The organism is Streptomyces sp. NPDC057694, assembly GCF_042799415.1.
Lineage (GTDB): Bacteria > Actinomycetota > Actinomycetes > Streptomycetales > Streptomycetaceae > Streptomyces.
Map to the genome: position 1 here is coordinate 9,435 of NZ_JBHVIX010000026.1, position 56,689 is coordinate 66,123.

53 protein-coding genes and 1 riboswitch (1 of these 54 running past the window's edge) are annotated in these 56,689 nt (G+C 70.4%); of the genes, 27 read left to right on the forward strand and 26 right to left on the reverse strand.

Going from position 1 to position 56,689, the window contains the following annotated elements:
• Nucleotides 1-126: 126 nt before the first annotated feature.
• The 3 genes from ACFVDP_RS36120 to ACFVDP_RS36130 form a co-directional block, all read right to left on the reverse strand.
• Nucleotides 127-636 carry a hypothetical protein gene (locus ACFVDP_RS36120; RefSeq protein WP_383499235.1) on the reverse strand — a complete coding sequence of 170 codons (510 nt, stop codon included), beginning with the start codon at nt 634-636 and terminating at the stop codon, nt 127-129.
• 212 nt (nt 637-848) lie between these two features.
• A complete protein-coding gene (locus tag ACFVDP_RS36125) occupies nt 849-1,166 on the reverse strand; it encodes an antibiotic biosynthesis monooxygenase family protein (RefSeq protein ID WP_383499238.1) in 318 nt (105 codons plus the stop codon).
• Between the two features lie 98 nt (nt 1,167-1,264).
• A complete protein-coding gene (locus tag ACFVDP_RS36130) occupies nt 1,265-1,681 on the reverse strand; it encodes a DUF1992 domain-containing protein (RefSeq protein ID WP_383499241.1) in 417 nt (138 codons plus the stop codon).
• 100 nt (nt 1,682-1,781) lie between these two features.
• Between ACFVDP_RS36130 and ACFVDP_RS36135 the strand changes: the two genes are divergently transcribed.
• Nucleotides 1,782-2,189 carry a hypothetical protein gene (locus ACFVDP_RS36135; RefSeq protein ID WP_383499244.1) on the forward strand — a complete coding sequence of 136 codons (408 nt, stop codon included), beginning with the start codon at nt 1,782-1,784 and terminating at the stop codon, nt 2,187-2,189.
• 22 nt (nt 2,190-2,211) lie between these two features.
• Here the strand turns inward: ACFVDP_RS36135 and ACFVDP_RS36140 are convergent, their stop codons facing one another.
• The 3 genes from ACFVDP_RS36140 to ACFVDP_RS36150 form a co-directional block, all read right to left on the reverse strand.
• Entirely contained in the window at nt 2,212-2,886 is a 675-nt protein-coding gene (locus tag ACFVDP_RS36140; protein ID WP_383499245.1) for an O-methyltransferase, read from the reverse strand.
• A gap of 5 nt (nt 2,887-2,891) precedes the next feature.
• Nucleotides 2,892-4,016, reverse strand: coding sequence for a DUF2330 domain-containing protein (locus ACFVDP_RS36145; protein ID WP_383499248.1), 1,125 nt, complete (start codon nt 4,014-4,016; stop codon nt 2,892-2,894).
• A gap of 194 nt (nt 4,017-4,210) precedes the next feature.
• On the reverse strand, nt 4,211-5,605 hold the full coding sequence (locus ACFVDP_RS36150) for an MFS transporter (protein WP_383499251.1): 1,395 nt from the start codon (nt 5,603-5,605) through the stop codon (nt 4,211-4,213).
• 363 nt (nt 5,606-5,968) lie between these two features.
• On the opposite strand from ACFVDP_RS36150, the gene ACFVDP_RS36155 reads away from it, so the two are divergent.
• Nucleotides 5,969-8,029, forward strand: a complete 2,061-nt coding sequence (locus ACFVDP_RS36155; RefSeq protein ID WP_383499254.1) for a bifunctional glycosyltransferase 87/phosphatase PAP2 family protein — start codon at nt 5,969-5,971, stop codon at nt 8,027-8,029.
• Here the strand turns inward: ACFVDP_RS36155 and ACFVDP_RS36160 are convergent.
• From ACFVDP_RS36160 to ACFVDP_RS36170, 3 genes are read right to left on the reverse strand one after another with little or no spacing between them, the layout of a single operon-like run.
• On the reverse strand, nt 8,021-8,290 hold the full coding sequence (locus tag ACFVDP_RS36160; RefSeq protein WP_383499257.1) for a hypothetical protein: 270 nt from the start codon (nt 8,288-8,290) through the stop codon (nt 8,021-8,023). The genes ACFVDP_RS36155 and ACFVDP_RS36160 overlap by 9 nt on opposite strands.
• Before the next feature lie 40 nt (nt 8,291-8,330).
• Complete coding sequence (locus ACFVDP_RS36165) at nt 8,331-9,227, reverse strand: hypothetical protein (RefSeq protein ID WP_383499260.1); 897 nt, start codon at nt 9,225-9,227, stop codon at nt 8,331-8,333.
• Between the two features lie 53 nt (nt 9,228-9,280).
• On the reverse strand, nt 9,281-9,745 hold the full coding sequence (locus ACFVDP_RS36170; protein WP_383499263.1) for an ATP-binding protein: 465 nt from the start codon (nt 9,743-9,745) through the stop codon (nt 9,281-9,283).
• Between the two features lie 86 nt (nt 9,746-9,831).
• Here ACFVDP_RS36170 and ACFVDP_RS36175 point away from each other — a divergent pair, with 86 nt between their 5' ends.
• Both ACFVDP_RS36175 and ACFVDP_RS36180 read left to right on the forward strand, forming a co-directional pair.
• Nucleotides 9,832-10,671 (forward strand): Scr1 family TA system antitoxin-like transcriptional regulator, encoded by an 840-nt coding sequence (locus tag ACFVDP_RS36175; protein WP_383499266.1) that lies wholly within the window; start codon nt 9,832-9,834, stop codon nt 10,669-10,671.
• A complete protein-coding gene (locus tag ACFVDP_RS36180; RefSeq protein WP_383499269.1) occupies nt 10,649-10,894 on the forward strand; it encodes a DUF397 domain-containing protein in 246 nt (81 codons plus the stop codon). The genes ACFVDP_RS36175 and ACFVDP_RS36180 overlap by 23 nt, the downstream gene beginning before the upstream one ends.
• On the opposite strand, the gene ACFVDP_RS36185 is transcribed toward ACFVDP_RS36180, so the two are convergent.
• The 3 genes from ACFVDP_RS36185 to ACFVDP_RS36195 form a co-directional block, all read right to left on the reverse strand.
• A complete protein-coding gene (locus ACFVDP_RS36185; protein WP_383499271.1) occupies nt 10,891-12,087 on the reverse strand; it encodes a helix-turn-helix domain-containing protein in 1,197 nt (398 codons plus the stop codon). The two genes, ACFVDP_RS36180 and ACFVDP_RS36185, sit on opposite strands and share 4 nt — an antisense overlap.
• Nucleotides 12,088-12,282: 195 nt before the next feature.
• Nucleotides 12,283-13,836, reverse strand: a complete 1,554-nt coding sequence (locus ACFVDP_RS36190; protein WP_383499274.1) for a DUF6801 domain-containing protein — start codon at nt 13,834-13,836, stop codon at nt 12,283-12,285.
• A gap of 179 nt (nt 13,837-14,015) precedes the next feature.
• Entirely contained in the window at nt 14,016-14,612 is a 597-nt protein-coding gene (locus ACFVDP_RS36195) for a hypothetical protein (RefSeq protein WP_383499278.1), read from the reverse strand.
• Nucleotides 14,613-15,107: 495 nt separating this feature from the next.
• On the opposite strand from ACFVDP_RS36195, the gene ACFVDP_RS36200 reads away from it, so the two are divergent.
• The 16 genes from ACFVDP_RS36200 (at nt 15,108) to ACFVDP_RS36275 (ending at nt 30,327) form a co-directional block, all read left to right on the forward strand.
• Entirely contained in the window at nt 15,108-16,049 is a 942-nt protein-coding gene (locus tag ACFVDP_RS36200; RefSeq protein WP_383499527.1) for a hypothetical protein, read from the forward strand.
• A complete protein-coding gene (locus tag ACFVDP_RS36205; protein ID WP_383499282.1) occupies nt 16,046-16,660 on the forward strand; it encodes a hypothetical protein in 615 nt (204 codons plus the stop codon). Before ACFVDP_RS36200 ends, ACFVDP_RS36205 begins: the two co-directional genes overlap by 4 nt.
• Nucleotides 16,661-17,094: 434 nt before the next feature.
• Complete coding sequence (locus ACFVDP_RS36210; RefSeq protein WP_383499286.1) at nt 17,095-18,093, forward strand: ABC transporter ATP-binding protein; 999 nt, start codon at nt 17,095-17,097, stop codon at nt 18,091-18,093.
• A 56-nt stretch (nt 18,094-18,149) separates the two neighbouring features.
• The gene (locus tag ACFVDP_RS36215; protein WP_383499289.1) at nt 18,150-18,953 is read left to right on the forward strand and encodes an MlaE family ABC transporter permease; all 804 of its coding nucleotides are present in this window, start codon (nt 18,150-18,152) and stop codon (nt 18,951-18,953) included.
• A 7-nt stretch (nt 18,954-18,960) separates the two neighbouring features.
• Nucleotides 18,961-19,767 carry an MlaE family ABC transporter permease gene (locus tag ACFVDP_RS36220; protein ID WP_383499292.1) on the forward strand — a complete coding sequence of 269 codons (807 nt, stop codon included), beginning with the start codon at nt 18,961-18,963 and terminating at the stop codon, nt 19,765-19,767.
• A gap of 6 nt (nt 19,768-19,773) precedes the next feature.
• Nucleotides 19,774-21,042 (forward strand): MCE family protein, encoded by a 1,269-nt coding sequence (locus ACFVDP_RS36225; protein ID WP_383499294.1) that lies wholly within the window; start codon nt 19,774-19,776, stop codon nt 21,040-21,042.
• Nucleotides 21,039-22,100 (forward strand): MCE family protein, encoded by a 1,062-nt coding sequence (locus ACFVDP_RS36230; RefSeq protein ID WP_383499298.1) that lies wholly within the window; start codon nt 21,039-21,041, stop codon nt 22,098-22,100. Before ACFVDP_RS36225 ends, ACFVDP_RS36230 begins: the two co-directional genes overlap by 4 nt.
• Nucleotides 22,100-23,164: an MCE family protein gene (locus ACFVDP_RS36235; protein WP_383499301.1), complete on the forward strand. Its 1,065-nt coding sequence runs from the start codon at nt 22,100-22,102 to the stop codon at nt 23,162-23,164. The genes ACFVDP_RS36230 and ACFVDP_RS36235 overlap by 1 nt, the downstream gene beginning before the upstream one ends.
• A gap of 9 nt (nt 23,165-23,173) precedes the next feature.
• The gene (locus ACFVDP_RS36240; RefSeq protein WP_383499304.1) at nt 23,174-24,184 is read left to right on the forward strand and encodes an MCE family protein; all 1,011 of its coding nucleotides are present in this window, start codon (nt 23,174-23,176) and stop codon (nt 24,182-24,184) included.
• Nucleotides 24,181-25,413 carry an MCE family protein gene (locus ACFVDP_RS36245; protein ID WP_383499307.1) on the forward strand — a complete coding sequence of 411 codons (1,233 nt, stop codon included), beginning with the start codon at nt 24,181-24,183 and terminating at the stop codon, nt 25,411-25,413. Before ACFVDP_RS36240 ends, ACFVDP_RS36245 begins: the two co-directional genes overlap by 4 nt.
• Nucleotides 25,410-26,645 carry an MlaD family protein gene (locus ACFVDP_RS36250; protein ID WP_383499310.1) on the forward strand — a complete coding sequence of 412 codons (1,236 nt, stop codon included), beginning with the start codon at nt 25,410-25,412 and terminating at the stop codon, nt 26,643-26,645. The genes ACFVDP_RS36245 and ACFVDP_RS36250 overlap by 4 nt, the downstream gene beginning before the upstream one ends.
• Nucleotides 26,642-27,124 (forward strand): hypothetical protein, encoded by a 483-nt coding sequence (locus ACFVDP_RS36255; protein ID WP_383499313.1) that lies wholly within the window; start codon nt 26,642-26,644, stop codon nt 27,122-27,124. The genes ACFVDP_RS36250 and ACFVDP_RS36255 overlap by 4 nt, the downstream gene beginning before the upstream one ends.
• Nucleotides 27,121-27,828 (forward strand): hypothetical protein, encoded by a 708-nt coding sequence (locus ACFVDP_RS36260; protein ID WP_383499316.1) that lies wholly within the window; start codon nt 27,121-27,123, stop codon nt 27,826-27,828. The genes ACFVDP_RS36255 and ACFVDP_RS36260 overlap by 4 nt, the downstream gene beginning before the upstream one ends.
• Before the next feature lie 3 nt (nt 27,829-27,831).
• The gene (locus ACFVDP_RS36265) at nt 27,832-28,359 is read left to right on the forward strand and encodes a nuclear transport factor 2 family protein (RefSeq protein WP_383499319.1); all 528 of its coding nucleotides are present in this window, start codon (nt 27,832-27,834) and stop codon (nt 28,357-28,359) included.
• 9 nt (nt 28,360-28,368) lie between these two features.
• Nucleotides 28,369-29,076 (forward strand): hypothetical protein, encoded by a 708-nt coding sequence (locus ACFVDP_RS36270; RefSeq protein ID WP_383499322.1) that lies wholly within the window; start codon nt 28,369-28,371, stop codon nt 29,074-29,076.
• Nucleotides 29,077-29,097: 21 nt separating this feature from the next.
• Nucleotides 29,098-30,327 carry a hypothetical protein gene (locus ACFVDP_RS36275; protein WP_383499325.1) on the forward strand — a complete coding sequence of 410 codons (1,230 nt, stop codon included), beginning with the start codon at nt 29,098-29,100 and terminating at the stop codon, nt 30,325-30,327.
• On the opposite strand, the gene ACFVDP_RS36280 is transcribed toward ACFVDP_RS36275, so the two are convergent.
• Nucleotides 30,301-31,929 (reverse strand): hypothetical protein, encoded by a 1,629-nt coding sequence (locus ACFVDP_RS36280; RefSeq protein ID WP_383499328.1) that lies wholly within the window; start codon nt 31,927-31,929, stop codon nt 30,301-30,303. The genes ACFVDP_RS36275 and ACFVDP_RS36280 overlap by 27 nt on opposite strands.
• A 108-nt stretch (nt 31,930-32,037) precedes the next feature.
• Nucleotides 32,038-33,291 (reverse strand): cytochrome P450, encoded by a 1,254-nt coding sequence (locus tag ACFVDP_RS36285; RefSeq protein WP_383499331.1) that lies wholly within the window; start codon nt 33,289-33,291, stop codon nt 32,038-32,040.
• A 237-nt stretch (nt 33,292-33,528) separates the two neighbouring features.
• Between ACFVDP_RS36285 and ACFVDP_RS36290 the strand changes: the two genes are divergently transcribed.
• Complete coding sequence (locus ACFVDP_RS36290) at nt 33,529-34,698, forward strand: steroid 3-ketoacyl-CoA thiolase (RefSeq protein ID WP_383499335.1); 1,170 nt, start codon at nt 33,529-33,531, stop codon at nt 34,696-34,698.
• Between the two features lie 9 nt (nt 34,699-34,707).
• On the opposite strand, the gene ACFVDP_RS36295 is transcribed toward ACFVDP_RS36290, so the two are convergent.
• On the reverse strand, nt 34,708-35,685 hold the full coding sequence (locus tag ACFVDP_RS36295) for a LacI family DNA-binding transcriptional regulator (RefSeq protein WP_383499338.1): 978 nt from the start codon (nt 35,683-35,685) through the stop codon (nt 34,708-34,710).
• A gap of 69 nt (nt 35,686-35,754) precedes the next feature.
• Complete coding sequence (locus tag ACFVDP_RS36300) at nt 35,755-38,718, reverse strand: CBM35 domain-containing protein (RefSeq protein WP_383499341.1); 2,964 nt, start codon at nt 38,716-38,718, stop codon at nt 35,755-35,757.
• A 542-nt stretch (nt 38,719-39,260) separates the two neighbouring features.
• Here ACFVDP_RS36300 and ACFVDP_RS36305 point away from each other — a divergent pair.
• The 5 genes from ACFVDP_RS36305 to ACFVDP_RS36325 all read left to right on the forward strand — a co-directional run bounded on the left by ACFVDP_RS36305 (nt 39,261) and on the right by ACFVDP_RS36325 (nt 45,474).
• Entirely contained in the window at nt 39,261-40,631 is a 1,371-nt protein-coding gene (locus ACFVDP_RS36305; protein ID WP_383499344.1) for an ABC transporter substrate-binding protein, read from the forward strand.
• 109 nt (nt 40,632-40,740) lie between these two features.
• Nucleotides 40,741-41,697 carry a carbohydrate ABC transporter permease gene (locus ACFVDP_RS36310; RefSeq protein WP_383499347.1) on the forward strand — a complete coding sequence of 319 codons (957 nt, stop codon included), beginning with the start codon at nt 40,741-40,743 and terminating at the stop codon, nt 41,695-41,697.
• Between the two features lie 11 nt (nt 41,698-41,708).
• On the forward strand, nt 41,709-42,620 hold the full coding sequence (locus ACFVDP_RS36315; protein WP_383499350.1) for a carbohydrate ABC transporter permease: 912 nt from the start codon (nt 41,709-41,711) through the stop codon (nt 42,618-42,620).
• 29 nt (nt 42,621-42,649) lie between these two features.
• A complete protein-coding gene (locus tag ACFVDP_RS36320) occupies nt 42,650-44,332 on the forward strand; it encodes a glycoside hydrolase family 13 protein (protein ID WP_383499352.1) in 1,683 nt (560 codons plus the stop codon).
• 89 nt (nt 44,333-44,421) lie between these two features.
• Nucleotides 44,422-45,474 (forward strand): LacI family DNA-binding transcriptional regulator, encoded by a 1,053-nt coding sequence (locus ACFVDP_RS36325; RefSeq protein WP_383499355.1) that lies wholly within the window; start codon nt 44,422-44,424, stop codon nt 45,472-45,474.
• A 57-nt stretch (nt 45,475-45,531) separates the two neighbouring features.
• Here ACFVDP_RS36325 and ACFVDP_RS36330 read toward each other — a convergent pair whose 3' ends face one another.
• The 10 genes from ACFVDP_RS36330 to ACFVDP_RS36375 form a co-directional block, all read right to left on the reverse strand.
• Entirely contained in the window at nt 45,532-45,936 is a 405-nt protein-coding gene (locus ACFVDP_RS36330) for a transglycosylase SLT domain-containing protein (protein ID WP_383499358.1), read from the reverse strand.
• 247 nt (nt 45,937-46,183) lie between these two features.
• Entirely contained in the window at nt 46,184-47,014 is an 831-nt protein-coding gene (locus tag ACFVDP_RS36335) for an ECF transporter S component (RefSeq protein WP_383499361.1), read from the reverse strand.
• A complete protein-coding gene (locus tag ACFVDP_RS36340; RefSeq protein WP_383499364.1) occupies nt 47,011-48,651 on the reverse strand; it encodes an ABC transporter ATP-binding protein in 1,641 nt (546 codons plus the stop codon). Before ACFVDP_RS36340 ends, ACFVDP_RS36335 begins: the two co-directional genes overlap by 4 nt.
• Complete coding sequence (locus ACFVDP_RS36345) at nt 48,648-49,781, reverse strand: energy-coupling factor transporter transmembrane protein EcfT (RefSeq protein WP_383499367.1); 1,134 nt, start codon at nt 49,779-49,781, stop codon at nt 48,648-48,650. The genes ACFVDP_RS36340 and ACFVDP_RS36345 overlap by 4 nt, the downstream gene beginning before the upstream one ends.
• Before the next feature lie 3 nt (nt 49,782-49,784).
• On the reverse strand, nt 49,785-50,441 hold the full coding sequence (locus tag ACFVDP_RS36350; protein WP_383499370.1) for an SCO2322 family protein: 657 nt from the start codon (nt 50,439-50,441) through the stop codon (nt 49,785-49,787).
• The gene (locus ACFVDP_RS36355) at nt 50,438-51,673 is read right to left on the reverse strand and encodes a prenyltransferase/squalene oxidase repeat-containing protein (RefSeq protein ID WP_383499374.1); all 1,236 of its coding nucleotides are present in this window, start codon (nt 51,671-51,673) and stop codon (nt 50,438-50,440) included. The genes ACFVDP_RS36350 and ACFVDP_RS36355 overlap by 4 nt, the downstream gene beginning before the upstream one ends.
• A gap of 92 nt (nt 51,674-51,765) precedes the next feature.
• Nucleotides 51,766-51,875, reverse strand: a riboswitch (cobalamin riboswitch).
• Nucleotides 51,876-52,226: 351 nt separating this feature from the next.
• Nucleotides 52,227-53,393, reverse strand: coding sequence for a flotillin family protein (locus ACFVDP_RS36360; protein WP_383499378.1), 1,167 nt, complete (start codon nt 53,391-53,393; stop codon nt 52,227-52,229).
• A gap of 13 nt (nt 53,394-53,406) precedes the next feature.
• A complete protein-coding gene (locus ACFVDP_RS36365) occupies nt 53,407-53,652 on the reverse strand; it encodes a hypothetical protein (RefSeq protein WP_383499381.1) in 246 nt (81 codons plus the stop codon).
• 132 nt (nt 53,653-53,784) lie between these two features.
• Nucleotides 53,785-54,825, reverse strand: a complete 1,041-nt coding sequence (locus ACFVDP_RS36370) for an MBL fold metallo-hydrolase (RefSeq protein WP_383499530.1) — start codon at nt 54,823-54,825, stop codon at nt 53,785-53,787.
• Nucleotides 54,826-54,937: 112 nt separating this feature from the next.
• Nucleotides 54,938-55,459, reverse strand: coding sequence for a GNAT family N-acetyltransferase (locus ACFVDP_RS36375; RefSeq protein ID WP_383499384.1), 522 nt, complete (start codon nt 55,457-55,459; stop codon nt 54,938-54,940).
• 132 nt (nt 55,460-55,591) lie between these two features.
• On the opposite strand from ACFVDP_RS36375, the gene ACFVDP_RS36380 reads away from it, so the two are divergent.
• Nucleotides 55,592-56,689, forward strand: partial view of an aldehyde dehydrogenase gene (locus ACFVDP_RS36380; protein ID WP_383499387.1) — the 5' portion only. Its footprint extends 360 nt past the window's final position; only the first 1,098 of its 1,458 coding nucleotides appear in the window; its start codon is at nt 55,592-55,594; the stop codon falls past the right edge of the window.

A 56,689-nucleotide genomic window follows, 5' to 3' on the forward strand; every position in this document is an offset into this window, starting at 1 on the left:
CGACCCCCCCGGGGGAGGATGGAGAATTGCTAAACCCTCGAACCCCCCAAATGCCCTTCCCCCCCACCGCCGTCTCCCCCCCCCCCCCTCTCAAGGGGGCGCGGGCACGATGCTTTGGTGGCCCGGTCAGCAGCCGCCGCAGTTGTAGTACGTCACGTCCCAGTGGTTGCCCTCGTCGGCGTAGATGTTGCCGGAGCCCGCCTTGTACTGCGGGGCGCCGTCGCCGCGCAGCCCGATGTAGGAGAAGTTGTTCTTGATGTAGTTCGTCAGGCAGGTGGTCTTGCCGAAGTCGAGCTTGTAGCCGTTCCAGTGCGAGTACGTGCCGCTCGCGTGGCCGGTCTCGGTGCCGCCGGTGATGTTCAGCGCGCAGCCGCTGGCCGACTTCAGGGTCTGGGCGCCCTGTGCGGTGGCCAGGTTGAGCTGGTCGAACGACGTACAGGTGGAGACGTTGCGGTTGGAACAGCCGCCGGACGACGACCAGGTGATGCCGGACGAGCTGAACATCGACGTGGCCGTCGCATGAGTGATCTTGGAGACGGCGAAGGCGTCGGTCGACGTCGTCAGCACGCCGAAGCCGGGGGCGACGAGAGCGGCCGCGGAGAGCGCGAGCGCGGTGAGCGCGGAGCGGATGCGCATGGGAGGTGGGGTCCTTCCTGCCAGTGCCGGTGCAAGCGGTGGGGGAGCGAAGTGCGGGGCGCCTGTGGTGCAGGTGGAGCGGCTCGATCGTCCCAGGGTCTACGCGCGTACGGAAGACCCTCGCGGAGCGGGTGTTCCCGGCACGGGCGGAAGGCCACGAATGCCCCGCACCTTCGACGGTGCGGGGCATTCGGGCAGGAGGCGGTGCGGGGTTACGCGCCCTTGGGCGACGCCTGCTGGACGACCTCGAAGGACCACACCGACGAGCCGCTCGATGCGGGCTTCGGGCGGTCGCCGCCGCCCTGGTGGGCCGACTTCATGGGGCCCTCCATCCAGGCCTGGAACGACTCCTCGTCACGCCAGCGCGTGTACACCAGGTAGTCGTCCGTGCCCTCGACGGGACGGAGCAGCTCGAACCATTCGAATCCGTCGGAGTTCTCGACGGCGCCCGCGCGGGACGCGAACCGCTTTTCGAGGGTCTCGCGCTGTTCGGCGGGGACGGTCAGCACATTGATCTTGACGATGCTCATGGATCTCATCCTGCCGCAGACGGGATACGGGTCAGGTGAGCGGGGCGCCGTGCTCGTCGGTGACGCGCCACGCTTCGGGGACCGTCAGCCGGGAGCCGTCAGCCGGTACCCGTCATCCGGTCGAGGCGCCACTGGGCGATGACCTCGTCCACGTCGTACGGCTTCAGGCCGAGCGGCGGGCCGGGCGGGGGCTTGAACATCATGTCGCGGATCCGGTCGTTCAGCTCCGTGACGATGCGGCGGACCGTGTGCTCGGACGCCGTTCTCGGGAACGCCGCGAAGGCGTCCTCGACCTCCTTGCGCAGGGCGAGGGAGGGTGGCAGGACGGAGAGGCCCTCGCGGGCCATCTTCCGCTTGATCCACCAGTTCTCGTCGTACGTGGTGGAGTCGTCGTCGGCCGCGAAGGGCTTGCCCGCGCCGGACAGGGCGGTGAAGTCGCCGCGCCGTTCCGCGTCACGGATCTGTTTGTCGACGAATGACTCGAAGCTGACGCCGGGTGGTTTCCGTTCGGTCATGAGCACATTGTCCCGCAGACGGCGCCGAGCAGGCCTCCGGGGCTTAAGATGCGGCCGCTGTGCAGGGCCGTCGTGATGACGTGAACGGTGGGGGGACGCGGTGCTCGAACTGACCATGGCCACGGTGACCGGGGCCGAAGCAGGCGCGACAGCGGGAATGGTGATGGCCGAGGCGCCGAGCGAGCCGGGGGCCGTACTGCGGGTGGGCCGCGACGCGAGCGTGTGCGGGCTCGTCACCCCCGACGACTGGCTGTTCGTGTCGCGGGTGCACCTGGAGTTCCGGTGCGGGCCGCGCGGCGAGTGGAGCGTCTTCTGGCTGCGCGGCTCGCAGGCCGACCCGTCGTCGGAGGTACGGGTGCGGGTCGACACGCAGGGAGCCCGGGGCCCCGGCCTGCCCCTCGCCTACGGCGGGGTGTCCGAGCTGCCGCGCGGCGGCTCCGGCGAGATCGTCGTCCTCGACCGGGGCGGGCCGCGCAGCGTGCACGTGGGCTTCTACCACGAGGCGTAGGCCCGGCTGTCGCGGTCGGCCGTCACTCCTGTACGTAGGCCAGGGCGAAGCCGTCGTACCCCTTGGCGCCCACCGTCTGGATCGCCGTCGCGTCCAACTTCGGGTGGTCGGAGAGCAGTTGGAGGGCTGTGCGGGTGCCGATGACGTCCGGGTCGGTGTTCTCGGGGTCGGCGACGCGGCCGCCGCGCACGACGTTGTCGACGACGATGACGCTGCCGGGGTGGGTCAGGCGCAGCGCCCACTCCACGTAGTGCGGGTTGTTGGCCTTGTCGGCGTCGATGAAGACGAGGTCGAAGTCCCGCTCCTCGTCGACGAGTTGAGGCAGCGAGTCGAGGGCGGCGCCGACCCGGACCTCGACGGTCTTGTCCAGGCCCGCCCGGGTGAGGTTGGCGCGGGCCACCTCCGCGTGGCGCGCGCTGTACTCCAGGGAGATCAGGGAGCCGTCGGCGGGCAGCGCGCGGGCCAGCCAGATGGTGCTGTAGCCGCCGAGCGTGCCGATCTCCAGGATGTGGCGGGCCCCCTGGATGCGGGCGATGAGGTGGAGGAGTTTTCCGTTGACGGCCGAGACCTGGATGCTGGGGAGTCCGGCCTTGTCGCTGTCGGCGAGGGCGGCGCCGAGGGCGTCGTCGGCGGGGGCCAGCAGGTCGCTGAGGTAGGTGTCTACGGTCGTCGAGGTTCCCGGGGGCGGTGTCGTCATGACCATCAGCCTATGGGCGGGGGCACGGTCACGGGTGGAGGCGGGATGATGGGGCGTCCCTTGCGGACGCGCGCCCGCAGGAGGGCGCCGCCGGTCCCCGCGACGAGAACGCCGAGGACCGTCACGAGCCACACCGGGATGCCAGGGCCGACCGTGAGGAGTTCGTCCGTGTAGACGACCCTGCGGTACGGGGTGTCGTGCGCGGCTCGGCGCAGTACGTGATCGCCGCTGATGCCCTGCGGCTGCCAGAAGTCCTGGCTGAGGGCGGTCAGATAGCGGGTGTCCCCGGCCAGTTCGGCGAGCGGGCCGGGCGGCGGGCTGTCGAGCTTGCCCGCGAACGTCACCTTCGGCTCGGAGCCGCCGATCGGCGAGCGCGATTCCATGCGGTGGTCGGCGAGGACGTACAGGTTCAAGTGCTGTGCGTTGCGCGCCAGTTGGGACAGGCGCATCGGGTAGACGAAGCGGTCGCTGGCGAAGGTGAGGTGCAGCGGGTCGAGTTGCCCTGCGAGCGGCTTGTCCCGGTCGGCGGGGGAGAGGCGGATCGCCACGTACTCCCAGCTCTGATCGACGTACGGGCGCAGTGCCTGCTCCAGGCGGCCGGGGAGCTTGAAGCCGTTGTCCTTCAGCCAGTTCGCGAGGGCCTCGGGGTCGGTGGCGGTGAGCCGGGCGACGTCGAAGGGGCCGAGGTGTTCGCGGCCTACGACGTTCACGCCGGAGGGGGCGCCCGCGCCGGGCAGCGCCGCCGCGCCGTCGGTGTCCGCGTCGTCGCCGAGCGGCCAGTCGCCGTCGCGCGGCCAGAAGTAGTGCCGGGTGCGGTGGGTCGGCTCGGTCTCCTTGGCGAGCGCCGTGAACAGGGCCGGGTCGGCCAGTTCCGCCGTCGCCCGGTTCGGGACCGGCATCACCCAGGCCGCGTCCCGGCTGTCGCCGCTCAGGGACAGCCGCATCACGATCTGCTCGGTGCGGCCGTTCCATGTCACCGCCGATGTCTCTTCGCTGACGGTCAGCTGGTGGCCTGTGCGGGGGATCATTGCGCCGCAGCCGCAGGCGTATGCCGGGATTGCGATCCAGGTGGCCTGGATGCCCATCAGGAGCAGGGCCGTCAGCAGGGCCCTGGCCCGGGTTCTTGTCATGGGCATAGGGACGGCCGAGGCCCCGGAAAGGTTCCGCCCCGCCAGGGGCGCGGGGAACTGCGCGCTCAGCCACGTACAAGCCGCAGACGCGTCTGCCCCTGTACCGAGCAGATGCGTCTGCGGCTCTCGTCGTGGCTGGTCGCGCAGTTCCCCGCGCCCCTGGCGGGGCGCTCATGAGCCTGCGATGAAAAGGTTCAGACCGCCGGCGGCGATCCCGGGAGCGGGCGGCCGGCCGATTCGCGCATGCGCCAGGCGGCGACTCCGCCGACCACAGCCGCGCCCATCATGTAGTAGGCCGGGATCATCAGGTTGCCGGTACCCGCGATCAGCGCGGCAGCGATGAGCGGAGTCGTGCCGCCGAAGAGGGAGACCGAGAGGTTGAAGCCCACCGAGAGGGAGCCGTAGCGGACCTTCGTCGGGAAGAGGGCCGGGAGCGTCGACGGCATCGACGACGTGAAGCCGACGAGGAGCAGACCCAGGCCGGCGAGGCCGAGGGCGATGGCCCACGTCGAGCCCGCCTGGATGAGGAGCAGCGCCGGGACGGAGAGGAGGACGAAGCCGAGGCAGGCGCCGCCGATGACCTTGCGGTGGCCGAAGCGGTCGTTGGCCATGCCCATCGGCAGCTGCACCACCATCATCAGCAGCATCACGCCGATGAGGATGATCGTGCCGTGCGTGGCGTCGTAGTGCAGCTCCTCGCTGAGGAACGTCGGCATGTAGGAGAGCAGCATGTAGTCGGTGACGTTGAAGACGAGCACCAGGGCGATGCAGGTTGCCATCGCGCCCGCGTTGCCGACGAACATCTCCTTGATCTTCGGCTTCGGGAAGGACTTCTCCTTGTCCTCGGCCTCCTGCGCCAGCTTCTGGAAGGCAGGGGTCTCCTCCAGCTTCATGCGGACGTAGAGACCGACCAGGCCGATCGGGCCCGCGATCAGGAACGGGATGCGCCAGCCCCAGCTGTAGAGGGAGTCGGACGGCAGCGTCGTGATCAGGACGGTGGCGAGGGTGGCACCGGCGACGTAACCGGCGTTCGTGCCCAGCTCCAGGAACGAGCCGAAGAACCCGCGCCGCTTGTCCGGCGCGTACTCGGCGATGAACGTGCACGCGCCGCCGTACTCACCACCGGTCGAGAAGCCCTGCACCATGCGCGCCACGATCAGCAGCACCGGCGCCCACACGCCGATCGACCCGTACGAGGGGATCAGGCCGATCGACAGCGTGCCCGCCGCCATCATGATCATGGTGATGGCGAGGACCTTCTGGCGGCCGATGCGGTCGCCGAGCGGGCCGAAGAAGGCGCCGCCGATGGGCCGCACCAGGAACGCGGCGGCGAACGTGCCGAGCGTGGACAGCACCTGCGCGGAGCTGGACGCCGTCGGGAAGAAGACGTGGCCGAGCGTCGCGGTCAGGTAGCCGTAGACACCGAAGTCGAACCATTCCATCGCGTTGCCGAGGGCCGCGGCTTTGACCGCCCGCTTCACGAGCGTGGGGTCGGTGACCGTGACGTCCTGCTCGGCCTTCTTGGTGCGGCCCCGCGCCGGAGCGTGGAGCCCGCTGGTACTGGGTGCGATGGAAGCGGCGCTCGACAAGGCTTCGCCCGCCTGCCTTTCGTGGGGGACAACGGCAAGGCCGTTCACGCGTCAGCGGAACGGCCGAAAGAGACGATATGGTGCGCCACGATCATCGCGGGGGGTGGTCGATCCGCTACGCTCCGCACATAAACCGCCTCCGAGCTGGGGAAACGCAGAGCGCAACAGACAGCCCAAACGGATTGAACTGTGAGCTATGTCGCGGAACCGGACCCGTGGAGCATGCAACTAAGTGGTCCGCGCCACGCCTTTCCGGCATCTTCCGGTCAAATCCGGAGACACAGTCAGGTGAAGCAGGGGTTGCCTGCGTCCTACACCGATGGAGGCGGTGACCTCTGACGACGATGGGAGGGCGGGCAGCGCGTGGCGAATGTCGAGCACAGGGGGCCTGCGGGACCCGCGGGAGCGGTCACCGGACGGATGAGTGCCCTGCGGGCGGGGCTGTGGCTGATCGCCGCTGTGCTCGCGGTGCGTCAACTCGTCGCGGTCCTGAGCACCCCGCGCGGTGAACGCCTCACCGACCTGGAGACCTGGATCGGCCCCCAAGGGGTGCTGCACGTCAAGGACTCCCTCTACGACGCGCCCGACCGGTTCACCGGCACCCCGTTCTCCGGGCTCGTCCTCAAGCCGTTCTCCCGCGCCGCCGAGCAGGCGCTCGGCTGGGGCTGGACGTTCGGCTCGCTCGCCCTCGTCGTGGTCCTCGCCCTGGTGGCGGCCCGCGCGCTGCCGCAGCCCGTCTCCCGCCGTACGTCGCTGTTCGCCGCGCCCGTCGCGATCAGTCTGCTGATGCTGTCGCTGCCGGTGCGGAACGCGTTCACGACCGGCCAGACCAGCATCATCCCGGTCCTCCTCGTCCTCCTCGGCTGTTTCACCGTGCGCGGCGAGCGGGCGTCCGGCGTGCTCATCGGCGTGGCCGCCGCCCTCCAGCCGACGGTCCTGCTCTTCGCGCCGCTGCTGTGGTTCACGGGCCGCAGACGCGCGGCCGTCTCCTCCGCCGTCACCTTCGCCGCCGCCACCGGGCTCGCCTGGGCGGCGATGCCGCACGACTCGTGGACGTACTGGGTCCACCACCTGGCCGGCGCGGGCCTCGCCACCAACCCGGGGGCGAACGCCAACCAGTCGCTGCACGGCATGCTGCTCCGCTTCGGCCTCGAAGGCCCGCTGGAGATCGCCCTGTTCGTCCTGCTGGGCGTCGGCGTCGCGGTGCTCGGCCTGCGCCGCGCCGTCACCTACGCGCGCGACGGCCAGCTGCTGCTCGCCGTCGCGGTCACCGGCTGCGTCGCCGTCGCGGTGTCCCCGACGACCTGGCAGCACCAGCTCCTGTGGGTGCTGCTCGCCGTCGTCGGCCGGGTCGGCAAGCGCGCCTCGGACCGCTACATGTGGCCCGTCCTCGTCGTCCTCGCGCTCACCCTGCCGTCGTCGATGATGCTGCCCGAGATGGATTTCCTGGACCCGATCGCGGACAACGTCGTGCTCATCGCCGCGCTCGCCGCCGCCTGCGTCGTCCCCTTCCTCTCCCGTACGTCACCGCTGTACGAGACCCCCGTCCCCACCGAGTACGCCGCGCCGGTGCCCGCCCGCTGGTCGTGGGTGCCGCTCGTCCCGGTCTGGCGCCGGGTCGTCTCGCGGCCGAACCTGATCCTGGAACTGCTCCTCATCCGCGTCGGCTACTCCGCGTACCAGCAGGTCCGCCTCGCCGCGACGGGCGGCACGATCTCCGGGGGCCGGGCCACGGCGGAGGCCCACGGCCGGCAGATCCACTCCATCGAGCAGTTCCTGCACCTCGACATCGAGCGCTGGGTCAACCACACGGTCTTCCACCACGCGACGTGGCTGAAGGACTTCTTCAACTTCTACTACACGTCGTTCCACTTCGTGGTCCCGCTGAGCGTGCTCGGTTTCCTGTACCTGCGCCGCCCCGCCGCCTACCGCTGGGCCCGCTCGGCCCTCGGTTTCGCGACGATCCTCGCCCTGATCGGCTTCTGGGCGTACCCGCTCGCGCCGCCGCGCCTGATGCCGGGTCTCGGCTTCATCGACACGGTCCACGGCGTCCAGGACTTCTCCAAGCCCAACTACGGCACCCTCACGCAGCTCACGAACCAGTACGCGGCGATGCCCTCGCTGCACTTCGGCTGGTCGCTGTGGTGCGGCATCGTGATCGTGGTCCTCGCCCGCCGCTGGTGGGTGAAGGCCCTCGGCCTGATCCACCCTCTGTGCACGGTCTCCGCGATCGTCGCGACCGGCAACCACTGGGTGCTCGACGCGGTGGGCGGAGCGGTCGTCGTCTCCCTCGGCTTCTTGCTGACGTACGCGCTCCAGGGCCCCCGGGCACGGATGGTGACCGCCGAGGCGGCGAAGGCGGACGGCCCCGCCGAGGTGGAGAGCGGGGCCGCCGTGGCCGGACGGGGTGCGGGGTCAGGCTGAGGGTGACTCGGGTTCGGCCGGTTCCGCCAGTACGTCGTCGATGGTGGTCGCCGTGATGGCGCGGTCGAACCATGCGGCCAGGGTGTCGAGGTCGGTGCAGCCGGTGATGATGGCGCGGGCCTCGTCGGGGACAGGGATGCCACGACGGTCGAGGATGCGCAGTATGTCCTCGGCACGGCCCTCTGCGCGGCCCTCGGCCCGGCCTTCGGCGCGAAGGTTCTGTGCGGTCTGCGAGCGGAAGAAGGAGAGGTCGACGGACACCAGGTTCCTCCAGAGATCTGCGGCCGGACGGGGCGTCGGGTCAAGCTGAGGGGGACTCGGGCTCGACCCGTTCCGCCAGTACGTCGTCGATGGTGGCGGCCGTGAGAGCGCGGTCGAGCCAGGTGTCGAGGATGCCGGGGTCGGTGCAGGCGGTGATGGTGGCGCGGGCTTCTTCCGGCACGGGGACGCCACGGCGGTCGAGGACGCGCAGTATGGCCCTGGCCTCGCCCTCGGCGCGGCCCTCGGCCCGGAGGTTCTGTGCGGTCTGCGAGCGGAAGAAGGAGAGGTCGACGGACACCAGGTTCCTCCAGAGATCTGCGGCCGGGAGGGCTCCCAGGCCAAGTTCGGTGAGTTCGGAGAAGACCATCGCCGTGTCCCGGTCGGCGGTCTTCAGGGCGGCACCCAGCATTTTGAGTATGGCATCGATGTGCGGGTCCTTGCCGTGCGTGACGGCCGACAGCACGGCGAGCGGAATGTCGGCCGAGGCCGTCTCCAGATCGGTGATCATCGGGACGCTGCCCGGGCCCAGGACCAGCGGCCGGACGGTGAGGGTCGGCCACTGCGGCGGACCGATGTCGATCGCCCGTGACGCCCAGCGTTCCGTCGCCCGGTCCTGGCAGGTGACCAGCAGGACGGGCGGCAGCCCGTACTTCGCGTACAGGTGCGCCGCGTAGTACGCCCACGCGCTCGGCTTGGCCTTGCTCGGCGCGGTCTGGGACTCCACGGCGAGGAGGTATCCGGAGCCGTCGGCGGAGTCGAAGCGCAGCAGGGTGTCCACGCGGCGCTCCAGCGGCCGTATCTCGGTCAGGTCCGTCGGCAGGAACGAGACGGCGACCGGGTCGGGAAAGCCGATGCCGAGCTTCCGGAAGGCCCGGGGGAACATCCCGGGGTCCTCCTGGAAGATGCGGTGCATCACCTCATGTGAAGAACTGACCATGGCCGGGACGGTAGGCGAGGCAGGCATGTGCCGTTGGCGTATGCCCGTCCCGTTCACTCGGACGGGTCGGCTCTGGCCAGAGGTTCCTGCGGCACGTCCGCGAGGTCCGTCGCGCACTCGAACCACACCGTCTTGCCGCCGGGCGGCGGCAGAGGCTCGACTCCCCACTTCGCCGCCACCGCCGCGACGATGGCCAGGCCCCGGCCGTGTTCGGCGAACGGGTCCCGCAACTCCGGCGCTGTTTGCGGAAGTTGCGGTCCCTCGTCGGTCACCTCCGCGCGGACGCGACCGGCCTCCCCCTCGTGCAGCAGCCGTACTTCGGCGTGGGCGCCGGGTACGTGACGTACGACGTTGGACAGCAGTTCCGTGACGCCGAGTGCCAGGTCGTCGGCCAGGTCCGGCGGTACCGACCAGTCGTCGCACAGGCGGTGGACGATGCGGCGCACATGGCGGGCCGAGTGGGTGCCGACGGTGAGGCGCAGCGTGTAGACGTGGGGCTGCTCGGTTTGCTTGTTCACGGTACGAGCGTGGCGAGACGTGACTACGCTGAGCAATCGACTGGATACAACGTGCCCGATTGTGGGCCGAGTTGAGGGGACTGTGCGTGGTCCATATCAACGTCCTCGATCCGGGCGCCTCGCCGCTCGACTATTACGGCTATGAGCTGCGCCGTAAGCGGGAGGCCGCGGGTCTGACGCAGAAGCAACTCGGGCAGATCGTCAATTACACCGGCTCGCTGGTGGGGCAGGTCGAGACCGCCAGGAAGCTGCCGACGCAGGAGTTCAGCGAGCGGTGTGACGCTGCGTTGGGTACCGATGGGTTGTTGTCGCGGCTGGTGGGGCTGGTGCTGCGGTCGCAGTTGCCGGTGTGGTTTCAGCAGGTGGCTGAGCTGGAGGTGCGGGCCGCGGAGATCTGCTCGTTCGAGTCGGGCATGGTGCACGGGCTCTTGCAGACCCGCGCGTACGCGCGAGCGGTCCTCGGCGCCCTCGACAAGAAGCAGCTGGATGACCGGACTGAGGTGCGCCTCGCCCGCCAGCGCATTCTGGAGGTCGGCGACGAACCGCCGCAGCTATGGCTGATCCTGGGCGAGGCGGCGCTCTACCAGGACATGGGTGCGGGCACGAGCCAGATCATGCACGAGCAACTGGATCACTTGTTGGGTTACGAGGACAGTCCGCAAGTGAACATCCAGGTACTGCCGTTCGCGGTTGGGCCGCACGCGGGAATGACCGGTCCGTACAGCGTCTACCGATTCCCGTCCGATCCCCCCATCGTCTATACCGAGGGGTACGGACAGGGGCATGCGACCGCGAACCCGGACACCGTCAAGGACTGTTCGCTCCGTTACGATCACTTGCAGGCGGCCGCCCTGTCCATCACAGACTCGGCGCGGCTGATCCGGCGGGTGATGGAGGAGCGTTATGGCGGGCATCCAGTGGCGTAAGTCGACCTACAGCAGCGACCAAGGCGGCCAGTGTGTGGAGTGCGCGCCGCTCGGGGCTCTCGCCTGGGCCAAGTCCACCTACAGCGGCGATCAGGGCGGCTCGTGCGTCGAGGTCGCCGGAACCCCCTGCGCCGTCGTCGCCGTCCGCGACTCCAAGAACCCGGCCGGCCCGAGCCTCACGTTCACGCCCGAGGCGTTCGGCCTGTTCGTCGCCGCGCGTTAGTTGTCGTGGAGGTGCAGCGCCCGTAGCGCGGCCTCCATGGCGAAGCGGTGGGCCGGGTCCTCCAGGCGGTCGCCGAAGTGGGCGTCGAGCTTGCGCAGCCGGTAGCGGACGGTCTGCGCGTGGACGCCGAGCGCGTCGCCGACCTGCTCGGCCGTGCCGCGCGTGGTCAGCCAGGCGTGCAGGGTCTCCACGAGACGGGCGCGGCGGGTGCCGGAGGACTTCTCAAGGGGGGCCAGCTCGCGGGTGGCGATCTCCGTGACCAGCGCGGGATCGGCGAGCAGCCACAGCGTCACCAAGTGATCTGCGGAATCCAGGACTTGGGAATCGGCAACGATGTCATCATCGACGAGCTGAAGCACCTGCCGCGCCCACCGCAGCGAGTCGGCGGCCTGCTCGGTCGGCAGGGTCAGCCCGATCGCATACGAACTGCCGGGGGCCGCCGCCGCGAGCATCGCGCGGCGCTCCGGGGTGAGCGGGCCGGGGATCAGCAGATGGGGCTGCGGGGCGCCGAGGTCGGCGAGGACGTCGACGGCCAGACCTGGCTGGATGTGTTCGGCCGGCGTCCGCAGGGCGATCATGGTCACTTCGGTCGGGAGCTGCCAACCGGTCTGCTCGCACAGGTTGTTGATGGTGGTGTGCCCCAACGGAGTTCCGGCGAGCAGCAGATGCAGTAACCGTCTTCGCACCACCTCACCGGCCACGCCCGCTCTGGACTGCACCTCCATGTATCCCTCATGGGAGAGCGTTTCGAGTTCGCCGATGTAGGCGAAGACGGCCTCGGCGAAGGTCAGCAGGAGCGTGGGGGAGAGGTCGAAGCGGCGGCCCAGGTCCTTCGCCCGGCGCAGCGCGACCCGGGCGCCGAGCCGGTAGGCGCCCTGGAGGGTGGCCAGGTCCCGGCCCTCGTACGCCTCGACCCTGCCGAACTTCCGGAGCAGTTCGTCCCGCGTCGCCGTGGAGGCGTTCGGGTCTGCGACCCGGTCCACGAAGGCGTTCAGGCTCTGCTCGACACCCTGCCGGATCGCCGTCCCGCTCGGCCCGCTCAGCAGCGCCGCGTACTCGGGGAACGCGCGCGTGACCTCGACCCCGATCTCCTTGATGAGACCGGGGAGTTCGGGGCGCATGATGCGCGCGAACTCCCGGGGCAGGGGCCCCAGGGGGTCCTCGACATCCGTCGTGTGCGCGGGCAGGGGCATGGCCGCTTCCTCGCTTGTCCGAGCGCCGGGTGGGGGGCCGGGCCGGGCGACGCACGGGTGCGCAGCCCCACCCGCCAGGTGCATACCAACAGGGCCTATGAAATTAGAACAACTACTGTGCGTTGTACATCTGTTGCGCAGAGATTGATCGTGGCGTGGGAGATGTGGCTGAGAAGTGATGGGGCGACGAGAGGGTCACGAGGTCTTGGCTCCGGGAAGCGGCGGGATCACCGGGGGGCACTGGTTGGGCTCCGGCAGGTCCGGGAGGCAGGTCGGGGCCTGGTTCATGACGATGCTGTTGCCGGGGCCGCTGAGGGAGGCCGTGAGCAGGCGGTCGAGATTCTCGCCCTTCGCGCCGCAGCCGGAGAACGACGGGATGTCGACCTTGCCTTTGAGGATGCCGCCGGTCAGGACGTTGGCGTAGACGTCGGTGGGCGAGCTGAAGTCACCGCGCAGCGTGACCCGGTACTTCTTCGACGTGCGGCACTGGGAGCCGACGTCCAGAGGTGTGCCGTTGACCTTCACGTCGTGGACGCGCAGTGACTGGAAGAACGTCGCGACGGCGAAGTTCTGCTGGTCGGGAGGCGAGCCCAGGGTGCCGGTGGAGATGGTGATCGGGTCGTTGTCGAACGCGACCTTGGCGGTGACGGGTACGAAACCGAAGTTCAGGAGGGTCGAGTCGGCGTCCGGCAGGGTGAGTTCGCCCAGAGAGTCGGCGCGGAAGTAGAAGGGGCCTTCCGTTGCGTACTGGGTTTGCGCGTTGGCCCGGATGTTCATCAGGCTCGGTCCCTTGGAAGGGTTATTGATGATCACGGTACCGTTCGGTTTCCGTACGGTCGTCATGCCGACCGCGTAGGCGCATGCCCGGAATCCGTCGAGAGGGATCAGCGGTGTCAGGACCGTCCCGGGCAGTGGGTCCGGTATCTGGCTGATGTCCATTTCCCCCGAAGGCATGTCCGCCGCGCAGGTGGATGCGCCGGCCGGGGTGTCGGCACCGTCCTTCGGCTCGACGGCTATCCCGTCCCGTGCGGTGTCCGACGGATCGTCGGAGGCGCCCGGTGAGGACGCTCCCGGTTCCTCGCCGTCCGGCACGCTGATGTGGGCGAGCCGTCGTCCGGCCGAATCCTTGCTCGCGGGGGTGCAGGCGAGGGTGAAGAGGGCGGCGGTCTCCTCGTCCGTGCCAGTGGGCAACGGGCTTATCTTCAGGCCGAGTTCACCTGCGTAGAGATCGACGTCCCCCGCCTCGCTCACGGTGATCGTGGGGGCGCCGCCGGTGTGGCCCAGGTGCAGTGTGCCGTCGGACGGCGGGGCCGATGTGCTCGCCGTCAGCGAGGACCAGGAGGCGTCGGCCGACGACTTGCCCTGCTGCACCAGGACGCCGAGCGTCGCGTCGCTGGTGACGCCGCTGACGTCGTCCGGCAGCAGGGGGGCGAGCTGGGCGTACGGCAGGGCGGCTTCCACGGTCACGGTGCCGGGGTCGATCGGGGTGCCCGGCGCGGCGGATCGCGGAAGGCCGCTGGAGATCCGTACCGACGCCCGCACAGTGGTGGGTGTGCCGGGCGCGCTCGCGGTGGCCGACGTGTCGGCGTCCCCTTGCTTGCCTGCCTCGCCGTCCGTCTGCTGGTTCGCCGCCGGAGCCGGTACCGCGCAGTCGTATGCGATCTCGACCGAGCCCTGTCCCTCGTCCGCGTGCGAGCCGGGACCCGACAGCAGACCGGCGGCGAGCGCGATCGAAGAGATCGGTATCACCCGCGCCATCCGTACCGTCCGCGGGCCGCCCGGCCGTCCGTTCCGCCTTCTTGGCGCTGTCATCCGCCGTCCTCCACTGGTGCGGTCACTGCTGGACCGGCCGCGTCGTGCCCCCGGACGCGGCCGGCCCGCCGCCGGTGCGTGACCGGCGGCGGGCTGGATCAAGAAGGGTCAGACCATCACGGGGACTTGATGACCGGGGAGGTGTTCAGGACGTAGTTGCCGACGAAGTTCGCCTTGTCGCCGGCCTTGATCAGACCGAGGCAGCTGGCACCGGTCTGCGCGGCGAGCGTGCCGCCGCCCGTGACGTGCAGGGTGTGCGTGCTGTTCGTGTAGTAGCCGTTGACGCTGCCCGCGAACTTCGCGTTGCAGCCGACACCGGTGATGGTGGCGCTGATGCCGGTGATGGTGCCGTTGGCCTGGTCGGTGCCGGTCATGCTGGACACGTTGATCGACCACGGCAGAGCGCTGGGCGTCACGGTGAACGGGATGCCCGCCACGGAACAGGTGGAGAAGGTGATGCCGCTGATGGTGCCGATGGGGGTGCCGGAGAGGCCCGTGCCGTTCGGGACGCTGCCCGTGGCCGTCGACGACGCGCACTGGAGTGTGGCGGCGGGCACGGACAGGGTCGGGTTGGTCGCCGTGGCCGTGTAGGCGCCGCCGCCGGTCACGGTGAACGTGGCCAGCGCCGTGGCCGAGGCGGAGGAGACGGAGAGCCCGAGAGCAGCGCCGAGGGACGCGGCGGCGATCGCGGTGTTTCTGGTGAATCTGCGCACAGTGGATCCTTCCAGAGGGTTGAGTGCGAGCGGTACGGATTCCCGTCCGGCGGTCTGCCGGCCGGGGGAGAACAGCGGTGCACACTCCACGCGGACGCTCCGCCCAAAACTTCGGGGATGGCTGGTCCGTCGCCTGCCGATGGACGTTACGAGCAAGTAACCTCGCCCCGCAATGGGGAATGCCCAGATTCCTTCCGGCAGATTTATTCACGTCTCTTTCTTGTCTGCGGGCGCCTAGTTGATCTCTGGATGTTTGTCGGTGGGTGAGCATTTCTCCGACGGACCCGCAAAATGCTCAGCAAGTGCGCACCTGAGCGCGAGATTTACTCACTCCGCGATAAACGGGCCGGTAGTAAAAATTCTGTCAGCAAGTCCATTGCCGTCTTGGTTTCCTCGTGAGTAACGTCCCGGTTCCGGCCTCTCTCCGTTCGCGGCCCTGTGCCCCGCCGCCCCCTCGCTTTCGAAGGGAAACACCTCATGTCCGTAGTCAGACGCATGTCCGCCGCCCGCACCGCACGGGTGGCCGCGGTGGCCGCCGCCACCACGCTCGCGACCCTGGCGGCGGTGGCTCCGGCCTCGGCCGCCGGCACTCAGCTGAACGGCAACTGGGCGCCGTTCAACCGCTGCCCGGTCGACAACGCCGCCATGCTGGGCGCCGACGGCATCGACAACCAGGCGACGTGCATCTCCTCCAGCTCGGCCAGCGGCGTCATCAAGATCGGCAGCTCGGTCGTCCCGACCGGGAAGACCGACCTCCAGGTGGGCATCGTCACCCACTCCGACGGCACCAACTCGGTGGTCGCGCCTTCGGACGGCGCGCTCATCGCCGACCCCGCCGACCTGCCCGGCGGCCTGCTCGGACTGATGTGTCCCAGCTCCGTGCCCGTCGTCAGCGCCGTCTGCGGGCAGATCACCAACAACACGCTCAACCGGATCGTGGCGACGGTCGAATCCGTGGGCACCCCCTCCAACTTCCAACTGCTCGCCGGGGTCTCGGAGGGGCAGCCGATCATCTCGATCCCGGTCCGCATCCACCTCAGCAACCCGCTCATCGGCAGCAACTGCTACATCGGCACCAAGTCCGAGCCGATCATCCTGCGCCCGGGGAACGCGGCGGCGCCGAGCATCTCCGCGGACAACGCCACGTCCAACGGCACGCCCGACCCGGAGGGACCGTTCGGCCGGCTCGCGCTGACCGGCTCGACCCAGCAGGACCTCACCTTCGCGGCACCGGGCGCCAGCGGCTGCGGTCCCCTCGGGCTCGGCGCCTTCAACTGGGCCGTCAACCTCAAGTCCGGCCTCCCGGCCGCCTCGGGCACCAACAGCGTGAAGCTCAACAACACCTCGACCTACCTGGGCACCCTGAACGACCCGGGCTCCACCGCGCCGAACCAGGGCAAGGTCTTCTCCCAGTACTGGCACTCGGCGGCCAAGTGATGCGGTTACTGCTGCGCAGGGCGGTGATGGGTGGGGTCGCGTTCGTCGCCGCGCTGGGGGTGTCGGCCACTTCGGCGTCCGCCACGGGGAGTGGGGTGTGGACGGTCAGCCCGGGTGGGAACTACACGGGAACGGGAACCAACCCGCTGTTCACTTGGGGAAGCACCACTTTCAACTGTGGCTCCTCGTCCGTCTCCGGGTACCTGTCGCCCACGGACGCGGACGGACTGGCCGCCGGAACATTCCTGCCGGCCTACGCGAGTTGCAACATCGCGGGGATTCCCTTCACCTACTCGTCGGGCCCGACTCCCTGGAAGATCAACTTCTTGCAGCGCAACGCGGCCAACCCGTCCAGGGTGGACCTGTCCATCACCGGGGTCACGCTCAACTGGTCCGCGACGGGCTGCCACGTGTCGTGGTCCGGGACCCTGTACGGCCAGTACGACAACGCCACTGGCCAGTTGAGTACCGGTCTCAATGGGGCACCGGCCGGCCAAGTCGTGGCCGGAGCTGGGGCGTCATGCCTCGGGCTCGTCGTGACCGGCGACGTACTCACCATCAAGGCCACCTACACCCTCACCCCCAAACAAACAATCACCCCACCCGCCTGACCGAGACTTTATAGCCCGGTGATAAATCCACGACCGGGCCCAGAAGTAAAGCGCAAAATTGCCGAACTTCTCTTGCTCGGCAAGGTTACTCGGCCGTAACGTCTCGAAAAGTTCATGCGCTCCTGGTCGGCGCCCCCCGTCGGACAGGAGTCACATGAGGTCCGGTCGGAACCCTCCTTACCGACGGGCCTCTCCGTGGCGGGGCCCCACCTTTCGTCGTACCCCCGGCGAGGCGGGGCCCCGTCACGAAACGGAGTGATCTATTTCGGGAGTTCAGGGTTTTTCACTCATCCGCCGACAGGAGACAACCCGTCTTTTATCACTGGATGACAAGTTTTCAGGAAGATTCGGGGCGGCCGCTCCGAGATCTTGTCCGGCACGTATGAAGCGAATTACCGTGCGCTGCCGAGCTCGCTCGCTGAAGGTGAGAAGCGATGGGAATCGAAGTGAAGGTCGAGGGGCTCACCAAGTCCTTCGGCCGGCAGAACATCTGGCAGGACGTGAGCCTCACCCTGCCCGCGGGCGAGGTGAGCGTCATGCTCGGGCCGTCCGGCACCGGCAAGACCGTCTTCCTGAAGTCGTTGATCGGTCTGCTGAAGCCGGAGCACGGCCGCGTCCTGGTCAACGGCGTCGACATGGCGCGCAGCCCCGAGCGGGACATCATGGAGGCCCGCAAGCTGTTCGGGCTGATGTTCCAGGACGGCGCCCTGTTCGGGTCGATGAACCTCTTCGACAACATCGCCTTCCCGCTGCGCGAGCACACCAAGAAGAAGGAATCCGAGATCCGCCGCATCGTCATGGAGCGGATCGACGCGGTCGGCCTCCTCGGCTCCGAGGGCAAGCTGCCCGGCGAGATCAGCGGCGGTATGCGCAAACGCGCCGGTCTGGCACGGGCGTTGGTCCTCGACCCGCAGATCATCCTCTGCGACGAGCCGGACTCCGGACTCGACCCGGTGCGCACCGCGTTCATCTCGCAGCTGCTCATCGACCTGAACACCACCACCGACGCCACCATGCTCATCGTCACCCACAACCTCGACATCGCCGCGACCGTCCCCGACAACATGGGGATGCTGTTCCGGCGCCAGCTCGTCACCTTCGGGCCGCGCGAAGTGCTCCTCACCAGTGAAGAGCCCGTCGTCGCACAGTTCCTGACGGCCAGTAAGGCCGGGCCCATCGGGATGAGTGAAGAGAAGGACGAAGCCACGCTCGCCGCCGAGGCCTCGGGGGGCATGGTGACGCCCGCGCCCAAGGCGCTGGTCCCGCAGCTCCAGCCGTCGCCCGAGCTGGGGGAGCGGGCCGCCGTCGCGCGGCGGCGGGAGCGGGTGCTCGGGATGATGGACACGCTGCCGAGCAGGGCGCAGCACGCCATTCGCTCCGCCTATGGGCGGGATGATCTGGTGGCTCTGCCTCGGAGGGGTGGGTCCTCTTGAGTGCGGAGACCCGGCTGCCCCAGCCGGAAGACTCCCGGGTGCCGGAGCGTCGTGGCTTGTCGCGCAGTTCCCCGCACCCCTCCGGGGCGCCCAGCAAGGCCCTCGCGCCCCTCCGGCAGGCCGGGCAGCTCTTCGCGCTCGCGCTGCGCGTCGTGCGGGACACCTTCCGGCGGCCCTTTCAGTTCCGGGAGTTCGTCGAGCAGTTCTGGTTCATCGCCAGCGTCACCATCCTGCCCGCCGCCCTCGTGTCCATCCCGTTCGGCGCGGTCATCGCCCTCCAAGTCGGCTCACTGACACAGCAGTTGGGCGCGCAGTCGTTCACCGGCGGCGCCAGCGTGCTCGCCGTCATCCAGCAGGCCAGCCCGCTCATCGTCGCCCTGCTCATCGCAGGCGCCGGCGGCTCCGCCATCTGCGCCGACCTCGGCTCCCGCAAGATCCGCGAAGAGCTGGACGCCATGACCGTCATGGGCGTATCGCCCGTGCAGCGGCTCGTCGTGCCGCGCGTCCTCGCCGCGATGTTCGTCAGCATCCTGCTCAACGGCATGGTGTCCGTCGTCGGCACCCTCGGCGGCTACTTCTTCAACGTCATCCTGCAACACGGCACCCCCGGCGCCTACTTGCAGTCGTTCTCCGCGCTCGCCCAGCTCCCCGACCTCTACATCAGCGAGCTGAAGGCCCTCATCTTCGGATTCATCGCGGGCATCGTCGCCGCCTACCGCGGGCTCAACCCGCGCGGCGGCCCGAAGGGCGTCGGCGACGCCGTCAACCAGTCCGTCGTCATCACCTTCATCCTGCTCTTCTTCGTGAACATGGTGATGACCGGGATCTACCTCCAGATCGTTCCACCGAAGGGAGGTTGAGTCCCGCATGGCTTCTCCACTCGTCTGGCTCGACCGGGGCGGCGACCAACTCCTCTTCTATGTGCGGGCGCTGGTCTGGATACCGCGGACCGTCGTCCGGTACATCAAGGAAGTGCAGCGGCTGCTCGCCGAGGTCGTCTTCGGCTCCGGCGGCCTCGGTGTCATCGGCGGCACCATCGGCGTGATGATCGCGATGACGGCCGCCACCGGCACCGTCGTCGGACTCCAGGGCTACGCGGCCCTCGACCAGATCGGCACCGCCGCCTTCACCGGGTTCGTGTCCGCCTACTTCAACACCCGCGAGATCGCCCCGCTCGTCGCCGGACTCGCCCTGTCCGCGACCGTCGGCGCCGGCTTCACCGCCCAGCTCGGCGCGATGCGCATCAACGAAGAGGTCGACGCCCTCGAAGGCATGGGCGTGCGCTCGATGCCGTACCTCGTGACGACCCGCATCATCGCCGGTGTCGTCGCCATCATCCCGCTCTACGCGATCGGGCTGCTCTCCTCGTACCTGGCCTCGCGCATCGTCACCGTCGTCTTCAACGGGCAGTCGCAAGGAACGTACGACCACTACTTCGATCTCTTCCTCTCACCCACCGACGTCCTGCTGTCGGTGCTGAAAGTGCTGATCTTCAGCGTGATGGTGATCCTCGCCCACTGCTACTACGGCTTCCGCGCCAGCGGCGGCCCGGCCGGGGTCGGCATCGCGGTGGGACGGTCGGTGCGCAACGCCATCGTCGTCATCGCCGTCACCGACTTCTTCCTGTCGCTCGCCATCTGGGGCGCCACCACGACCGTGAAAGTGGCGGGGTGAGCGCAGATGGACACCATCAGACGCCGGCTCGCCGGAATCGCCTTCCTCCTCGTGCCCGCCCTCCTCATCTGGCTCGCCATCGCCGTCTACAACAAGGACTTCACCGACTCCGACGAGGTCACCGTCGACACCGGCTCCGTCGGCAACGAGATGCACCTCGGCGCCGAGGTGAAGATGCGCGGCGTCGTCCTCGGTGAAGTACGCAAGATCGAGCCGACGGAGACCGGGGCCCGTCTCGTCCTCGCGCTCAAGCCCGGCGCCCTCGACCGCATCCCCGACGACGTGCACGCGCAGATGCTGCCGACCACCCTCTTCGGCGAGCGGTACGTGGCCCTCGTACCGACGAGCGAGAGCGACACGGCGGCCGACTCCGGGGTACGGATGCTGGCCGCCGGGGCGACCATCCCGCAGGACCGGTCCGCCAACGCCATCGAACTCCAGCAGGTCCTCGACGACGTCCTGCCGATGCTCACCGCCGTCCAGCCGCAGAAACTGTCCGCGACGCTGTCCGCCGTGTCGCAGGCACTTCAGGGGCGCGGCGACCAGCTCGGCGACACGCTCACCCAGCTCGACGCGCACCTGAAGAAGTTCAACCCGGAACTGCCGACGCTCAACGAGGACCTGAAGCAGCTCGTCCAGGTCTCCCACGTCTACGCCGACGCGGCGCCCGGCATCCTCGACGCGCTCACCGACTTCACCACCACCAGCGGCACCATCGCCGAGAAGGACAGCGACCTCGCCGCCGCCTACGGGGACACCACCCGCGCCGCCGAGGACCTCGACGCCTTCCTGCGGGCCAACAAGGACAACATCATCCGGCTGTCCAGCACCTCGCGGGGCACGCTCGGGCTCCTGGAGAAGTACTCGTCGTCGTTCCCGTGCACCCTGCGTACGCTCGCCGAGTTCGTGCCGCGGATGGACAAGGCGCTCGGCAAGGGCACCGACGAGCCGGGACTGCACGTCGACATCACGACGGTCGCCTCCCGGGGCGCCTACCAGGCCGGACGCGACACCCCGTCCTACGGCTCCGGCGGCACCCCCAACTGCTACTCGGTGCCCTACCTCGGCGGCGCCTCCGCACGCACGCCGGCCGCCGCCACCGCCTCGGACTCCGTCGCCGGACAGGACCTCGGGACCGCCAACTCGCCGCAGGAGAACGACCTGGTGAACGAGCTGATCGCGCCCGCCGCCAAGACCTCGCCCGACGACCTGCCCGACTGGTCGAGCCTGCTCGTCGGCCCCGTCTACCGGGGCACGGAGGTGAAGCTCAAGTGAGCTACTCAGAAGCGGACTTCCGGCATGTGAAGCGACGCTCGCTCGCCGGACCGATCACCAAGTCACTGATCTTCCTCCTCGTCACCGCGCTCGCCACGACCGTGCTCGGCCTGTCCATCGCCAACAGCGGCGTCAACACCGACACCCGCAGCTACAAGGCGCTGTTCACCGACGTCACCGGGCTCATCGACGGCGACGGCGTACGGATCTCCGGCGTGAAGGTCGGCGAGGTCACCGACGTCCGCGTCGTCGACCGGCGCACCGCCCAGGTCACCTTCACCGTCGAGAAGGACCGCACCCTGCCCGGCACCACCACGGCCGCCGTGAAGTACCTCAACATGGTCGGCCAGCGGTACGTGTCCCTGGAGCGCGGCACCGGAGCGGCGGGCGCCGACCTCGGCCCCGGCGACACCATCCCGCTCGACCACACCACCCCCGCCCTCGACCTGACCCTCCTCTTCAACGGCTTCAAGCCGCTCTTCGAGGGCCTGTCCCCGAGCGACGTCAACGACCTCGCCGGATCGATCGTCAAGGTCCTCCAGGGCGAGGGCGGCACCGTCGACAGCCTCATCACGCACGTCGGCTCGCTGACCCAGACCGTCGCCGCCAAGGACAAGGTGATCGGCGAGGTCATCGGCAACCTCACCGACGTCCTGTCGACGATCAACACCCGCGAGAGCCAGTTCGACGACCTCGTCACCACCCTCCAGCAGCTGGTCTCCGGCTTCAACGAGGACCGCGAACCGCTCGGCCAGGCCGTCGCCGCCATGGGCGACCTGACGACCGTCACCGCCGGATTCCTGAAGGACACGCGGGCCCCGATCAAGGGCGACATCCAGCAACTCGGCCGCCTCTCCGACCAGTTGGGCAAGGGCATCCCGCAGATCCAGAACTTCCTCGACAAGACGCCGGGCAAGCTCAACGCCCTGTCCCGGCTCGCGTCGTACGGCTCCTGGTTCAACCTCTACCTCTGCGAGGCGCACGTCAGCGGGGTCACCATGTCCGACGGGTCGAAGGCGCCCACCGGTATCTCCGTCAACGAAGCGAGGTGCCAGTGATGTCGACACCGGTCAGCAGCCGGAAACGGCAGTGGCTGAAGCCCGTACAGGAACGCAACCCCGTCCTCATCGCGGTCGCCGGACTCGTCGCGCTCGGCCTCGTCGCCCTCGCCGCGTTCAATGCGAGCAGCCTGCCCTACATCGGTGGCGGCACGTCCTACAGCGCCGACTTCAGCGAGGCCGCGGGCCTCGGCTCGGGCGACGAGGTGCGGATCGCCGGAGTGAAGGTCGGCGAGGTCACCGGCGTCGGCCTCGACGGGCCCAAGGTGAAGGTCACCTTCAAGATCAAGGACGACGGCACCTGGATCGGCGACCGCACCACGGCCGCCATCGCCATCAAGACGCTCCTCGGTGACAAGTACGTGGCCCTCGACCCCGTCGGCACCGGCCGCCAGGACCCCGGCGCCCGCATCCCGCTGTCCCGCACCACGTCCCCGTACGACGTCACCCAGGCGTTCGAGGACCTCAGCGGGACCGTCGACGAGATCGACACCAAGCAGCTCGCCGCGAGCTTCGACACCATCTCCGAGACGTTCAAGGACTCGCCGCCCGATGTGAAGGAGGCCGTCAAGGGCCTGTCCGCACTGTCGAAGACGGTCTCCTCGCGCGACAGCCAGCTCGCCGAGCTCCTCGCCGGCAGCAAGAAGCTGACGAAGACGCTCCAGACGAAGCAGTCCAGCTTCGAGACCCTCATCAACGACGGCGGTTCCCTGCTCACCGAGCTGAAGAAGCGGCGCACCGCCATCAAGGCGCTGCTCAGCGGCAGCGAGGCGCTCGGCAAGCAGCTCAGCGGCCTCGTCGACGACAACGACCAGCAGCTCGGCCCGACGCTCGACGCGCTCAGCCGGGTCACCACGGTCCTCGCCGAGAACAAGGGCAAGCTCGACAAGACCCTCTCCCTGCTCGGCCCGTACTACCGGCTCGTCGGCAACACCCTCGGCAACGGCCACTGGTTCGACAGCTACCTGTGCGGCGTCGTGCCGCGCAACTACCTGCCCGAGAAGTCGCTCCCCGCGTCGTCGTGCAGACCACCGAAGAACGGCAGTTACGGGAACGGGGGCTGATCGCCGCTCATGGCAACCACGCAGACCAGGAAGAGGCTGCTCATCGGCTCCCTCGCGCTCGTCGTGCTGATCGCCGCCGGCATCGTCGGCGTCAGCGCCACCGGGGGCGGCGGACTGCGCATCACCGCCTACTTCGACCGGGCCGTCGGCATCTACGACGGCTCCGACCTCCGCATCCTCGGCGTGCGCGTCGGACGGGTCGACGGGGTGCACCCCGAGGGCACCCGGGTGCGGGTCACGCTCGCCGTCGACGACGGGGTGAAGGTGCCCGCCTCGGCGCGGGCCGTCGCCGTCGCGCCGAGCGTCGTCGCCGACCGGTACGTCCAGCTCACCCCCGCCTACTCGTCGGGCGCGGCCCTCAAGGACGGCGCGGTGCTGCCCGCCTCCCGCAACCGCACCCCCGTCGAGATCGACCAGCTCTACGACAGCATCACCGACCTCAGCAAGGCGCTCGGCCCCGACGGCGCCAACGAGAAGGGCGCCCTGTCCGGGCTGCTCACCACCGGCGCCGAGAACCTCAAGGGCAACGGCAAGGACATCGGCGACAGCATCGAGCAGTTCGGCAAGGCCGCCAAGACGCTCAACGGCAGCAGCGACGACCTGTTCACCACGCTGTCCCAGCTCCAGTCGTTCACCACCATGCTCAAACAGGAGGACTCGGGCGTGCGCACCGCGCAGGAGACCCTCGACGACGTCACCGGCTACTTCGCGGAGAACCGCGACGACCTCGCGGGCGCCCTCAAGGAACTCGGCACCGCGCTCGGCAAGGTCAAGACGTTCATCAACGACCACCGGGCCGAACTGAAGGACAACGTCGACAAGCTCGTCCCCATCACCCAGGCCCTCGTCGACCAGCGGGCCTCACTCGCCGAAGCGCTCGACGTCGCGCCGCTCGCCGCCGACAACGTCCTGAACGCGTACAACCCGAAGACCCGCACCCTCGACGGCCGCGCCAACCTCAACGAGCTGAGCTCGGGCGGGCCGCTGCTGCCGCTGCCCTCGGTGGGAGGCGACCAGTGAACCGGTCCACCGCCCGCACGGGAGCCGCGCTCGGCGGTGCCCTCGCCATCACCGTCGCCTTCCTCCTCACCCTCGGCGTGATCAACGTCCCCACGCCGGCCTTCGGCGGCCTGGAGGACGTGCCGCTGCCCGGCGGCGCCGACCTCGGCGCACACCCGTACACCATCACCGCCGACATGAAGGACGTGCTCAGCCTCGTCCCGCAGTCCGCGGTGAAGGTCAACGACGTGTCCGTCGGCCGTGTCACCGACATCGAACTCGCCGGCAAGGACAGCTGGACCGCCCGCGTCACCATGCGCATCAACGGCGACGTCAAGCTGCCCGCCGACGCCGGCGCCCGCATCGAGCAGTCCAGCCTCCTCGGCGAGAAGTACGTCCAGCTCGTCAAGCCCGACAACGGCACCGGCACACTCCACGCGGGCGCCACCATCCCCGTCTCCCGCACCGGCCGCAACACCGAGGTCGAAGAGGTCTTCGGCGCGCTGTCGCTGCTCCTCAACGGCGGCGGCGTCAACCAGCTCAAGACCATCACCCAGGAACTCAACAAGGCCGTCGGCGGCCGCGAGTCCGATGTCCGCTCCACCCTGCGCCGCGTCAACACCCTGGTCACCGACCTCGACGACCACCGCGGCGACATCACCGCCGCGCTCGACGGGGTCAACCGGCTCTCGGCGACGCTCGCCCACCGCAAGGAGGACGTCGCCACCGTGCTGTCCGACCTCTCACCCGGCCTCAAGACCCTTGAGGAACAACGGGGTTCACTGATGACGATGCTGCGCTCCCTCGACCGCCTCGGAGACGTCGCCACCGACACCATCAACCGCAGCCAGGCCGACATGGTCGCCGACCTCAAGTCCCTCGCGCCGACGCTTAAGGCGCTCGCGGACTCGGGCCAGGACCTGCCGAACTCGCTTCAGGTGCTGCTCACTTACCCGTTCACCGATGAGGTCATGAACGGCATCAAGGGGGACTACCTCAACACGTACATGAGCATCGCGGCGGTGGGTGGTACGACGCTCATACCGCCGCTGGAGGAGAGCGACGGGAGCGCGACGCCGACGGCCACCGCGCAGAACTCGCTGAAGAAGTCGTCGGGGAAGTCCTCCGGTAAGTCGTCCGGATCCCCGGGGGCGTCGTCGCCGTTGCCGCTTCCGTCCACGACCGGGAGTACGAGTGCGAGTACGGGTACGAGCGTGAGCGCGACGCCGAGCGGGGGTGCCTCCCGATGATCACCCTCGCGATCCGGCTCAAGAACCTGGCGTTCCTGCTCATCGCCGTCCTCGTCCTCGGCTACCTCGGCATCCGCTACGCCGACCTCGGCCGCTACGTAGGTGCCGCCGACTACTACACGGTGAAGGTGCAACTCCCGCGCACGGGCGGTTTGTTCACCCACTCCGACGTCACCTACCGGGGCGTCTCGGTGGGCCGCGTCGGGCCGATCAACCTCACCGGTGAGGGCGTCGAGGCCGAGCTGCGCATCAAGAAGTCCGCGCCGCACATCCCCGACGACGCCAAGGCGGTCGTGGCGAGCCTGTCCGCGGTGGGCGAGCAGTACATCGACCTGCGCCCGGACCGTTCCGGCGGCCCGTACCTCGCCGACGGCGCCCGCATCGACCGGACCGCGTCCTCGGTGCCGAACCCGGTCACCGACGTCCTGTCGAGCGTCGACAACCTCACCACGTCCGTCCCGCTCGACGACCTGCGCACGGTCGTCGACGAGTTCGGCAAGGCCTTCGAGGGGCGCGGCGAGGACCTGCAACTCCTCATGGACAACGGCTCGGACTTCGTCCAGGCCGCCGACAAGGCCCTCCCCGAGACCACGAAGCTCATGAACGACGGCGAGGTCGTCCTGCGCACCCAGGCCGAGGAGGGCGACGCCATCAAGTCCTTCGCGTCCGGCGCCAGCGAACTGGCCTCCACCCTCAAGGGCTCCGACGCCGACCTGCGCCGCCTGGTCATGGCCGCGCCGGACGCCGCCACCCGGATCAGCGGCCTGCTGCGCGATCTGAACCCCGAGGTCGGTGTGGTCCTCGCCAACCTCCTCACCACCTCCGAGGTCGCCGTCACCCGGCAGCGCGGCACCGAGGAACTCCTCGTGAAGCTGCCCGCGGCCGTCGCCGCGGGGGCCACGGCCGTCGACGGGAAGAAGGTCAACTTCGGCATGGCGGTCACGTTCTTCAAGCCCCTTCCGTGCACGGCGGGTTACTCGGGCACCAAATACCGGCTCGGTACGGATCTCAGCGCGGCGCCCGCCACGAACACCGGCGCCCGCTGCACGGCGCCGGCGTCGAGCGGCGTGAACGTACGCGGCTCGGCGCATGCGCCGGGCGGCGGCGCCGTACCCAAGCCCGCACAGCCGGGCGCGCTGTCGCTGCCCTCGGTGACTGATGGGTCGTCCGCGTCATCTTCTGGTTCTGGGATGGCCGGACTGCTCGGACTGTCCGAGGGGAGCGGGCGGTGAGGCGGGCCCTGACGGGGGTGGGGCTCGCCGTCGCGCTCGCGGTGTGCGGTACGGGGGCCTGGTCGTACGCGCAGGCGCGCAGTGACGGCGACCTCGCGTACGGCCGGGCCCGGGATGCGGTGCTGTCCGACGGGCGGGTTGCCGTGGCCCGGCTCACGACTCTGGACGCGTCGACTTCGGCTCGGGCCAAGGCCGGGGTGCGGGAGTGGAAGACGGTGACCACGGGTCCGTTGCGGGCTGAACTGGCGCGGGTGTCGCCTGCCGCCGGGGCGTCGTCCCGCGGGGTCGTCACTGATGCGGCGGTCACCGCGCTGGACGACCGGGCCGGCACGGCGAAGCTGATCGCGACGGTGCAGGTGAAATCGGGCTCGGCCGCGGCGGAGCGCAAGCGCCTGGAGGCGGTACTGAGCCGGGCCTCCGACGGCACCTGGAAGATCAAGTCACTCGGAGCGGTACCGGTGACGGGGGAGTCGAAGTGACCCACGACGTCGAGGCGGACGCCACCGAAGAGGCCCCCGGCACCGTGGGCCGCCTTGCCCACCCTGCCGCCCCAGGCGGCAGATTGCCCAAGGCGTGGTGGCCCCGTAAGGGGCGCGGGGAACTGCGCGACCAGCCACAACCGGACGCGCACCCGGAAACGGACCTTGATGCGCCGCCCGAGGAAGAGCAGCCCGCACCCTCGCGAGCCCGGCTACAGATCATCGTCGCCGCCGTCGTGGCCGTGCTCCTCCTAGCCACCGGCACCGTCCTCTTCTACCTCGCCCACGACCTCCGCACCGACCCCGCAACCAAGAACCAGGCCCTCACCGACGCCGACGCCACCAACCGCGTCAACGGCGACATCAGCAGCGCCCTCGCCAAAATCTTCTCCTACACCCCGGACGGCACAGCCGCGACCCAGCGCACGGCATCCCAGGTCCTGACCGGCAAGGCGGCCAAGCAGTACGCCGAACTCTTCACCCAGGTACAGAAGAACGCGCCGGCCCAGAAAGTCACCCTCACCACCGACGCCGTCCGCGTCGGCACGGTCAGCCTGCGCGGCGACACCGCGCACCTGCTCGTGTTCCTCGACCAGTCGACGCACCGCGGCGACAAGAAGGCGGTCACGTCCGCCGCGCAGCTCTCCGTCACCGCTCAACTCACCGACGACGTATGGCAGATCGTCGACATCAAGGCCAGGTGAACCATGCTGAAAAGACCCCTGCTCGTCGTGGCGCTCGTGCTCACCCTCGTCGCGGGCGGCTTCGCCGTCTGGGGCGGCTGGTCCTGGTACGGGGCCGCGCACGACGACACGGCCTCCTTCGCCGCGGCCCGCGACGACGCCCTGGAGGCGGGTGAGCAGGCCGTGCAGAACCTCAACACCCTCGACCACCAGAAGCTCGACAGCGGCCTCGACCTGTGGGAGAGCTCCACGACCGGCGCGCTGCACTCCCAACTGGTCAAGGGACGGACGGAGTTCGCGAAGCAAGTGCAGAGCGCCAAGACGGTCAGTACGGCGAAGGTGCTCGACGGCGCCCTGACCGAACTCGACGAGCGGGCCGGGAAGGCCCGCGTCATGGTCGCGCTCCGGATCACCGTGAAGGCGTCCGGCCAGAAGGCCACTGACAAGGACAGCCGGATGCTCGGCGAACTCACCCGCACCGACGGCCACTGGAAACTCAGCGCCCTCGCCCAGGCCCAGGTCGGCGACACGGCCTCGTCCACCACCGACTGAGGAGCCACCATGCCGTCGACCACCCGCCACACCCTCAACCGCCAACGCCAGCGCCAGAACCAGCGAGCCGAGCAGCTCACCACGCCGGCCGAGACCGCGACCGAGACCGAGGCCCCGGCACCCGTCGAGAAGAAGACCCGGCCGCGCCCTGAACCCCGTACCACCGAGAAGGCCACGAGCCTCAAGCCGGCCACCACCCCCCGCCGCCTCCTCGCCGCCCTCTTCCTTTTCACCCTCCTCCTCGGCGCCTTCGCCGGCTGGGCGCACGCCCGTTCCCACGCGCTCACCGACACGGCCGCCGCCCAGAACACCGCGCTGACCGACCCCGCCCGCACCAGCGACGTGAAGGGCCAGGCGGAGAAGGCCGTCAACGCCCTCTTCTCCTACGACTACGCCAACCCGAAGACGGAGGAGAAGGCCGCCGACAGCCTCCTCACCGGCAAGGCGGTCGGCCAGCACCGCACGCTCCTGGCGCCCGTCCTCGCGCAGGCGCAGAAGCAGAAGACGGTCGTCACCACCACCGTCACCGACAGCGCGGTCGAGCGGATCGACGGCGACCGCGCCCGGGTCCTCGTCTACGCCGACCAGTCCAGCACCAGCACGGCGGCGAAGGCGAAGGACGCCGCCGCGAACTACGCGGGCGCCATGCTCGCCCTCGATCTCGTCCACCGCGACGGCCGCTGGCTGGTCTCCGCGATCGACACCTTCAGCAGCTGACGAACCGACGAAAGGGACCACATGCGCACCCCGCGACCGAGCAAACGCCCCCGCCTGAGCCGCCGGCTGCGCGGCACCGCGGTCGCCGTCGCCGCGACGGCGCTGCTGACGGCGTCCCAGGCCCCGGGGGTCGTGGAACAGCTGACCAAGAGCCACGACGGCGGCACCGACCCCGTCGCCCTCGCGGGCGGCACCGGCGCCCTGCCCTCCGTCCCCTCCCAGGGCGACGACTCGTACCACACCGAGCTGCCGCCGCTGACGACGCCGGACAACCCGGACGTGACGTTCCCGCCGACGGTGATCCGCGCCGAGGCCGGCATCCCCGCGACCGTCCTCGCCGCCTACCGCAGAGCCGAGACGTCCGTCGGCCGCACCGACCCCGGCTGCCGCCTGCCGTGGCAACTGCTCGCCGCGATCGGCAAGGTCGAGTCCGGTCAGGCGCGCGGCGGCGACGTCGACGCGAAGGGCAACACCCGGCACCGGATCACCGGACCGCCCCTGAACGGCAAGGGCTTCGCGCTCATCCGCGACACCGAGGGCGGCCTGTGGGACGGCGACGCCGTCTACGACCGGGCCGTCGGCCCGATGCAGTTCCTGCCCGGCACCTGGCGCCGCTGGGGCGCCGACGGCAACGGGGACGGCACCTCCGACCCCAACAACATCTTCGACGCGGCCCTCGCGGCCGGCCACTACCTGTGCGCGGGCAACCGCGACGTCGGCACCGGCGGCGGCCTGGAGCGGGCGATCCTCAGCTACAACTACTCGCGCGACTATCTCCGTACGGTCCTGTACTGGATGGAGTTCTACCGCAAGGGCGTGCACACCGTCGCCGACGGCAAGGGCATCGTCCCGGACAGCCCCGGCGCGGGCTCCGACACCCCGGCGACCAAGCCCGTCGACGGCGACAAGGGCGGCGGCATCGTCATCGGCCCGCCGCCCACCCGGCAGCCGAGCCCCAGCCCGACCACCTCGTCCAAGCCCTCGCCGTCGCCCACCGACACCGGCGAGCCGAGCCCCAGCCCCACCCCCGGGCCCACCGACAGCGGCTCCGGGACACCGCCCGTCACCACCCCGCCGACCGACGGCACCACGCCCCCGGCGACCGACGAGCCCGGCACCGGCACCCCGAGCGACGGTGGCTGCCCGTCCGACAGCGCGAGCCCGACGGACACCGCGAGCCCGACGGCCTCGCCCAGCCCCTCGGAGACCCCGACCGAATCGCCCTCACCCTGCGCGACACCCGGGAGCTGACGGATCCGGCGACGGCCCGCGCTCCCAGCCCGAGCCCACCCGGTAGGTGCCCGCCGCAGGGGCCACCAGTTCGGTGAACCCGCCCGCGCGCTGCGGCCGCACCGTCAGACAGCCGTGCTCGGACTTCAGCCACGGCGAGTACGCGACCTTCAGCGTCGCCGTGCCCGCCCGGCTGAAGCGGACGGTGACCCGCGCCCCGTCCGAGCGCACGACGGTCGCGGGCGCCGACACCAGCGGCACCGCGTCCCGCACCCGGTACACGCGCCAGTGCGGGTCGCGCCACACCGGCTCCAGATAGGCGGGCCCGGAGCGGACGAACGCGGCCTCCTGCTCGGCGAACCCGTCCGGCGTGCCCTCGGGCAGCACCACGAAGCTGACCGCCCACCGGTCCAGCCACGCCCGGTAGGTGCCCGCCGAGAACGTGCCGTCGTAGAAGAGCCGCCCCCGCTCGACGTCGAGCTGCCGGTTCCAGCCGCGCGCCATGTTCACGTACGGGGCGAGGGCCGTCGCCTCCCGGTGGTTGCGGGCCGGGATCACCTCCACCCGGCTGCGGTCGGCGCGCAGCCGCTCCAACTCCCGTACGACGTCGTGGGTCTCGGCCGCCCAGGCGGGCACCCGGGTCGACACCCGCAGATCGTCGGCCGTCTTCTGCGCCACCCATACCGAGGACCAGACGAGCGCCACGGCCAGGACGAGCGCCCGCAGCCGGTGCCGTCCCTGCAGCAGGTCCTGGAGTGCCGCCAACAGCACGGCAGGGGCGGCGAGTTCGGCGAGCCGCTCCACGTTCGTGCCGACGGGGGAGGGGACGAGATAGGTGACGACGGTGCCGGCCGCGTAGACACCGGCCGCCCAGCGCGCCACCCGCCAGCGCCGCGGCCCCGCCACCAGCAGTGCCAGCGCGAGCACCACCGGCGGCCAGATCCGGCCCGGCGGCATCAACTGCTCGCCCTGGAAGGGGAACAGCAGCGTCGTCGTGCCCACGACTACCGCGGGCGGCACCAGGTACGCGGCGGCCCGGCCCCAGTCCCGTACGCCCAGATACCCGGCCCCCACGACGGCCAGAAACAGCCCCGCCACCGGGGAGGCCATCGTGGCGAGCGCCGCGCAGAGCGCCCCGGCCGCATACCCCCGCCGCCCGGTGAGCGCCACGGCCGCGCCGAGTCCGAGGGCCACCCCGAGCGCGAAGGTGGACCGTCCCGACGCCACGTCGCACCACAGGGCCAGGGAGAGCAGGACGGCGGGCGGCAGCGGGCGGGCGATGCCGGTGCGCACGAACAGGACCGCGCCCAGCCAGGCGGCGGCGAGCCCGGACACCACCGTGACCGGCCGCACCCCGACCTCGGCCATCACATACGGCGAGATCAGCGAGTAGTTGGCGGTGTGCATGCCGCCGTACCAGAACAGGTTGTACGCCGACGCCCCGTGGTCGGCGGCGAACCGGGCCCACGCCTGCTGGGCCGCGAGGTCGCCGCCGCCCGTCGCGAGGAACAGCGCCCACACCGCGTACAGCGGCAGCGTGGGCACCGTCGCGAGCAGCGGCACCCGGTGACGCACGACCAGCGGTGTGCGGCGGCGGGCGAAGAAAAGGTCGACCGTGGCCACGGGTTCCGAACCATCCGTCTCTCGTCGTGTCGCGTCTTCTCAGGTCTCGGGGAGAAGACGCGTATCGCGACGAAAGTGTTCATTCAGGGGGACGGATCCGGCCGGATTTCACCCCTTCGCGGGCGCGGCCACCTGGAGTTCCTTGACGCCGTTGAGCCAGGCCGCGCGCAGCCGCCGGGGATCGCCGACGAGCCGCAGGTCGGGCAGGGCGTCCGCGATCGCGTTGAAGATCAGGTCGATCTCCAGCACGGCCAGGGACTTGCCGAGGCAGAAGTGCGGACCGCCGCCGCCGAAGCCCAGGTGCGGGTTCGGGTCGCGGGTGATGTCGAAGGTGGCGGGGTCGGTGAAGACCTCCGGGTCGTGGTTGGCGGAGGAGTAGAAGATGCCGACCCGGTCGCCCGCCTTGATCTTCTGGCCGCCGAGTTCGGTGTCCTGGGTGGCGGTGCGCTGGAAGGAGACGACCGGCGTCGCCCAGCGCACGATCTCCTCGGCCGTGGTCTTCGGGCGGTCGCGCTTGTACAGCTCCCACTGGTCGGGGTGGGTGAGGAAGGCGTGCATGCCGTGGGTGATGGCGTTGCGCGTCGTCTCGTTGCCGGCGACGGCGAGCAGGATCACGAAGAAGCCGAACTCGTCCGAGGACAGGTTGCCCTGGTCCTCCGCCGCGACCAGCTGGCTCACGATGTCCTTGGCCGGGCACTGCTTGCGGTCCGCCGCGAGGTTCATCGCGTAGGACACGATCTCCATCGCGGCCTCGGCGCCGATCTCCTCGGTGATCGCGTACTCCGGATCGTCGTACGCCACCATCTTGTTGGACCAGTCGAAGACCTTCGAGCGGTCGTCCTGCGCGATGCCGATGAGTTCGGCGATGGCTTGAAGCGGCAGTTCGACGGCGACGTTGGTGACGAAGTCGAACGACCCGTCGGGACCGGCCTGTTCGAGCGCGGTCGCGACGATGTCGTGGGCGCGGGTGCGCAGGGCGTCCTCGAGGGAGCGGATGGCGCGCGGGGTGAAGCCGCGCTGCACGATCTGGCGCACGCGCGTGTGCTCGGGCGGATCCATGTTCAGCATGATCATCTTCTGGATCTCGATCTGGTCGCGCTGGATCGAGGAGTTGAACCGGATCACCGCGGTGTTGATGTTGGAGGAGTAGATCTCCGGGTGCGTGGACACGTACTTGACGTCGGCGTGCCGGGTCACCGCCCAGTAGCCCGCGTCGTCGAAACCGGAGATCCCGCGTTCCTGCGGAATCCAGCGGACCGGCTCGGCCTGCCGAAGCTCGGCGAACTCCGGGTACGGCACGCGGTCCTGGAGCAGATCGGGGTCGGTGAAGTCGAACCCGTCGGGCAGCGCTGGGCACGGCATGGGCCACTCCAAAATCTGTCTGACGCTCCGTCAGGTATGGCTCGAAAGGTAGTAACGGGTTCTAGAAGTGGCAAGGGGCACGGCTGTGTTGGTTCCGTGTGTTGTGCTTGCACGACCCTTGCGTACCGGGGGTAAGCGCGCCGAGACTGCATGGATAACTGGTACGCGTTCTAGTTTCCGACGGAACGCTCAGTCCAGGTTCCATCCGTCCGGGATTGCGTGGAGAGGACGACTGTCATGGCAGCCGAGCCCGTCATCGTCGAAGCCGTACGTACCCCGATCGGCAAGCGCGGCGGCGCGCTCGCCAATCTCCACCCCGCGTATCTGCTGGGGGAGACGTACCGAGAACTCCTCGGCCGCACCGGCATCCAGCCGGACTGCGTCGAGCAGATCGTCGGCGGCACGGTCACGCACGCGGGCGAGCAGTCCATGAACCCGGCGCGCACGGCGTGGCTGACGATGGGCCTGCCGTACGAGACCGCGGCCACCACCGTCGACTGTCAGTGCGGCTCCTCGCAGCAGGCCTCGCACATGACCGCCAACATGATCGCGGCGGGCGTCATCGACGTCGGCATCTCCTGCGGCGTCGAGGCCATGTCGCGCGTCCCGCTCGGCTCCGGCTCCAAGCACGGTCCCGGCAAGCCGTTCCCGGACGAGGGCAACGTCGACCTGCCCAACCAGTTCGAGGCCGCCGAGCGCATCGCGCGCCGCCGCGAGCTGACCCGGGAGAACGTCGACTCGCTCGGTCTCATCTCGCAGGAGCGGGCCGCGATCGCGTGGTCGGAGGAGCGCTTCAAACGCGAGACGTTCGCCGTGCAGGTGCCGACCACCGAGGCCGAGCAGGCGGCCGGGCAGGGCATGTGGCGCCTGGTCGACCGGGACGAGGGGCTGCGCGACACGACCATGGAGGGCCTGTCGGGTCTCAAGGCCGTCATGCCGACCGCCGTGCACACGGCCGGGAACTCCTCGCAGATCTCCGACGGCGCGTCCGCCATCATGTGGGCGTCGAAGCGGATGGCGCGGGCGCTGAAGCTGAAGCCGCGCGCCCGGATCGTCGCCCAGGCGCTGGTCGGCTCGGACCCGCACTACCACCTGGACGGGCCGGTGGACGCGACGCGCGCGGTGCTCGGCAAGGCCGGCATGACCCTCAAGGACATCGACCTCGTCGAGATCAACGAGGCGTTCGCGTCGGTCGTCCTCAGCTGGGCGCAGGTCTTCGAGCAGGACCTGGAGAAGGTGAACGTGAACGGCGGCGCGATCGCCCTCGGCCACCCGGTGGGCGCGACCGGTGCCCGTCTCATCACGACCGCGCTGCACGAACTGGAGCGCCGGGACAAGGAGTTCGCGCTCATCACGATGTGCGCGGGCGGCGCCCTGGCCACGGGCACCATCATCCAGCGGCTCTAGCGATCTGTTCTATCGGAGCGGAGCCGTGGACTGGCGCACGACCAGCTCCGGCTCGTGGAGCAGTTCGTGCGGGGTGGGGCTGTCGCCCGAGATCTGGTTCGCCAGCAGGGTGACGGCCGCCCGCGACATCGCCTCGATCGGCTGGCGCAGGGTGGTCAGCGGCGGGTCGGTGTAGTTCATGAACGCGGAGTCGTCGAACCCGACGACGGACAGGTCGTCGGGGATGCGCAGCCCCACCCGCCGGGCGGCGCGCACGGCCCCCAGGGCCAGGACGTCGCTGCCGCAGATCAGCGCGGTGACCTTGTGGGCAAGAAGCTCGGAGGCGACGGCCTGGCCGCCCTCGAAGGAGAACAGCGCGTGGCCGACGGGGTGGCTGCCACCGCTGCCCGAGGTCAGGGCCTCGAACGCGGCGGCCTTGCGGCGCGACGGCATGTGGTGGCCGGGCCCGACCATCAGGCCGATGTCGGTGTGCCCCATCGCCGTGAGGTGGGAGAAGGCCTGGCGGACGGCGGCCTCGTCGTCGGTGCTGACGCTGGGGAAGCCCGCGTAGTCGACCGCGGCGTTCAGCAGCACGACGGGCACCCCGCGCTGGAGCAGCGCCTGGTGCTCGTCCTCGGTCAGCCCGCCGCAGAAGATGACCCCGGCGACCTGCTGGTCCAGGAGCATCGACACGTACTCCGCCTCGGTGAGGCCGCCCGCGGTGCGCGTGCACAGGACCGGGGTGAAGCCGAGCTGGACGAGGGCGCCGCCGGCTATCTCCGCTATCGCGGGGAAGATCGGGTTCTGAAGCTCGGGCAGGACGATGCCCACCAGGCGGGCCCGCGCGGCGCGCAGGTGCGTGGGGCGTTCGTAGCCGAGGACGTCGAGCGCGGTGAGGACGGCCTGACGCGTGCTGTCGGACACGCCGGGCTTCTCGTTGAGGACGCGACTGACGGTCGCTTCACTGACGCCCACTCGACGGGCTACTTCTGCGAGCTTGCGGGCCATGGCCGGAGTGTATCCGCACGTCAGTGCGGGACCGCGGGGCATGGTGCGCCCCGCGGCCCCGGCCGTCGCTCAGAAGCCGCTGTTGCCGCTGCCCCGGGTGACGGTGAAGCCCGGGGCGTTGTTGAGCAGGCCGCCCGTCTTCGCGGTGACCGTGGTGTTCGAGACGGTCATGCCGCCCGTGACGTTGTTGAGGTCGAAGCCGTAGGTGCCGGCGTTGGCGATGGTGTTCCCGTCGAGTCTCAGGTCGCTGATCCTCTTGGCGTAGGAGAGCAGGACGCCCTGGTAGGTGCTGTCCTTGATGGTGTTGCCGTCGACGTGGACGGGCTGGGTGATGTCGGCGGTGTCGGCGTAGATCCACAGGGCGCCGATCGTGGTGGCCCAGTTGATGTGGTACGAGCCGCAGCGCGTGAGGAGGTTGTCGCGGACGTAGATGTCGGAGCTGAAGCCCTGCCCGAAGTAGGTGCTGATGGTGATGCCCGAACCGAAGGCGACCGTGTCGCTGACCGCGTTGTTCTCCAGGGTGTTGTCGCCGCCGCCGTAGACCCCGATGCCATTGGCCTGGATGGGCAGTTGCGCGGTGTTGTGGGAGACGGTGCTGTGGGTGACGTTGCCGTCCTCGGTGTCGAGGGCGAGGGAGTCGTCACCGGTGTTGCGTACGTGCGACTGCTCGATCCGGGTGTTGTCGGAGCCGCCGTGGACGTGCAGGCCGTCGGCGAAGACGTCGCGCACGCGGACGCCGGAGACGAGCAGACCGGTGCCGGGCCGCGCCCACAGGCCGACCTTGGTGTGCTCCATCCACACGTTGTAGATGAGGGAGCCCGAGGCGAAGCTGCCCTCGATGGCGGCCGCGCCCGAGTCGTTGTTGCGGAAGGTCTGGTCGCCGAAGACGGACAGGTCGGCGATCTGCACCCGGCCGCCGGTGGAGAAGAGGCCGCCCGCGCCGTTCTCCGCGGTGGACTTCAGCGTGGTGTACCAGGGCCCGGCGCCGCGCAGCGCGACCCCCGACAGGTTGACGCGGCCCGAGATCGCGTACGTACCGGACGGCAGCCAAAGACCCTTGCCCGCGCTCGCGGCGCTGCTCAGCGCCGAGTTGAGGGCGCTGGTCACGTCACCGTCGCCGGGCGTGACGCCATAGTCCGCGGCGGAGACGTAGCCGGACGGCATGGTGGCGGCGGGGTCGACGAGTTCGGTGTCGACGACGTCGACCGTGTACGAGGCGGCCGTCGACCCGGCGTCCTTCTGGAGCTTGAGGACGGTACCGGCGGGCCAGGTCGTCGAGTGGAGGTAGCGGACCTCGTCGAAGTAGTGGTGACCGGTCGCATCCCCGGCGTTTCCGGGGGTGTTGGTGTCGTAGTAGCCAGCGCCGTAGAGCCACGAGAACTTGTTGGTGGTCTGGAGGTCCGTCACCTTCGTGGAGCCCGTGTACAGGGACAGCGGCGCGGTGGTGACCGATCCGCTCGCGGTGTCGGGGATCGAGTAGCGCACGACGAGCGCGTTGGCCGGCTTCGTCAGCGTGACCTGCACGTACTGGCCCGTGTCGGTCAGCTTCACCGCGCTGCGGCCGGTGGACTCGGCGGACTGGCTCGGGTAGCTCGTGCTCACGGCCAGCTTGGTGCCGTTGGTGGTGGAGTCGGCCGCCCGGTACTCCGTGTACGGCAGCGTGGCGCCCTGCGCGGACAGCGCGGTGCCGCCGTCGACGGAGACGCTGTCCACCGCGACGTTCCCGCTGTCGCCGGATTCGCTGCGCAGCCCGATCAGGTTCAGGCCGCCGCGCAGCTTCGCGTCGGAGACCGTGACGTAGGCCCAGCCGTCGGCGGCGGGCAGGGACAGCTGACGGGAGCGGACGCCGTTCAGGTACAGGGAGAGGGTCTGCGTCGAGCCGGTGGTGTTGCGGTAGGTGACGGCCACCGGGTAGGTGCCCGCGGAGGGCACGGCGGTGTCGATGACGGTCTCGGCGCCCTGCGCGGTGAAGCCGGTGAGGTAGCCGCTGCCCGAGTACCCGGACAGGGACGTGGCCTTGGCGGGCCCGCCGGTGGCGAACGCGGTCTCCGCCTCGTACGCCTTGCCCGGGGCGGTGCCGCCCCCGCCCGCGGGCGGTTCGGTGGAGCCCGCGGAGACGGTGATGCCGTCGAGGTTGACGTTGCCGGAGTCGGCGGAGTCGAAGCGGTAGGCGACGGTGTTGGAGCCCGCCTTCAGCGTGAGCGACTCGGTGCGCCTCGCCCAGGTGTTCCAGTCGGAGGTCGCCGGGAGCGAGGTCGTCAGGGCCTTGGTGCCGTTGACGTACACCGACAGGGTCTTGGCGGAGCCGTTCCCATTGGCGTAGCGCAGCGCCACGTCGGCGGATCCGGCGGCGGCCGCGCTGACGGTGAAGGTGGTGGCGGCGGTGCCCTTGTGGGAGTCGGTGTAGCCGCCCACATAGCCGGTGCCCTGATAGCCGGAGTGCTCGGTCTCGGTCACGGTGCCGCCGCTCAGCGCCGCGGACTCGGCCTCGTACTGTCCGTCGACCGCTTCGGGGGCGGCCGCGAGGGTGATCGCGTCGAGGTTGACGTTCCCGGAGTCGCCGGAGTCGAAGCGGTAGGCGATCGTGTTGCCGCCGCCGACCAGCGTGACCGGGCTGGTCACCGTGGCCCAGGTGTTCCAGTCCGCGGTGGCCGGCAGGGAGACGGCGCCCGCCTTCGTGCCGCGCACGTACAGGGACAGGGTCTGCGTGCTGCCGGTGCCGTTGGCGTAGCGCAGGGTCGAGGTGTGGGCGCCCGCGCTCGCCGCGGTGACGGTGAACGTGGTGGCGGCCGAGCCCTTCGCGGAGTCGGTGTAGCCGCCGACGAAGCCGCTGCCGGTGAAGCCCGTGTGATCGCTCTGGACGGCGGCGCCGCCGCTGAGCGCGGCCGACTCGGCCTGGTAGGTGGTGGACGCGGCCACGGCCGGGGTGCCGAGCGCGCCGAGCGCGGCGCACAGCACGGCGAGGACCGTGCCCACGAGAAGGAGCCGGGATCTGGTGCGCTCGGGGCGGAGCGCGGAGCCGGTTCGAGGCATGGGGAACTCCCATGGAAAAGGGGGCGGGTGAGTGACGCGCACCGTAACGGCGGGGTGATGCGGCGGCAATGCGTGCGGACATCCGCGATTTCCGGCGACGCGTTCCGCGAAATTGTTTGCGTCGCTTGCGCGGCCACAACTAGCAGCGTGTGCAGGCAAGTTGGGGCTGGTGAATGGTGCTGTTCGGTGGAACGCAATTACGTTGAGGATGTCAGGTTCTTGCTCACCCTCTTGCGTTGTCTCCGGCGCACGGCTCCACCGGCGCGATCGTCTCCGTACCAGCTCAGTGGCGGGATGCAGGGCCTTCTTCCCTGACGGCTCCGCCCTGTGGCACCGTGCGCCCGGTGTGCCGACAGCGGGCGATGTCGGGTTCTTGCGTCCGGTTTCGTCGAGATATTTCTCGGAAGTCCGCAGGTGTTATTGATGCTTTGCGTATTCAGGTTTGTGTATTGCTCGCGGTTCGTGGGGCCCGTAACTTGTGCGTCACCTCGACGGGCCGCGTATCGACGCCGTGCCTATCCACTTCACCTCAGGGACGATCCATGACCGCAATACCGGCGGGCAGAAACGCCCGCGTCGGCATCGCCGTGGCCGCGGTGGCCGCACTCGGCTTCTCCGCGGCCGGCTGCGGAGCCTCCGACGACGGCTCCGCCTCGCCCAACGGCAAGATCACCATCACGGTGAACGACATGCCCGCGAAGACCGACCCGGTCAACCGCAAGATCTTCCTGGCGGACGTGGCCGCGTTCGAGAAGGCCAACCCGAAGATCCACGTCGTCCCGCACGAGGGGCAGATGGACCCCCAGACGTTCTCCACCAAGCTCGCCGGAGGGCAGCTGGAGAACGCCTACTACGTCTACCTCACCGACCCGGCCGGCATCATCGCCAAGCACCAGGCGGCCGACATCACCGACGCCCTCAAGGACTATCCGGAGGCCCAGCAGGTCAAGCCCGAGCTGCGCAAGGTCTTCCAGGACGCGGCCGGCCGCACCTACGGCGTGACCGAGGGCAACTACTCCATGGGCCTGGTCTACAACCGCACCCTGTTCAAGAAGGCGGGCCTGGACCCCGACAAGCCCCCCACCACCTGGGACGAGGTCCGCGCCGACGCCAAGAAGATCGCCGCCCTCGGCAAGGGCATCACCGGCTACGGCGACTACAGCAAGTCCAACACGGGCGGCTGGCACTTCACCGCCGAGATGTACTCCCGCGGCGGCGACGTGGCCAAGAAGCAGGACGACGGGACCTGGAAGGCCGCCTTCGACAACGCCACCGGCCGGGCCGTCCTCCAGCAGCTGCACGACATGCGCTGGACCGACAACTCGATGGGCCAGCGCCAACTCCTCGAATGGGCCGACCTGTTGCAGATGATGGGCGCGGGCAAGCTGGGCATGTACCTGGCCACCTCCGACAACATCACCAGCATCGCCGCGCAGTACAAGGGCGACCCCAAGGAGTACGGCCTCGGCCCCATCCCGGAGGGCAAGGGCACCCTGGGCGGTGGCGGCGGGTTCATGTTCAACCCCAAGAACACCGCCGAGCAGACCAAGGCCGCGCTCGCCTGGATCATGTTCAAGTTCGAGAACCCCGACCGGATCACCCTCGGCCAGAAGCGCGCCGCCGCCCACGACCAGCCGGTCGGCCTGCCCGAGCCCAACATCTGGACCGGCGCCGCGCAGAAGACCAAGGCCGCGGCCGACAAGAAGTACGCGAACCAGCCCGTCGCCAACTACGCGCCGTTCGCCGCCGCCACCGGCACCATCCCGCTCAAGCTGGAGCCGCCGCAGGCGCAGAAGGTGTACGCCGTCCTGGACACCGCCATGGCCAAGGTGCTCACCGAGAAGAACGCCGACATCGACAAGCTGCTCGGCGACGCGTCGAAGCAGGTCGACACGCTGCTCGCCGCCCAGTAGTACGCGCACCCCGCACACGGCAGGACCGTGCCGCGCCACCTGACCCCGCGGCACGGTCCGCCCATCCCGGAACCACCCTCGAACCACCCCCGAACCACAAGGAGTACCCATGGCGACGTCCCTCGCGTCGCGGCGCAGCGATGTCCGCCCGACCCTGCCCGCCACGGCCCCCGGGCCCGGCCGGTGGCCGCACCTGCGCCGGCGGCTCGCGGACAACGCCCTGGCCTACGCCTTCCTCGCCGCCGGGATCCTGAGCTTCGCCTACTTCTCCTGGTACCCGCTCGTGCGCGGCGTCGTCCTGAGCTTCCAGCAGGACAACCTCATCACCGACCCGCAGTGGATCGGCCTGGGCAACTACCGCACCCTGTTCGCCGATCCGCTGTTCTGGACCGCGTGGAAGAACACCGCCGAGTTCACCGGCCTCGCCCTGGTCTTCGGGTACGCCGTGCCCTTCGTCATCGCGGTGCTCCTCAACGAACTGCGCCACTTCAAGGCGTACTTCCGCATCGCCGTGTACCTGCCGGTGATGCTCCCGCCGATCGTCAGCGTCATGCTCTGGCAGTACTTCTACGATCCCGGCCAGGGCCTGTTCAACACCCTCCTGCACGGCGCGCACCTGCCCACCTCCCAGTGGGTGCAGTCCCCGCACACCGCCATGATCTCCCTGGTCCTCGTCTCCACCTGGGCCAACATGGGCGGCGCCACCCTGATGTACCTCGCCGCCCTCCAGTCCATCCCCGGTGAGCTGTACGAGGCCGCGGAACTGGACGGTGCCGGCATGTGGGCCCGGCTGCGCCACGTCACCGTGCCGCAGATGCGGTTCGTGATGCTGGTCCTGCTCCTGCTCCAGATCATCTCGACGATGCAGGTGTTCATCGAGCCCTTCCAGATGACCGGCTTCACCAACCCTTCCACCATCACCGTGATGACGCTGATCTACCGCTACGCGTTCGCCGTCAACAACGACTTCGGTCTCGCCGCCGCGATGAGCGTGCTCCTGTTCGTCGTACTCGGCGCCTTCGCCGCCGTCTATCTGCGCCTGACCCGCGACGGCGACCAGGGCTGAGGGAGAAGCACATGTCCAAGGCCACATCCAGCGCCGAGTCCGCGCAGCGCAGCCTGATCTCCGCCTCGGAGCTCGCCCGCCCGCGCAACCGCCGCCTCTACTACGCGATCCTCACCCTGACGGTGCTCGCCTTCGCGGCCGCCTTCCTCTACCCGCTGTGGTGGATGGCGACCTCCGCCCTTGAGACACCGCGGCAGTTCGCCGAGCAGACCCCGACGCTGCTGCCCCACTCCGTCCACCTGAGCGCCTACAAGGACGCCTGGACCCAGCTGGACATCGCCCACTTCTTCCTCAACACCGTGTACTACGCGGCCGGGGGCTGGGCGATCCAGATGGCGGTCGACGTCTGCGCCGCGTACGCCCTGTCGAAGCTGCGCCCTGCCTTCGGCAACATCGTCTTCGCCGGCATGCTCGCCAGCCTCATGCTGCCCGCCGCGGCCCTCCTCGTCCCCGCCTACCTGACGGTCAACGACCTGCCGCTGTTCCACATCAACCTCATCAACACCCCCTGGGCGCTGTGGCTGCCGGGCGCGGCCAACGCGTTCAACATCTACGTGCTGCGCCGCTTCTTCGACCAGATCCCCACGGACATCCTCGACGCCGCGTCCATCGACGGCGCCTCCCGCCTCCAGGTGCTGCTGCGCGTGGTGCTGCCGCTGTCCCGCCCCGTGCTCGCCGTGGTCTCCATCTTCTCGGTGGTCGGCATGTGGAAGGACTTCCTGTGGCCGCTGCTGGTCCTTCAGGACCCGGACCGGCAGACCCTGTCCGTGGCCCTGCACCGGCTGTCCACGTCGACCACCCAGGTGCCGCCCACCGAGATGATCGCCGGACTCGCCATCGCGGCCGTGCCGATGATCGTCCTCTTCCTCTTCTTCCAGCGGCACATCATCGGCGGCCTGTCCGCGGGCGCCCTCAAGGGCTGACGCAGCCCTGCGTACTTCTCTCATCCCTCATGCAAGGAGTTCCCTTCGTGGCCCGATCCACCGACGCCCACGACGAATGGTGGCGCCACGCCGTCATCTACCAGGTCTATCCGCGCTCCTTCGCCGACGCCGACGGCGACGGCATCGGTGACCTCGCCGGCGTCCGCGAGCACCTGCCGCACCTGGCCGAACTCGGCGTCGACGCCCTCTGGTTCAGCCCCTGGTACGCCTCCCCGCAGGCCGACGCCGGATACGACGTCGCCGACTACCGGCGCATCGACCCCGCGTTCGGCGACCTGGCCGAGGCCGAGGCGCTCATCGCCGAGGCGCACGCGCTGGGCCTGCGCATCATCGTCGACGTCGTCCCCAACCACGTGTCCGACCAGCACGCGTGGTTCCAGGAGGCCCGCGCCGCGGCTCCCGGCGCCGAGGCCCGCGACCTGTTCTGGTTCCGGCCCGGACGCGGCGCCGACGGTGAACTGCCGCCGAACGACTGGCAGTCCAGCTTCGGCGGCCCCGCCTGGACCCGCGTCCCCGGCCCCGACGGGACGCCGGGGGAGTGGTACCTGCACCTGTTCGCGCCCGAGCAGCCCGACCTCAACTGGGACAACCCGAAGGTCCGCGAGGAACACGAGGACATCCTCAGGTTCTGGTTCGACCGCGGGGCCGACGGCATCCGCATCGACTCGGCGACCCTGCCCGCCAAGGACCCCGCCCTGCCCGAGTTCGCCCCCGGCACCACGCCCCCCGACCACCCGCACATCGACCGCGACGACGTCCACTCCATCTACCGCTCCTGGCGCGCCGTCGCGGACGGCTACGAGCCCGCCCGCGCCCTCATCGGCGAGGTATGGCTCGACAACCCCGAACGCTTCGCCCGCTACCTGCGCAGCGACGAGATGCACACCGCCTTCAACTTCGACTACCTCAACAGCCCGTGGGACCCGGCCGCCCTGCGCACCGTCATCCAGGACACCCTCGACGCCCACGCGGGCGTCGGCGCCGCGCCGACCTGGGTGCTCTCCAACCACGACGTGACCCGCCACGTCACCCGCTACGGCCGCGCCGACTCCTCGTACGGCCACGCGCTGCGCCAGCACGGCACCCCGAGCGACCTCGAACTCGGCACCCGCCGGGCCCGCGCGGCCCTGCTGCTCGCCCTGGCCCTGCCCGGCGCGCACTACCTCTACCAGGGCGAGGAGCTGGGCCTGTGGGAGGTCGAGGACATCCCCGCCGAGCTGCGCCAGGACCCGATCTTCCACCGCACCGGCGGCCTGGACATCGGCCGCGACGGCTGCCGGGTCCCGCTGCCCTGGTCGGGCGACGAGCCCCCGTTCGGCTTCAGCCCCACGGGCACCACGGCTACTGCGCAACCCTGGCTGCCTCAGCCCGCCGCCTGGGCCGGTCACACCGTCGAGGCCCAGCAGGCGGACCCGGACTCCATGCTCGCCTTCTACCGCGCCGCGCTCGCCGCCCGCCGCCACCACGCGGCGGACCTGCGCGGCGACTCCTTCGGCTGGCACGACCGGGACGACACGGACCCGCACGTCCTCGCCTTCCGGCGCGGCCCCGGCTTCCTCTGCGTCGCCAACCTGTCCACCACGGACCAGCCCCTGCCCCCGCACAGCGGGATCCTGCTCGGCAGCGCACCGGGCGTGCCCGACGCCGAGACGCTGGCACCCGACACCACGGTGTGGCTGCGCACCGACTGACGGCCGTCCCGCTCCGGGCCGGAGGCGGCGGTCACCGGCCCGGAGCAGCGCCGTCTCCGCCGCCTCCACCTCGACAGAAAGCACCCCCCATGGCTCGCAGGCTCTCCGAAGTGGCCCGCCGTGTAGGCGTCAGCGAGGCGACGGTCAGCCGTGTCCTCAACAGCAAACCCGGGGTCTCCGACGCCACCCGCAAAGCCGTGCTGACCGCGGTCGACGTCCTGGGCTACGAGCGTCCCACCCAACTGCGCGGCAGCAGCTCCCGCCTCGTCGGGCTCGTCCTGCCCGAACTGCAGAACCCCATCTTCCCGGCCCTGGCCGAGGTCGCGGGCGGTGCGCTGGTCCAGCTCGGCTTCACCCCCGTGCTGTGCACCCGGACCGCCGGCGGCCTCACCGAGGCCGAGTACGTCTCCATGCTCCTCGACCAGCACGTGTGCGGCGTGATCTTCTGCGGCGGGCTCAACGCCCAGGAGTACGACTCCCTCGTCCAACGAGGCGTCCCCGTCGTCCTGCTGAACGCGGCTGTGGCTCAACTGCCGCACGCTCATGGGGCTTTGGGCTTCCCCCAGGTCTCCACCGACGACGTCACCGCCGTCGAACAGGCCCACGCCCACCTCACCGCACTCGGGCACACCCGGATCGGCCTCCTGGTCGGCCCCTCCGACCACGGCCCCTCCCGCCGCAAGGCCGACACGTTCAACCGGCTGACGGCCCGGCACGGGCCGCACCTGCGCGAACAGCTCGTGGGTCACGCCCTGTTCTCCTTCGAAGGGGGACAGGCGGCGGCGGTCGACCTCCTCCAGCAGCAGATCACCGGCCTCATCTGCGGCAGCGACATCCTGGCCCTCGGCGCCATCCGCGCGGCCCGCCGGGCAGGCCTGGCCGTCCCCGAGGACCTCTCCGTCGTCGGCTACGACGACTCCGCCTTCATGAACTACACCAACCCGCCCCTGACCACCCTGCGCCAGCCCATCGAGGCCATGTCCCGGGCCGCCGTCACCCTCCTCGCCAACCAGATCGGCGGCGTCCCCACCAGCGCCACCGAACTGCTCCACGAACCCGAACTAGTGGTCCGCAACTCCACCGCGCCACCAGCCGGCCGCCGCAGAATGCGCCCGGTCGGGGGTACCGCCTTGGGGGCCTGAGGGGCACAACGTCAAAAAGGGCGGCACCCCAAGGGTGCCGCCCGTCAAAAACCCGGCTCAGTACCAGCCGTTGGCCTGCCAATGAGCCCAAGCGCCACAAGCGCTCCCGTAGCGCTCGTTCATGTACTTCACACCCCAGTCGATCTGCGTCTCGGGGTTGGTCTTCCAGTCGGACCCGGACGACGCCATCTTGTTGGCGGGCAGCGCCTGCACCAGCCCGTACGCGCCCGTAGACGCGTTGGTCGCATTGGCGTCCCAGCCGCTCTCGCGGGACACGATCTTGTCGAAGCAGCCGAACTGCGCCGTGTCCGAGATCTTCTGCTGAGCGATCGCCTTGGCCGAGGCCGGAGCGGCCTGCGCCGGGGCCGAGGCGAAGAACAGACCGGCCGTGGCGGCGACGAGGGTGACACCGGCGAGGGACTTCTTCGCGGTGGAGGCGCGGCGCAGAAGCGTGGCGGACAAGACGGAACCTTCCGTGGGGGACGGGGGCGCCGGAGACGTTCGGTGACGTCCGGCGGTCGCTCCACAGAAACAGGACCGATGGGTGAATGCAATGAACCCCTTTACTAGTGGACGTCGCATCTAGTTGAAATGTCCGCTATTTGAGGCAGGTCGCAAAGCCCAGGTCAGAAGGGCTGCCATCGGTCACGCACCCGACCCCGCCCCCTACGACCGCGCTTCGTAGGTGACCTGGGTCATGTGGGACGGTTCACGGGTGCGGCCCGTCGAATGTGACCGGCGCCTCGAAGGCGGCCCGCCGCGTCGCCCGGCGCAGCGCCTTCAGGACGGCGCCCCCGACGACGAGCGTCAGGACGACGGTGAGCGCGGCCCGGCCCAGGTCCCAGCCGAGCGACGTGGCCAGGCAGTAGGCGAGGAAGCGGGCCAGGTTGTCGTGGAGCGAGGCGTCCGGCTGGTAGGCGACGGACGACGCGAGCGCGTTCATGAAGGGCCAGCCCGCGAGGTTCATGATCGTGCCGTACGCGAACGCGGCCAGGAACCCGTACCCGGCGAGCATCAGCCGCTCGGCCCGCCCGCGCAGCGCGTCGGCCCCCGGTAGCAGCCCGGCCCCCATCGTGAACCAGCCCATCGAGATCATCTGGAACGGCATCCACGGCCCGACCCCGCCCGTGAGCAGCGCGGACGCGAACATGCTGAGCGAGCCGAGCACGAACCCGAAGCCCGGCCCGAGCACCCGCCCGCTCAGCACCATCAGGAAGAACATCGGCTCGATCCCGGCCGTGCCCGCGCCGATGGGCCGCAGCGCCGCGCCCGCCGCCGCCAGCACGCCGAGCATCGCGACGGCCTTCGGTCCCATGCCGGACTCCGAGATCGTCGCCGCGACGACGGCGACGAGCAGGACGAGCAGCGCCGCGAAGAGCCAGGGGGCGTCCTGCGCGTGGGCGTTCACCTGCGATCCGGGCCCGGTGATCAGCGGCCAGCCGATCGAGACGACGCCCACGGCGCTGACCAGCAGCAGCGCGGCGACGGAGCGCGGGCCGAGCCGGACGGGGCTGACCTGCCGGTCGGGTACGAGCGTCATGCCAGCGCCTCCCGGACCTGGGCGACGGTCAGCCAGGGCTGCGGCGCCAGCACCTTCGCCACCTGCGGCGCGAACGACGGCGACGACGTGACGATCTCCGGGGTCGGGCCGTCCGCGACGATCTCGCCGTCCGCGAGGATCGCCACCCGGTGGGTCAGCTCCGCCGCGAGTTCCACGTCGTGGGTGGCCATGACGATGGCGTGGCCGCGCGCCGACAGGCCGCGCAGGATCGTGACGAGGCGGGCCTTCGCCGCGTAGTCGAGGCCGCGCGTCGGCTCGTCGAGCAGCAGCAGCGGGGGCGCCGCCGTCAGCACGATCGCCAGGGCGAGGGTGAGGCGCTGGCCCTCGGACAGGTCGCGGGGGTGGGTGTCGTCGGCGATGCCCGGGATGAGGTCGCTCAGCAGGGCTCGGCAGGTGCCGGGGGGTGCCTCCGCGTCCTTGTCGGCGGCCGTGCACTCTGCCGCGACCGTGTCGGCGCAGAGCAGGTCGCGGGGTTCCTGCGGGACCAGGCCCACCTTGCGGATGAGGTCGCGGGGGGTTGCCTTGTGGGGGACCAGGCCGTCCACCCGGACCGAGCCGGTGGTGGGTTTGAGGAGGCCTACGAGGCTGGAGAGGAGGGTGGACTTTCCGGCGCCGTTGCGGCCCATCAGGGCGATGATCTCGCCGCCGGTGATGTGGAGGTCGATGTGGCGCAGGGCGTCGATGCGGGCCCTGCGGATGCTTAGGCCGGATGTGTGGGCTAGCGGGGCTTCCGGCACCGCCACGGGGCTCCGCCCCGGACCCCGCTCCTCAAACGCCGGAGGGGCTGGATTTGGGCGCTGCTGGGCCAGTCGTTCCCGGAGGGGGCCCGCCGCGCGGCGGGCGTCCCGGACCGTGAGAGGGAGCGGTGTCCAGCCCGCCAGGCGGCCCAGGCCCACCACCGGGGGGTACACCGGCGACTCGGCCATGATGTCGGCCGGGGCGCCGACCCGCAGGGGCTCGCCGGGGGCGGGGAGCAGGGCTACCTGGTCCGCGTACTGGACCACCCGCTCCAGGCGGTGCTCGGCCATCAGGACCGTCGTGCCTAGATCGTGTACCAGGCGCTGGAGGACCGAGAGGACCTCTTCGGCGGCGGCCGGGTCGAGTGCCGAGGTCGGTTCGTCGAGGACCAGAACCTGCGGGTGCGGGGTGAGGACGGAGCCGATCGCCACGCGCTGCTGCTGGCCGCCGGAGAGCGTGGAGATGGGGCGGTCGCGCAGCCCGGCCAGGCCGAGCAGGTCGAGGGTCTCCTCGACGCGGCGCCGCATGACCGGCGCGGGCAGGCCCAGCGACTCCATGCCGTAGGCCAGTTCGTCCTCGACCGTGTCCGTCACGAAGTGCGCGAGCGGGTCCTGGCCGACGGTGCCGACGACATCGGCGAGCTCGCGCGGCTTGTGCGTACGGGTGTCGCGTCCGGCCACGGTGACCCGCCCGGCCAGGGTGCCGCCGGTGAAGTGCGGCACGAGCCCGCTCACCGCGCTCAGCAGGGTCGACTTGCCCACCCCGGAGGGTCCGGCGAGCAGCATCAACTCGCCCTCGGGGACGTGCAGTTGAATGCCGCGCACCGTGGGCGCCTGCGCGCCGTCGTACGTCACGGAGACATCCTCGAAGCGGATCATGACGACGTCTCCTGCTTTCGCTGAGCTGGTTCGGGGGCGGCGGGCACGGGGGCGACGAACGCCGGGAGGAGCCCCAGGAGGACCCCCGCCGCCGGCCACAGGGGCAGCGTCGGAGCCGTCAGCGGCACCACCGACGGCTGGAGCGCGGCCGGGTCCTGGCCGCCGCTCCAGATCATCACGGCGGCGGCGACCGCGCCCGATCCGGCGACGAGCCAGGCCCGCACGTCCCATACATCGGGCCGGTAACGGGTGCGCACCGAGCGCCGCCCGCCCAGCCACAGCCCGCCGAGCGCGGCGGCGACCCCGGCGAGCAGCACGGGCAGCCCGTACCCGGCGCCCGACGAGGCGAGCAGCCCGTACGTTCCCGCGCACACGCCGATCAGACCGCCCAGGGTGAGCGCGGCGGTGGCCCGGCGCACGGCGGGCGGCACCTCGGCGGTGCGCCCGTAACCGCGCGCGTCCATGGCCGCGGCGAGCGCCACCGACCGTTCGAGGGCGCCCTCCAGGACGGGCAGGCCGACCTGGAGCAGCCCGCGCAGTCCGCTGTCCGGGCGGCCGCGAAGCCTGCGTGCCGCCCGCAGCCGCCGGACGTCGGCGACGAGGTTCGGCGCGAACGTCATGGCGACGACGACCGCGACACCCGCCTCGTACAGCGCGCCCGGCAGCGACTTCAGCAGCCGCGACGGCGAGGCCAGCGCGTTCGCGGCGCCGACGCAGATCAGCAGTGCCGCCAGCTTCAGCCCGTCGTACAGGGCGAACACCAGGCCCTCCACGGTCACCCGCCCGCCGATCCGCACGCCCTGCGCCCAGTCCGGCAGCGGCACCTCGGGCAGCGTCATGACGACGTGCGAACCCGGGATCGGGGAGCCGAGGAAGCACGCGAAGACCAGCCGGATCCCGATCACCACCAGACCCAGCTTCACGAACGCGCCGTAGCTGCGCGCCCACGGCGCCTCCGTGCGGCGCGCCGCGACCACGTAACCGGCGACGCCGACGAGCAGCGCGAGCAGCAGCGGGTTCGTGGTGCGGGAGGCGGCCGTGCCGAGACCGAGCGCCCAGATCCACCAGGCGCCCGGATGCAGCGAACGGGAACGGCCCGCCCTCGGGGCCCGCAGTGCGTCGAGACCCATGACTCAGCCGCGGCGGCGCTTGGCCTGCCAGATCGCCGCGCCGCCGAGCGCGGCGATGACGACGACACCCGCGAGCACCCCGACGGACGGCAGGGACGAGCCGCCCGACTTCTCCGCGGGTTCGGCGGCGCCCGACGGCTTCTTCTGCTGATCCTGGCCGCCGATCTGCTCGCCGCAGCCGCTCTCCGGATACCCGGAGATGGCGCACAGCAGCGCGCTGCTGTCGTAGCGCAGCGGCTTGGCGACGGCGGCCAGCGCCTCCGCGGCCGTCGCGTCCTCGCCGACCTGCGCGCACGCGGTGCGCGCCTTCGGCGGCGTCTCACCGTCCGGCGCGTCCTCGGCCGTCCCGAAGTCGATGACGACGGCGACCCGCTTTTTCCCGTCCCGCGCGGCCGTGCCGTCACAGACCGCGCCGAAGTCGGCGGCCCCGCGCGGCTTCGTCGCGTCCTTCGAGTCCGCGCTCACCGCGAACCGGAACCCCTCGACATCACCGTCCGACGGCGTGCTCTGCGAGGGGCCCATGGTCGCGTACGTCCACGAGCCGCCGTCGTTCTCCCAGAACGACCAGTACCGGTATCCGGCGGCCTGCGCGGGCGCCGCGACGGACAGGCCGAGGACGGCGGCGAGCAGGACGAGCGGCAGCCGGACGGCGCGGCTCACTTCCGCTGCTTCTTACGCCCGCTGATCAGGATCCCGGCGCCGACGGCGGCGATGAACATGACGCCGACGATCCACCAGGACACCGAGCTGCCGCCGTCGTCCTTCTTCTCGTCACCGGAGTCGGCGGCGGACTTCGCGGAGGCCGGGGCGGGCCCCGTCTTGTTCAGCGCGCTCACCAGGTCGGTGCCGCCGAAGTCGCGCGGGTCGTTGCCGGTGGCGTGCGCGGCGAAGATCAACTGGGCGTAGGCGGCCGGACCGGCGCCCTTCGCCCAGTCCTGCGCGTTCTTCTCCAGCCAGGCGTACGGGTCCTTCGTGTACTTGATGCCCTCAGTGGCGGCCACGGACGTGATCGCGTCGGCCGTGTTGCCGTAGTCGGGCTGGTCGGTGGCGCCGGCCAGCTGCGACTTCAGGTACAGGTGGGTGGAGAGCTGGTTCTGGAGATACACGGCGCCGTTGTGCGCGATGCCGTCCGGGGTCTTCGCGGCGTCCCCGTCCTCGCAGGTGTACGCGTCCGGAGCGTCGCCCTTCTCGGCGGCGAAACCGGAGCCGAGGGCGCCGAGCACACCGGCGGCGGTCGCGTCGGCGTTCGCGACGAGGTTGCCCTTCTTGTCGGGCTGGTAGGCGAGCGCGCCGCCGTTCTTGCCCTCGGAGCAGGGCAGGGTCAGGCCGGCGAGGGCGTCCAGGCCGGACTTGCCGGTTCCGGACCGCACCTCGGCGGGCTCGTCGCCGGAGACGGACAGGGCGCCGAGCACGACCGCCGTGGAGTTGGCGTCGCTGGCGCCGCCCGGGTTGTAGCCCCAGCCGCCGTCGGCGTTCTGGTTCTTCTTCAGCCAGGCCACGCCCTTGGCGACCTCGCCGTCGCGCCCGCCGACGGCCTTGAGGGCCTGGACTGCGGCGGCCGTGCTGTTGCTGTCGAGCGGCGTCTTCGCGTCGCAGGCCGTGCCCGGCTTGTCCCGGAAGGCGCCGAAGCCGCCGTTCTCGCACTGCTGCCCGGCCAGCCAGGCCACGGCCTTGGCGGCGGGCTGGACGCCCTCCGTCTTCTGCGCGACGAAGGCGAGGGACTGGCGCCACACGCCGTCGTACGTGGGATCGGTGGTCCCGTACAGACCGCTGGGCACGGTGACCTTCGGGGAGGCCGAGGGGGAGGCACCGTCCGCGAGGGCGGCCGGCGCCGCCGCGCCGCCGATCACGACGGTCGCGGCGACGAGCGCGGCGCTGCGGCGAATGTTCATGCTGGGGCGGGTGCCTCTCCCTGCGGGGGGCCGGGCGGCACGGCACGCTGTTGCTACCGGGCGGCTCCAGCTCCGTATGCCTCGACGGTTCTGAGCCGATCATGGGGCGTGTGAGGCATTCCGGCTGTGACGGTTGCGGGTCAGCGCCGGACTCCCACCGGCTTCCCCTCACACACACGTGATGACGACCCCTTCACTGTACCGGTCGCCCCCTTTCGCCCCCTGCTCCGGTGACCCCCGACCGCGCAGTTCCCCGCGCCCCTAGGTTGTCCTTCGTCCGCGGCCCGGTGGGGGCTGGTCGCGCAGTTCCCCGCGCCCCTTATCGGGTTGTCGTTTGTCTGCGGGCCGGTGGCCGCTTCTCGCGCAGTTCCCCGCGCCCCTGAGGCGTGCGCTGCGCGCAGCCTCCCGATGAGATGGCGCACGAAGTGCGCATCTCAGGGGCGCGGGGAACTGCGCGACCAGCCACGACGAGAGCGGCACTCGACCGACGGCCTAGGGGCGCGGGGCACCGCATGAGCGGCGCCCGCACACCACCCCGCGCCCACCTCAGAGGTCACCTCACCTCGACAGGCCCGTCATCCCCACCCCGGGAAGCCCCGAGATACCGCTCGATGGCCGCCCCGGCGGCAGCCGACCCGTCCTCGCCGTTCAGGTTCTTGCGGACGGAGTCGAGAATGGTCAGACCCTGCCCGACGAGCCCGGCCGCGATCTCCCCGAGCCCATCGGCCCCGTTCAGCACGTTCACATTGGCCCCGGCGAGCCCGGCCGACGCCTCCTTCACGATCTGCGGCAACTGATCGATGAGCATCCGGTCCAGCGCGACCCGGTCGTACGACGCCGCGGCCTCGGCCTGGATCTTCATCCGCTCGGCCTCGGCCAGGGCGAGCACCCGGATCCGCTCGGCATCGGCCTGCGCCGGCTTCACGATCTCCGCGATCAGTTCCTTCTCGCGCAACTCGGCCTGCTTGAGCGCCAGTTCGGTCTGCGCCTCCAGAACCTCCTGCTGCGCGTGCGCCCGCGCGAGCGGCCCGGCCTGGTCGGCCTGCGCCTTGGCCCGGTCCACCTCGGCGCTGAACTCGGCCTGCACGATCGCGGTCTGCCGCGCGAACTCGGCCTGCTTGCGCGCCGCCGCCTGCTCCGCCTCCACGGACGCCTGGTTGGCCTGCGCCTGCGCGATCTTCGCCGCCCGCTGGATGGCGGCCTTGTGCGGCTGCGACATGGCCTCGATGTACCCGGTGGCCCCGTCGTCGATGGACTGGATCTGCAGCGAGTCGACGTGCAGCCCGATCTTCGCCATCTCCGCCTTGGAGGTGTCCAGCACCTCGGTGGCCAGCTTCTGCCGCTCGGTGACGATCTCCTCGACGGTCATCGAGCCGATGATGGAGCGCAGGTGACCGGCGAAGATCCGCCCGGTGAGCACCGACATCTGCTCCTGGTCGGACAGGAACCGCTGCCCGGCGTTGACGATCGACTCGTGGTCGTTGCCGACCTTGAAGGCGATGACGGCGCGCACGGTCAGCGCGATGCCCTGCTTGGTCACGCACTTCTCGACGACTTCCGCCTCCGCCATGGCCAGCGACAGGAAGCGGGTCTTGCGGAACACGGGCAGGACGAACTTCCCGTGCCCGGTGACGACGCGGAACGGCGCTCCCCCAAGTCCCCGCCTGCCTCCCGAGATCAGCATCGCCTCGTCGGGTGCGGGAACGCGATATCCGAACATCCTTGACGTCTCCTTAGCGGGCGCCGCCGTCGCCGTCGACGAGGAGAGGATCGGTCCAGGCCATGACGACGACCTGTCTGGTGCCGCGCGACTCGATCACGAGCACGGTCGTCCCGCGCTCCAGGGGTTCGTCCGACCACGCGAGAAACGTCTCGGTCCCGCCCCTGACCCGCACCAGCACCTCGCCCGGCCCTCCGGCACCCCGTGTGCCGAGCACCAGCTTCCCCGTACAGCCGACCACAGCCTCGTCCGGCGCCATCGGCGGCCGCCCCCTTGTTGCTCCAGCTCGCACGAGCTCTTGGCCAGGACCATACGCCTGCGCGTACGCCCCTTCCATCCACGCGCGGCAAAGATCCTTCGACGAGGTCAGGGCATCCGGGTGACGTCCGGATCAGGGCGCGGCGACGTACGCCACCGGGTCGCTGCCCACGGCCGTCTCCACCCGCCCCAGCTTCACCAGGCGTCGCAGATGGGCCTCCGCCTCCGACACCGCGATGGTCCGCGAGCCGTACGGGATGTCGGCCCACGGCCGGTTCCACTCCATGCGCTCCGCGAGCTGCCAGGGAGTGAGCGGCACCGCCAGGAGAGTGAGCAGATCGGTGAGGCGGGACTCGTGGTGCTCCAGCAGTTCCCGTACGCGGGCGGGCGCGTCGGTGAAGGGGTGCTGGTGCGCCGGGAGGACCTCGGCGGGTGCGAGGCGCCCCACCCGTTCGAGGGAGTCGAGGTAGTCGCCGAGCGGGTCCGTCACGGTGGCGTCGTCGGGGTCCTCGTACAGGCCGATGTGCGGCGTGATGCCGGGCAGCACGTGATCGCCGCTGAACAGGCGCCCGTTTCCCGGGAGTTGAGCGGGGTGGTCCTCCTCCAGGTGCAGGCAGACATGGCCCGGGGTGTGGCCCGGCGTCCAGATCGCGCGCAGCCTGCGGCCCGGCAGGGGGAGCAGGTCGCCGGGGGTGATGGTGCGGTCGGGCAGCGCCGGGTCGAGGCCGGGCAGGCGGCGCGGCACGCCCTCGTCGCGGGCGCGGAGCAGCGGGGCCAGGTGCTCGTCGGGCGCCCCGGCGGCGACCAGCTTCCTGGCCATGTACGCGTACCAGCGCGACGGGTCGTTCTCCCGGGTGCGCCGCACGACCGCCGTGTCGGCCTCGTGCATCGCGATCCAGGCACCGGACGCCTCGCGGACCTTCGCCGACAGGCCGTGGTGGTCGGGGTGGTGGTGCGTGATCAGGACGCCGGTGAGGTCGGTGACCGAGGTGCCGCAGTTCGCGAGTCCGGCCGTGAGCGTGTCCCAGGACTCCGGGTCGTCCCAGCCGGTGTCGACCAGGACGGGCCCCGCGTCGGTGTCGAGCACGTAGATGAGCGTGTAGCCGAGCGGGTTGTCGGGGATCGGGACCCGGATGCTCTGCACGCCCCCGCCGTGATCGGTCACCTGCGTCACCTTCGTCACCTCTGTCACCTCTGTCACGTGGGTGTCTCTCCGCCGCCCGCCCGAGGGGCGCCGGCCGCCGCGCCGAACTCCCGTCACTGTAATGGAACTTGTAGAACTTGTTTCAATGGTTGCCCGGGTCGACCGGGCCGGCGGTCCGTCCGCGCCAGACGATCTCGCCCTCCTCGTCCTCGCCGTGCGCCGTGAGTCCGAGGGCGCGCGCGACCATCGCCGACGCGTGGTGCCCGGGGTGGATGTGGGCGACGAGTTCCGTCACGCCCTGCTCCGCCAGCCAGCCGGCCATCCCGAGCGCCGCCTCCCGCGCGAGGCCTCGGCCCTGCCACTCGGCGCCCACGACCCAGGCCACGTCGGCCGCGTCGCCGCCCGTCACGGTCGCCTGCACATACCCCGCCAGCTGCTCCGAACCGTTCACGCTCACCACCCAGTTGAGCCAGTCGGTGTCCGGGTCGGGGGAGCCCGCCACCTGGCGTGCGTACCGCGCGCGCAGCGCCCCGGCGGACGGCGGCTCACCGCCCGTGAAGGCGTACAGCGCCGGATCGGCGAGCACTCCCGCCATCTCGTCGGCGTGCGCCACGGCGAGCGGCAGCAGGGTGAGGCGCGGCGTGTGGATCGGCTCGGGGAGCATCCGGGCACCCTATGCCCGGACTGCGCCCGGATGCTCCCCGGTCCGGCCCCTTCCCACCCTTCCGTATCCCAACTAGAACTGGTATCAGTTCTGAAACACCGTCAGAAATGGTCGGGGAAGAGGAAGTCAGCCATGACCGAGCTCGTGGAACACGGACAGCTGTTCATCGGCGGGGAGTTGACCGATCCCCTCGGCAAGGACGTCATCGAGGTCGTCTCCCCGCACACCGGCGAGGTCTTCGGCCGGGTGCCGCACGCCGCGCCCGCCGATGTCGACCGGGCCGTCGCCGCCGCCCGCCGGGCCTTCGACGAGGGACCCTGGCCACGGATGACGCTCGACGAGCGGATCGCCGTCGTCACCCGCATCAAGGACGCCATCGCGGTGCGCCACGAGGAGATCGCCAAGGTCATCTCGCAGGAGAACGGCTCCCCGTACTCCTGGGCCGTCCTCGCCCAGGCGCTCGGCGCGATGATGGTCTGGGACTCGGCGATCAACGTCGCCCGGGACTTCACGTACGAGGAGACCCGCGACGGCGCCCTCGGCAAACTCCTCGTGCGCCGCGAGCCGGTCGGCGTCGTCGCGGCCGTCGTGCCCTGGAACGTCCCGCAGTTCGTCGCCGCCGCCAAGCTCGCCCCCGCGCTGCTCGCCGGCTGCACGGTCGTCCTCAAACCGTCCCCCGAGTCGCCGCTCGACGCGTACCTCCTCGGCGAGATCGCCCAGGAGGCCGGGCTGCCCGAGGGCGTGCTCTCCATCCTCCCGGCCGACCGCGAGGTCAGCGAGTACCTCGTCGCCCACCCCGGCATCGACAAGGTGTCCTTCACCGGCTCGGTCGCGGCCGGCAAGCGCGTCATGGAGGTCGCCGCCCGCAACCTCACCCGCGTCACCCTGGAACTGGGCGGCAAGTCCGCCGCCGTCGTCCTGCCGGACGCGGACATCGAGTCCACCGTCGCCGGGGTGGTCCCCGCCGCCTGGATGAACAACGGCCAGGCGTGCGTCGCCCAGACCCGCATCCTGCTGCCGCGCTCCCGCTACGACGAGTTCGCCGAGGCGTTCACCGCGGCCGCCTCCGCCCTCGTCGTCGGCGACCCGCTCGATCCGGCCACCCAGGTCGGCCCGCTCGTCGCCAAGCGCCAGCAGCAGCGCAACCTCGACTACATCCGCATCGGCCAGGAGGAGGGCGCGAAGATCCTCACCGGCGGCGGCGTCCCGAAGGGGTACGAGGCGGGCGCG

Bases quoted from the DNA above. Each gene is read 5' to 3' on its own strand.
- ACFVDP_RS36120 (WP_383499235.1), bottom strand. From the start codon at position 636: ATGCGCATCCGCTCCGCGCTCACCGCGCTCGCGCTCTCCGCGGCCGCT.
- ACFVDP_RS36125 (WP_383499238.1), bottom strand. From the start codon at position 1,166: ATGAGCATCGTCAAGATCAATGTGCTGACCGTCCCCGCCGAACAGCGC.
- ACFVDP_RS36130 (WP_383499241.1), bottom strand. From the start codon at position 1,681: ATGACCGAACGGAAACCACCCGGCGTCAGCTTCGAGTCATTCGTCGAC.
- ACFVDP_RS36140 (WP_383499245.1), bottom strand. From the start codon at position 2,886: ATGACGACACCGCCCCCGGGAACCTCGACGACCGTAGACACCTACCTC.
- ACFVDP_RS36145 (WP_383499248.1), bottom strand. From the start codon at position 4,016: ATGACAAGAACCCGGGCCAGGGCCCTGCTGACGGCCCTGCTCCTGATG.
- ACFVDP_RS36165 (WP_383499260.1), bottom strand. From the start codon at position 9,227: ATGGTCAGTTCTTCACATGAGGTGATGCACCGCATCTTCCAGGAGGAC.
- ACFVDP_RS36180 (WP_383499269.1), top strand. From the start codon at position 10,649: ATGGCGGGCATCCAGTGGCGTAAGTCGACCTACAGCAGCGACCAAGGC.
- ACFVDP_RS36185 (WP_383499271.1), bottom strand. From the start codon at position 12,087: ATGCCCCTGCCCGCGCACACGACGGATGTCGAGGACCCCCTGGGGCCC.
- ACFVDP_RS36200 (WP_383499527.1), top strand. From the start codon at position 15,108: ATGTCCGCCGCCCGCACCGCACGGGTGGCCGCGGTGGCCGCCGCCACC.
- ACFVDP_RS36210 (WP_383499286.1), top strand. From the start codon at position 17,095: ATGGGAATCGAAGTGAAGGTCGAGGGGCTCACCAAGTCCTTCGGCCGG.
- ACFVDP_RS36220 (WP_383499292.1), top strand. From the start codon at position 18,961: ATGGCTTCTCCACTCGTCTGGCTCGACCGGGGCGGCGACCAACTCCTC.
- ACFVDP_RS36225 (WP_383499294.1), top strand. From the start codon at position 19,774: ATGGACACCATCAGACGCCGGCTCGCCGGAATCGCCTTCCTCCTCGTG.
- ACFVDP_RS36235 (WP_383499301.1), top strand. From the start codon at position 22,100: ATGTCGACACCGGTCAGCAGCCGGAAACGGCAGTGGCTGAAGCCCGTA.
- ACFVDP_RS36240 (WP_383499304.1), top strand. From the start codon at position 23,174: ATGGCAACCACGCAGACCAGGAAGAGGCTGCTCATCGGCTCCCTCGCG.
- ACFVDP_RS36250 (WP_383499310.1), top strand. From the start codon at position 25,410: ATGATCACCCTCGCGATCCGGCTCAAGAACCTGGCGTTCCTGCTCATC.
- ACFVDP_RS36265 (WP_383499319.1), top strand. From the start codon at position 27,832: ATGCTGAAAAGACCCCTGCTCGTCGTGGCGCTCGTGCTCACCCTCGTC.
- ACFVDP_RS36270 (WP_383499322.1), top strand. From the start codon at position 28,369: ATGCCGTCGACCACCCGCCACACCCTCAACCGCCAACGCCAGCGCCAG.
- ACFVDP_RS36275 (WP_383499325.1), top strand. From the start codon at position 29,098: ATGCGCACCCCGCGACCGAGCAAACGCCCCCGCCTGAGCCGCCGGCTG.
- ACFVDP_RS36285 (WP_383499331.1), bottom strand. From the start codon at position 33,291: ATGCCGTGCCCAGCGCTGCCCGACGGGTTCGACTTCACCGACCCCGAT.
- ACFVDP_RS36290 (WP_383499335.1), top strand. From the start codon at position 33,529: ATGGCAGCCGAGCCCGTCATCGTCGAAGCCGTACGTACCCCGATCGGC.
- ACFVDP_RS36295 (WP_383499338.1), bottom strand. From the start codon at position 35,685: ATGGCCCGCAAGCTCGCAGAAGTAGCCCGTCGAGTGGGCGTCAGTGAA.
- ACFVDP_RS36300 (WP_383499341.1), bottom strand. From the start codon at position 38,718: ATGCCTCGAACCGGCTCCGCGCTCCGCCCCGAGCGCACCAGATCCCGG.
- ACFVDP_RS36305 (WP_383499344.1), top strand. From the start codon at position 39,261: ATGACCGCAATACCGGCGGGCAGAAACGCCCGCGTCGGCATCGCCGTG.
- ACFVDP_RS36310 (WP_383499347.1), top strand. From the start codon at position 40,741: ATGGCGACGTCCCTCGCGTCGCGGCGCAGCGATGTCCGCCCGACCCTG.
- ACFVDP_RS36315 (WP_383499350.1), top strand. From the start codon at position 41,709: ATGTCCAAGGCCACATCCAGCGCCGAGTCCGCGCAGCGCAGCCTGATC.
- ACFVDP_RS36320 (WP_383499352.1), top strand. From the start codon at position 42,650: ATGCAAGGAGTTCCCTTCGTGGCCCGATCCACCGACGCCCACGACGAA.
- ACFVDP_RS36325 (WP_383499355.1), top strand. From the start codon at position 44,422: ATGGCTCGCAGGCTCTCCGAAGTGGCCCGCCGTGTAGGCGTCAGCGAG.
- ACFVDP_RS36335 (WP_383499361.1), bottom strand. From the start codon at position 47,014: ATGACGCTCGTACCCGACCGGCAGGTCAGCCCCGTCCGGCTCGGCCCG.
- ACFVDP_RS36340 (WP_383499364.1), bottom strand. From the start codon at position 48,651: ATGATCCGCTTCGAGGATGTCTCCGTGACGTACGACGGCGCGCAGGCG.
- ACFVDP_RS36345 (WP_383499367.1), bottom strand. From the start codon at position 49,781: ATGGGTCTCGACGCACTGCGGGCCCCGAGGGCGGGCCGTTCCCGTTCG.
- ACFVDP_RS36355 (WP_383499374.1), bottom strand. From the start codon at position 51,673: ATGAACATTCGCCGCAGCGCCGCGCTCGTCGCCGCGACCGTCGTGATC.
- ACFVDP_RS36360 (WP_383499378.1), bottom strand. From the start codon at position 53,393: ATGTTCGGATATCGCGTTCCCGCACCCGACGAGGCGATGCTGATCTCG.
- ACFVDP_RS36365 (WP_383499381.1), bottom strand. From the start codon at position 53,652: ATGGCGCCGGACGAGGCTGTGGTCGGCTGTACGGGGAAGCTGGTGCTC.
- ACFVDP_RS36375 (WP_383499384.1), bottom strand. From the start codon at position 55,459: ATGCTCCCCGAGCCGATCCACACGCCGCGCCTCACCCTGCTGCCGCTC.